This is a genomic window from Pseudoalteromonas sp. PPB1 (assembly GCF_015356275.1).
GTDB lineage: Bacteria > Pseudomonadota > Gammaproteobacteria > Enterobacterales > Alteromonadaceae > Pseudoalteromonas > Pseudoalteromonas rubra_D.
In genome coordinates this window covers 1-57,671 of the sequence record NZ_JACEQV010000011.1, presented here as the reverse complement: position 1 = coordinate 57,671, position 57,671 = coordinate 1, and the positions used below count along the sequence as shown (strand labels likewise).

The following is a 57,671-nucleotide window of genomic DNA, read 5'->3' as shown; positions in this document are numbered from 1 at the left end:
ATTTTGACCTGTGGCATGCGATGGAAGCGCAGCTTGGTGAAACATTGCCGCTGAAGTTAGCGCAGCATCTAAATGTGGAAGCCTTCGACCCAGCCATTTTTGCCTGTCTGTGCAGCGCCAATCTGAGTGCTGCCATGCACCGTCTTAGCAGTTACAAGCCCCTGATCGGGCCGCTGACCCTGGACGTACACGAAGATAAGCAGGGCCTGTTACTCAGCCTGGATTGCTATGGCTACGATAAACCTCTGCCGAAATCCCTGGGCCTGTGTGAGCTGGCTTTTTTTACCCAACTTGCTCGCCTGGCAACTCGTACACAGGTGATACCCAAAACCCTATATGTGACACAGCTTCCCGACAATATAGCTGATTTTGAAGACTATTTTGGCACTAGTCTGACACTCAGCAATCAGGTGGCGATACGCTTTCATCAGGCGGACACACAGCGACCCTTTATGACTGAAAACGCCGCGATGTGGTCTTTTTTTGAAAATGATCTGGCCCAGCGTCTGGCTGAACTCGATGCCAGCGCCAGCATGACGCAAAAAGTCAAAGCGCTGCTGATGGAATTACTGCCCTCAGGGCAAGTGAGCGCAGAGCAGGTAGCGGCCAAGCTGGCGATCAGTAAACGTACATTACAGCGTAAACTTGATGGGGAATCAGCAAACTTTCAGTCGCTACTAAGCGCGCTGCGATCCGACCTTGCCCGACAGTATCTGCGTCGCTCCAGCATGTCTTTGCAGGAAATCGCCTTTCTGCTGGGCTTTAGCGATGCCAATACCTTTATTCGAGCGTTTAACAAGTGGAATGGGGTGCCTCCAGGCCACTTCCGAAACCAGAATGAGCACTGTGCAAGCAAGAATTATTCAATTTAATAGAAAAGTTGGATAGGCGTTTATTCTCATAGCACATAAAATTCAGTGTCATACTTTTGGACGCTGATTTTGAAAAATTTACTCGCCTTAACCTTTGCAGCCCAACTCTGTGTACTGTGGCCTTCGGTCTCACACGGCGTAGATTTTGCCACCTATGAGCAACAATTTCCCCTAAAAGGGAAGAAAAATTTTCGCGCTGCACTGGAAGAAGGCGAGGCGTTACTCACGCAATCAACACTCACGGCACAACAGCGAACCTTTGTGCTGCATCGTACGGCTTTGCATTTGGTACGACTGGGAGAGTATGAGCGCGCACAACACAGGCTTGATGCACTCGCGACGCATTTGAACGCGCACCCTGACGATTCTATGCAAGGCAAATACCACTGGGTAAACGGCGACCTGGCCTTTCGGCTGGGCCACAACCAAAGTGCCCAAACCCACTTTCTCAAAGCCAGCGAGTTTTTCTCCCGTACTCAGGACTGGCGCATGCTCAGCCACGCCTATCGTATGGCCGCCAATGCCGTCGCAAAAGGCAGCCCGGATCTGAACGCCATTGAACACATTGCTTTGGCAAAGCACTATGCTGAACTAGACAATAATATCCCGTTGCACAACGCGGCCTTTGATACCGAAGCCAGGATATACAAACTCTTTGGCCAGTTAGACAGGGCACTGGAAAGTCGTCAGGCCCAGCTTAACTGGCTTCAGCAACAAAGCGTGCCGGACGAAGCCATGTTATCCGCAACTTATTATGGTCTGGCAGACATCTTTGTCGATTTTGGTGATCACCAGGCCGCACTCGACGCCTTCACCCAATCATATCGTTATGACGAGCAGGTCAATGACCGCCTCTATATGGCACAAAACCAGATCCGGATCGCTGAGCAATATCTCCAATTGAACAATCTAACTGCGGCCGATAAAGCATATGAACAGGCAAAAGTCCTCAGTGAATCAATCGACCATAAGCGCAACCTGGGCTGGGCCATTGCCGGATTGGGTCGTGTTGAATTGGCCAAAGGTAACTACCCTCAGGCCGCGAATCTCATCGGCCAGGGTCTGACTTTGATCAACCCGGTTCATAATCAGCTACTCCACAGCCAACATCTTGTCTGGTATGCCAGAGCATTGAGTCACAAGAACCCGGAACTGGCGATTGAACAGTTAATGCCTTTTTTCAAAGGCGAGCCAACTAATACTATGGTGGAAGCCGCTAAAGTGCTCGCGTTTGCCTATCAGCAACAACAAGACTTTGCATCAGCACTGCACTATCAGACACAGGCCACAGAGTTACTTGAACAACAGACAGAGCAGTCGAGGCTGACTCGCCTTGAAGCCAAAAAACGTGATGCTGAACTCCATTTAGAGACCCTCAAAGTGAACCAGTTACAAAGCGGACTGGATGAACAAAAGCGCCAAAACAAACTACAAAGTGTTACTCTGGCAGCTGCTATTATCGTACTGTTAAACTTTTTCCTGATGTTTTATCTGTATCACCTGAAAAAACGTAAAGTGATGGAAAAAGAAACCGCAGTACTTAACCAGGCGCTGACACTCAAGCAGCAGTTATTGGCGGATGTATCCCACGAACTAAGAACCCCTCTGACCGTGCTCAAACTCAATATAGAAGCACTACAACACAATTTAATTACTGACCCGGATGCCACTTACACACTGATGCAAAGCCGCTTGTCTATGTTAAATACGCTCATTGCTGATATTTACGAGCTGGCGCAGGCAGACACACACAGCCTGCAACTGGATTTGCAAACCCGACCCGCAAAAGCGCTGTTTGATGAGTTACTCAGTGCAATCCAGCCACTAATAGAACAGAACGACCTGACACTCAATGCACAAAACACACTGCCAGACTCACTGGACATTACCTGCGATATAAACCGGATGCATCAGATCTTCAACAACCTGGCACGCAACAGCTGCCATTACAGTAACAAACCCGGTCAGGTCAGTGTCACCATTGCCCAACAAGATGAACAGCTAGAGTGCCATTTTGAAGATTCCAGCCCGGGTGTCAGTGACGAAGACTTGCCCCGCCTCACCGAACGACTTTATCGCTGCGATAAATCCCGCAGTCGTGATCTGGGTGGCTCTGGTCTGGGGTTGTCAATCTGTCAGAAACTCACAGAATTACACCAGGGACACCTGTCCTTGTCTCACAGTTCATTAGGCGGCCTGCGGGTCACACTGACACTTCCTCTCACTGCGCGAGCGCCCTCAGGCGACTAAACCCAGCTACCTTTTCCTTTTTACTGTTTTAATTTAGAGTAATTCGAACTAGGCTAAAAGCACCATCGTATGAGTGCACCCCACTGAGCGAGATTTTCATTCTATTTTTCCAATTGAACTGATTAATTTAACCCATTATACAAATGAATCGATTCGCCTGATAATGGCTACATCGAAATCAAAGGAGACAAACAGTATGTTAAACAATATCGAAGGTCAGACAATTCCTCAGGTAACTTTCCCGGTACGTGAAAACGACGAATGGAAAAATATCAGCACAGATGACCTGTTCAAAGGTAAAACAGTGGTGGTTTTCTCACTACCCGGCGCCTTTACTCCAACTTGTTCATCTACACACCTGCCACGTTACAACGAGCTGGCTGGCGTATTCAAACAAAATGGTGTCGACGACATCGTCTGTATTTCAGTAAATGATACCTTTGTCATGAATGCCTGGGCCAAAGATCAGGAAGCTGAGAATGTGACACTTATCCCGGACGGAAACGGCGAGTTTTCTGAAGGCATGGGTATGTTGGTTGACAAAAAAGACTTAGGCTTTGGTAAGCGCAGCTGGCGTTACTCTATGCTGGTTAAAGATGGCGTTATTGAAAAAATGTTCATTGAACCAGACGTACCGGGCGACCCGTTTGAAGTATCAGATGCCGATACTATGCTTGAATACATCAACCCAGAGCAGGTTAAACCTCAGCCTGTTTCAATTATTACCAAACCTGGTTGTCCTTTCTGCGCCAAAGCGAAAGCACTTCTTGATGAGAAAGGTCTGGTATATGAAGAACTGGTGTTAGGTCAACAAGCCACATTGACCAGCCTTAAAGCACTGTCTGGCCGTGAAACTGTGCCGCAGGTGTTCATTGGCGGTAAACACATTGGCGGCTCAGACGACCTGGATGCGCACTTCGCATAATGCCCGTAGCGGCCTATTTATTAGGCCAATATCAGTGTAAAGGGGCTTAACAGCCCCACAACTCCCCTTGCTCAGAGGTAAAACATGAAACAACTTGAAACTGACGTCGTCGTCATTGGTGCAGGCACTGCCGGGCTTAGCGCCTATCGAAATGCCAAACAATCTACTGACAAAGTGTTAATGATCGAAGCCGGTGCTTATGGCACGACTTGCGCACGGGTCGGCTGCATGCCCAGTAAGTTGTTGATTGCCGCAGCGGAAGCTGCACACAGTGTCACCGAAGCACCCAAGTTTGGGGTCAATACCACAGCGCCAGAAATCGATGGTAAAGCCGTGATGGCACGGGTGCGCAGCGAACGCGACCGGTTTGTTGGTTTTGTACTTGAAGCCGTGGATGAGCTGCCTGAGCAAGACCGGATCAAAGGGTATGCACGCTTTTTAGATGCCAACCGGATTCAAATCGACGACCATACCGTGATCACTGCGAAACGGTTTGTCATCGCTACCGGCTCAAGACCCAATGTCCCGGGCTTTTTTCAGGCATTTGGCGACAAGCTTATCATCAATGATGATGTATTCGACTGGCAGGATTTACCTGAGTCTGTGGCCGTGTTTGGTCCGGGCGTTATCGGTCTCGAATTGGGGCAAGCACTGCACCGTCTGGGCGTCAATGTTAAGCTGTTTGGCGTTGGGGGCAATATTGGACCACTGACTGATCCGCAGATCCAGGACTATGCCAATACCGTTTTCGCAGAAGAGTTTTATGTCGACAGCGATGCCAAAGTATCTGATATGAAGCAAGTTGGTGATAAGGCACAGCTGACTTATGTTGACCGCGAGGGTAAACCACAAACAGAGCAGTTTGACTTCGTACTGGCGGCAACGGGCAGGGTACCCAATGTTGATAAACTGGGTCTTGAAAACACCGGCATTGAACTGGACGAGCGCGGCGTACCGCTTGCCGACCCCTATACGATGCAATGTGGCGACAGCCATATTTTTATCGCTGGTGATGCCAGCAATCAGATCCCATTGTTACATGAAGCGGCCGATCAGGGCACTATAGCTGGTCAAAATGCCGGACGATTCCCGGATGTGCGTAACGGCCTGAGACGCGCGCCCATTGCGGCAGTATTCAGTGATCCGCAAATCGCCATGGTCGGTGAGAGTTTTAAGCAACTCAATGAGCGATATGGTAAATGTGGTTGCTTTGCAATTGGTGAGGTAAGCTTTGAGAATCAGGGCCGTAGCCGAGTGATGCTTAAAAACAAAGGGTATATGCATCTGTATGCAGAGCAGGGCAGTGGCCTGTTCCTGGGTGCAGAGTTCATCGGTCCCTCAGCTGAACACATGGCGCATCTGCTGGCCTGGGCTGTACAAAATAAAATGACGGTACCTCAGATGCTGGATATGCCCTTCTACCACCCGGTAATCGAAGAAGGTCTGCGTACTGCATTGAGAAACCTCAACGCCAAACTCAAATTTGGTCCGGATATCATCCAGCATTGTATGGAATGTGGTCCGGGCGCTTAACAGCTAGACCATAGCCCGGGCGTGTTGATACACTGCCGGGCTAGTCACAGTCGCGCCGCTCAGGCATCGTATCGACCTGCCTGGTGCGTCGCTTGATTACGCATCTGCTCAAACTTATCAAACGCATCAGACACCACCTCTTTATCCGTCGCAGTCAGTGAAATGGTCACCCCACAACTTGGGTTAGAACAGGAAAACGCTTGACCGGCCAACAGCAGGCTGGATTCAAAATGGATAGGCACGCCACATTCAGGGCAGTCAATTTTAGATTTTATACTCATCGTTTAATCCTCATTTTTAGGGGGTAAAGGGGTCAGGTTTTCGCGAAAATATCGAGTATTGTGGTAATACCACGCGGCAGAGGTAGTTGTCCCGCTTCGAGCATCACCTCATAATTCGCATGTGCCGAACCCGATTGCTGCTGGCTCTGATTGCCAGATTTCGCCAAGGCGCCATGTAGCTCTGTTTCAAATTCATGCGCGTGCTCGGGCTGTCGAGTCTGCGCGCGGCTCTGCTTGCTTTCCTGTGATGTCTGCTTTTTAATTTCTCTGGAGCTTTTCACCTCCATACTAAAAGACACTTTCAGTTTCTCTATTGCCAGCGAGTTGATCGGGATCAGCGTCATCAGCGGAATTGAAATCTCCATTTCATAAGGGGTTTTACTGATACTGCCGTCTTTCTCCAGTACTGAACGGGACAGCGTAAATGTCACCATCACCGGCGTCAGGTGACCGTGGTTATGGCTGTCTTTTTCAAAGCAGGTCGATAAAATAAACTGAGTTTGCGCATTTGCTATCATCGCATTGGCATCTGTGGCTGCTTTGAGCGGTGCACCAATCAGTGCTTTCATGGGCAAACCGGCAAATTGCGACGCAATATTGTTGTTCATACTTTAGTCCTCACACTGTGTGGCTTAGCCTGGAATTTGCGCCCTGAGTGCACGCTCATATCCTTCAATCAGTTTTTGCAGACCTTCTGGCGGTTCGTTGCCAGTCAAGGTGATCTCCAGGCTCGCATTCGCCGTGCTCTCAGTAGTATCCTGCTGGCCCATTAGCTTATTGCGCAGCCCACCAGCTTTGGCTGTGCTGCGGGCAAACGCGACCATCAGCTGATCTTGGTCATTGTTGCTGATCTCCAGCTCAGCAATAAATTTCACTTCAGAGATACGAGGTGAAGAAATAGGCACCAACGCCAATAAAGGCACCTCAGCACTTACTGTGTCTATGCCATGCTCTGTGCGACTGGGAAACTCCATCGCGCAGGTTTTGGGTGAGTAGCTGGGCGCTTTCCCTTTGCCATTATCTTGCTCATCAAAAAAGCGCTTCACAAAATCCAGCGTTTCGCCTTCAACCGATTTAGCAGCATCTTTGACCCCTTTATGGATCGCTTTCATGAGTGATTGGAATTCGATCATGTTATTCTCTTTGTGTTTATCCGGTTAATAAAGGGAAGCACGCGGCTTCCCCTGGTTGGGTGCTATTACAGGTGATTACTCTTTTTCGATAATCGGGTCGATGTTCTTCGTAAAGGCATTGATGATGGTGGTTACACCGGTTGGCAAAGGTAGCTGACCAGCATGGACATCCACTTCATACTTGGCTTTATTCGATGCCTCATAGTGCTCACGTTGTTTCGAACTGGATTTACTGCTGTGCGACACAGAACCATGGACTTCTACCGAGAACAGGCCGGCATTGTATTTTGCCGTGATGTCCGCTTTGGCCGCCGTTTCCTGCTCAGACTGCTTTTCATTGTCCTTAGACATTGAGCTGGACACTTCCATTTCGAAATGCACTTTCACATCATCCACCGCCAGAGAGTTCAGCGGGATCAACGTTAACAAAGGTAACTTCAGCGTGATATTCGCTTCAGACGTCGCTGTGCCTTTGATCACTGGACGGCTCAGCGTGAACTCGACCATAATTGGCTTGAGCTGACTTGAACTCCCCTGGGCCCCCCCGGTTGATTTATCAAAGCAGGTACTAAGCATAAACTGCGTTTGCGTACGTGCCATCATGCCATTTGCATCTGTTGCAGCTTTCAGTGGGCCACCGATCAGCGACTTCATAGGTAAGCCACTGAATTGCTGCGCCATAGATACCAGTCCAGACATAAAATTCTCCTCAAAAATTACACTTAAATTCGCGACATCATGTCGCCTCAGATAACGTTCACTACCAGGTCAACGTTGGATGCCATGTTAGGCGTCAGGCAGAAATAACAATCGGTGCTTTAAGGCAATAATTCGGGGACATCTGGCAAAGACAGGCTGGAGGATAAAGGGACAAAAGCACTTACACAGAGCAACAGGCAGTGATACCATCAAAGCCTGTTATTTGTTCCACTATTTATTGAATAAAGGACCACCCGTGATACAGAGAATTGATACCAAACAACGCATGAGCCGCATCGTCAAACACAATGGCACCATCTATCTATGTGGTCAGGTGTGTAAAGACGCAGAGCAGGGCATTAAGGAACAAACCGCCACTATGCTTGAGAAAGTCGATGAGCTGTTGCTTCAGGCTGGCAGTGATCGTGAGCATATCCTATCTGCCACAATCTATATCAAAGACATGCAGTATTTCAGTGAAATGAACGAAGTGTGGGATGCCTGGGTACCTGAAGGCTACGCACCTGCCCGCGCTTGTGTAGAAGCGGCTATGGCTAGAGACGCCTTGCTGGTAGAGATTTCAGTGATTGCAGCTGAGATCAACCCAGCCTAAAATAATCAGCCCGGTTTTTTGTGCCGGGCTAATTTTCTCGAACACGCCTGACCTATTCACGTATCATGTGAAATGCCTGGTTTGTCCTCACGTAAAGCAGGGTAGGTGCTTGGCACTCAACGCCATTTGTACAGCCCCCTGAGCGGCAAGATAACTACCAGCTCGTAACTCCGGGCTTTTCTGAGTGTTTGCCCGCAAGACAGTAATGGCCCCCTGGATCACCACCGCTTTAAATTCTGTACCCGTGCTGGACAAGGTCACCTTTGATTTTGCAGGTAATTTCACCAACACGCCTGTCAACTGATCTTGCTGCCATAAGTTTGCCAGTTGAATATCTGCGCCCTTAAGCTGTGTTGACGTATGCTGATCCAGCCAGGTCAGGTTCGCATAGTGAAGGTTAACAGGTCGCTCACCATTATCAAATTGTTCGGCAGAAGGCTTAACCAAATAAGGACCCTCGTCTATTTCAAGGTAAATCATATTGCCCGGTGCATTGGCGGACGTAATGTGATCTTCCCCAGCCGGTTGAGTCCAGTAAGATCCCGGTGGCATCCACATCGCTTTGGCCTGAGGGTCGTCGTTATGCAGCAGGCCTTCTATCACAATACCGCGATAAGACACATTATGAATATGAGGCGGTGACGAGAAGCCAGGTTCAAATCTCACCAACATGCCAGTCGCGCCAGGTTTTGTTCTGTCTCCCCACAAGTTCGCAGCCCTCGGGCTCTTATCACCCCGAGCCGGATTCAGATGACCCCATTCAATTTGCTCGGTGCTAATAATCGTTACCTCATTACTGCCCGAACTCGTATCCTGAGCCTTTAAAGCGTGAGAGAAAAAACATGCCGAAATAATTAACGTGCTGAGTAAACTGGATTTAACCACGAAGATAATCTTCCTGTGAAAACGACAAACTGAATGTACATCAGTTTAAGCCCTCAGATACAAACGATAAATTGGCTACGGGTTGAAAGATTATCAAGGTTTGATTGATAATCACCCTAAAACTGCACTTTTTCACCCCAATTCCTGCTGGCAGGCGTTATAGGTTTGATCAAGTTTCCAGCTACTCAGAATAAGGAATACACATGTTGCAAAGAAGCACGCTGTTGTTGCTCACCTTCGCCATCTGCCTTTTTCAGGCGCAGGCACTAGAGGTAGAGAATGTCCGCTTTAATACTCACAAAAACAAGCTGACTCAAATTCTGATCCAGTTTAACGAAGAGGTTGCCCAGCCGGGGCAGGTACCCAGCCATGCTCAGCTATCTCGCATCTGGCTTTCGGATAAGTATAAACAGCTGTGCCGCTGGCGCTTTGTATCGCTGAACAAACTCAGCTGTGATTTATATGCCGGCATAAGTGCCTATGTGCCGTTAGAAGTCCGTATTGAAGCAAATTTCCCCGGTCTGCACGCTCAATTACAAGAGGACTATACAACACAGTGGCATAGTGCAAACTGGCCCCTATATATTGATGAGTCCCACGAACAGCAGCTTCAGCTGAGGTACCGTGCAACCACCGACACAGACAAGCGCGCAGTGTGGGACATCACACACTCCCTGACCTTTACACTCGATGGTCAACCAGTAACACCAAGCAAACGGCACTATGACGAGTACAGTGATAATCGGGGTTATTTGCTCACCTTTGATTTTGCAGCATCACTGCAACCTGGCAGCCTGGAAATCACCTTGCCAGCTGGTTTTCGTCCAACAGAAGCGCATATAGCTTTACCTGCGCCACAACCGATCCCGTTTCAGGATCAGACCTCGCAACCACCCGCAGAGGCCAAATTTATGGGTGTTTTCTGTGAGCAATCTTATCCGTTTGACTCTTTCTGGTACAAGACCTACCACGCACTCTCCCTGGACGACATCGCTACTTGTGCTCCTGAGTCTCTGGCATTCGGATTCAATCATAAAGTAGAAAAGTTCTGGCTCATGGAGTCTGTGATTTCACCATCTATTTCGACCCAGCCAGTTATCATCACAGGCAGTGCCCGTGAAAACCCAGGTGACGATCTCCACTACTACCCGGTCGCACTCAAAGGAGATACCGACTACCAACTCAACTTCAGTGCATTGCGCTCTGACTCAACAAAGCAAGCCTTCTCAGGGGCTGCCAAGCTGCATTTTAGCACAGCCCCCAGTAGTCCATACTGGCAGATAAGTGATCAATCTGGCGATGCATACCAAGCAGATACGCACGCCGAGTTACCACTGATGACACGCAATACGCAGGATCTCTCAATTCAGTTTTACCCGGCAAAAACTCTGACGCAATTACATCACTGGCTGACTACAAAAGACAAAACCACGCTGCTCACCAAAGTGCCCGATGTATCACGCCATATGGACAATCAGTTGCACCAATCGCGTTTGCCCGTCAGTGCCCGGTTAAATGACCAAAGTGGGGTCCTGTTTTACGATATACGAGGTGCGAGTACAGCCTCCATTTATGCAAGCGACGTTGAAATGCGCCAGCATCAGCACACGCTGATCGCCTCCGATTTTAACCTGACAGTACATCAGGGACCCGGCATCACACTTCGCAGCAGCGAATTTAATACGGATGTCCCAATGACAGACGTTGAGATTTATCTCGCCTGTCCGTCATTCGTCACCCCTAAACAGCTGGGAAAGAGTGAATCTAATGGCTTGTTGACGCTAAGTTATGGTACATGGCAATCATTACTACCACACAGTGACCTTAACTGCTGGCTATGGGCCAGCAAAGGCGAAGCACATGCCATAACCAAGATCACCCCAAAACCTGCCAAGGCCATCACGGGCAGTCTGCTCAATAGTCAGCCAATTTACCGGCCAGGCTCTGCCATTGATTTGAGTGTTGTGCTGTATCAACACACCCAGAATGGCCTGCAACCTCTGCTAGATAACGTCGACCTGATCCTGCGCGACAGAGACACTGACCATACGGTTCAACTGGAGCAAAGGTCGATATCTGAATTTGGCATACGACAATTTCACCTCACGAAGGGATTAGACAAAGCGAGCATCTATCAGGTAAGCGCCGAGGTAGCTGGAGAGGCATATTCGTTAGGTGACCTCCTTGTCTTTGAGTTCATTCCGCCTGAAGTAGAATTGAGCTGGCAACACCCGGACATGGCATATAAAGACCAACCAATAACCATCTCAGTCAGCGGTAAAACAATGAACGGCTATACAGCAGACAACCTCAGTGGCGAATTAAAATACCAGTTTATCCGCTTTGGCTATTCAGACTTGCCTAGCGACTGGCCACAAGATTACGAATTTAGCAGCAGCAGAGAAACTCCGGAAAACCGGCATCAACGCACAGTTGCATTAAGTGCCGGCGGCCGAGGAGCATCTGCCCATTTTACTCCCACTGAGACCATGCCGCTGGTTCGACTCGCATTGTCTGGCAGAGTGGTCACTGAACAGGGCGAAATGCACTTTTTCGATCAGGCACTGACCTACCTGTCGCGGGCACATTACATTGGCTTAAAAGAATCAGACGATAAAGTCCATATCATCGCTGTTGATCAGGACGGTGCGCAGCTATCGGTACCGGCGGCCGTCTATGTGGAAGTATCGACCAGTGAAAGCGGAAAAGAACGCACGGAGCAGGTTTTGCTATGTAAAGTGCAAACGCCTGCATACTGCGACCTGCCAGACGATGAGTCGGGCTATTATTCGCTGGATATCCGCAGCGGAAAACAAAACTACTTATGGCAACGTTACCTGTTCAGGCACGGCCCCTCAAATGATGAGCATACGTCAACACATCAACTAACCTTATCTGGTGACAAACAAGTCCTTGCCGGACAGGAGTATGCTTTCTCGCTTGATGCTCCACAAGACGGTGAAGCCCTGGTTTTCGTCACTGCGGGTGAGAACCAGGCATTACACACCTTCGCTGTCAAACGGGGCAGCAACGACTTAACATTGGCGATACCAAACAGCTGGCGTCCCGGTTTTGAGATAACAGCAGTAATGCCATATACAGACAAACAAAGAACCGTGTTACGCCAACAATGGCAAAACAAAGCCAATCAAGTACTAAGCGAATGGCAAACTCAGCCTCGCTTTACGCTGGCAAGCTCTGCACCTGCAATGCCAGATAAACCTGGCATCCATGGCCAATTCGCCAGACTCACAGTGGCCGTTTTGCCAGCCCAAAGCTTATCACTTGAGGTGACGCACCCGGATGCAGTGCCGGCCAGCGGTCAACTGGATATCACCCTGTCGAGCAACCAGGATGCAGACATTCAGCTCTGGCTGGTCAATGATGCGTTGTTCAACATCGCGTATGACGAGGTCACAGATATACATCTGGCGGAGTTGTTTAACCAGAGCCGCTATCACCACCGCATTGTCAGCAACTACAATCTGAATAACTGGCTGGTTGACCCCCAGCTAACCCAGCAACTGGAACAGACTAGTCTCAGAGCTAAATACGAGGCACTGAGAATGACCGGCTCGAGTGTGGCCGACAATAATTCACAAGCATATGCACTGGCACAGTCTGTATGGCAACCTGTTATATCACTTAATGCTAATCAGGAAAAAGCCGTCACACTGGCGTTGCCTCAGTTGCTCGGGCGTTGGCGTGTCTTTGCTGTTGCACTGAATGCGCAGGATACTCAGACGTATACAGGCACCCTGACCAGCCATGCTCAGCTGGAGTATCATGTGACACATGCGACACATTTCATTCAGGGTGATGAGGCCATCATCACTGTCAGAGCAGCAAACCGAACGAATACAGCACAAAAGGATACAATGCAACTCACACTGAACGGTCAAACGCTCATTGGCCAAAGTATTGTGCTAAACAGTCAGGGAGAGCAAGTCATGCATGTGCCGCTTCCCGAATTAGACCCCGGCGAGTACACGCTGAAACTTTACAGCAGGCGCCTAAACAAGCCTCGGTTCTCGACCTTTAAAGTGAGTGACAATAGTCGTATTGTTCAGGCAAGGTGGCTACTCGACCCGGCTCGTCAAAACACCATTGCGCTGGCAGATGATGCAACGCTTGTCTCTGGCGAAGCACACCCCATTAAGCAGCTCGCGCCTAATTGGTCAGCCTTGACACAACACCATCAGCATTACCCGCATCAATGCTGGGAGCAAACCTTATCCAGAGCTTTAAGCTACAGTGTAAACCCCCTTGCCAGTCAGCTTTGGCCTGATGGCAAAGCGTCCCTGCAACACGCTTTAACGAAAGGGGAAACCGAGAATTTAAGTTGGCATCATAACATTGGCTATGCCTATTATCCGAACCGTAACGCTGACCCGATGCTGAGCGCGTACACCCTGCTCGTCAGTCACTGGCTGAGTGGCAGCGACTTCGACCTCAACACCGACCAAGAAACTCTTGAATCGATGGCAGCTAACCTGCTTAAAGCATTGCAAAGGGCCCCACACAATCGACGCCATTTCATTGATGACAGTGCTGACTGGCAGTGGTGGGCTCTGGCACAGAAAGGTCAGGTGACACTCGAGCAAATTTTGAGCTGGCGACAGATGTTCGGCGTATCTGGTACCCGCAGTAATTTGCTACAACTCTTAGCAATGAAAGCCGCAGGTTATAACCAGCCTGAACTGGAAAAAGCCCTTGCCCGGCTGCTGGATGAAGGCTTTCAGGATCAAACCCTCAGCGCACTCTCCGGACCACAGGAGCAGTGTCTTGCATTAATGCTCACAGAGCGCAAGACGTTAACCGCGCAGCTCAGCAAGCTGGCCATCAGTCGTCAACATCGACAAGGGCATTTTGGCAATACACTGACAGATGGGATCTGCTCACTCGCCCTGAAAGGCCACCGCCAAAGCGGTTCAGTTCCCGTGACAATTACACAGCACAACTCCTCTCAAGACAATGAGCAAAGCTATCATATTGACTCACCTCTGAAAGAAGCATATTGGCTAACAGTACAGAGCCGCCAACCACTGGCGTCTCCCACTGTGGTAAATAGCGGACTTGATGTGACACGTCGATACCAGGTGTACGACAACAATCGCTGGCAGCCATTTGCAGGGCAAGCACTCAAACCCGGCAACCTGATCAAAGTATCACTGGAAGTGTTTTCAGCCGAAGACCGGGCACATGTACTGTTAACCGATACCCTGGCTGGCGGATTGCATGCACTTAACCCTGAACACCGTTATACCCATTACAAAAACTGGTTACAGACAGATTACGCTGATATCACGCTGCATCTGCAACAGACCAAACAGGGTGCACAACAGGCCACCTTTTATCAGGCCCACCTCAGCGCCGGCACCACCACATTTGAATATCTGGCACAAGTACGGGCCAGTGGCCTTTATCTCGCACCGCCAGCCAGAGCTGAAATGATGTACCAGCCAGACATTGCCGGCAACAGTAATGCGGAGACGATCTCTATAGCCACCTTACCCTAAGCTTTGTGCATTCCAGCATCACACACTCGCGGGCTGAAAACTCACCCCGCGAGTTGATATATGGGACCTCTCAGCTCAAAGAGACTCCAGACAAATTGGTGCTCGGGTAACGTTTTAAAGATCCGTACAACTGAGTGATAACAGGCAAAGGACGAGCTCTGAAAAAGCCGTTTTGCCTCATTCGTATATTTCCAGTATTATGGAATTATATGAATGAGGAGCAAGATATGGAACTGGCATCTGCGGCAGATAAGCTCGCCGAACTGGGACACACCACCCGCTTAAGTATTTTCCGATATTTAGTGAAAGGGGGCACGCATGGCGTACCCGTTGGCGAAATACAGGCTGCGCTAGATGTGCCGGGTTCTACTTTGTCTCATCATATTAATCGGCTGGTAAAAGTGGGGCTGGTCAAGCAAAGGCGAGAAAGCCGCACACTTTACTGCGTGCCTCAATACGATGCACTGATTGAGCTGATCGGATTCTTGCAAGAAGAGTGTTGTGTCAATCAGTCAGACGATCCCAGCTGCAGCAATACATGTGATACCGCTCAGGGCGAGCCAAGCTAGCCACAACATGCGCCCTGTTGCGCCTTTGGTGCACCAGGAAATCTCAACTGAGACGAGCGAGCGGCCTCTGCATTACCCGCCAGAGATTCGACAATCGAGCGCACCTGCTCATACCCGGTGAGCATTAAGAAGGTCGGGGCACGTCCATAGGATTTCATACCCGCAATGTAAAAGTGCGCATCATCATGAGACAACTCATCAACTCCGTGTGCACGCACTGAACCACAACTATGCAAATTTGGGTCAATCAATGGTGCAAGCCGCATTGGTGCTTCGACAACATGGTCCAAATCCAGCCTTAATTCTCGCAACATCTCCAGGTCAGGCCTGAAGCCGGTCGCAACAATGATGTTGTCGACCTGTATCCCGATATCAGCTCCTCCCGCCAAAGCGCGGATATTCAGCCCATGCCCGGCCCGGACAATTTCTTTGATCTCTAATTGAGAAACCAGCTTTAGTGTATCATTTTCTATGGCCTTTTTGGCCGCCAGCCCGAGCTGCCGGCGCGCAGGCACTTTGTCGTTGATGCCTTTGCCCAGCAGCTTATCGATGTTGTTTTTACGCATGCCCCAGGTCACTTCGGTACCTGGCTCTGCCGCTTGCAGCTCAAGTAAATCCAGTGCGATATTCATTGCCGAGTGGCCGGCACCCACCACCAAGTTGCGTTTTCTTGCAAAATCGCTTCGCTGAGTGCCCAGAATATCAGGGATACCATAATAAACACTCTGCTGATTGGCCAACTCACCTGGCACAGATAAACCATCAAGCCCCAGCGGGTTTGGACTCGACCAGGTACCGGAAGCATCAATCACAGCATCACTGTGCAATACCTGGATCCCTAACTCATTTCGACAATGCACAACAAAACGTGCACTGTCACGACCTTGCGTAGTATGCTTACTGACCCCGGCTTTAGACACACCAAAGACCTCAGTTCCATAGCGGATATGCTCCGCCAGTTCAGGTAATTTCGCCGCAGGTTGCAAGTAGTGCTCAACGACTTCCCGGCCAGTAGGAGTTACATTGGCGTCTACGCCATGCCAGCCATGCTCAGCCAGCAGGTTTACCACGGCCTCATCCAGCATATAGGACCAGGGCGTAAACAGGCTAACGTGTCCCCATTGCAACATTGCAGCCCCAGCAGTGTCACCTTTTTCAATTATGGTGGGGCGGATCCCTTTTTCCACCAGTCTTGCAGCCGCAGCCAGGCCGATGGGTCCGGCACCAATAATAATGACTTCTTTGATCGGTTTCATATCAGGTTACCTCTTGATTAATCGTATCTAACTCAGGCGGTCGGCTTAGCCTGCCAACCTCTAAAAAACAAATAAACGGCTAAAAAATGAGGGTATATAAGTACCCGGCAGTCATCGCCATCCCGAGTACCACACCCAGAAATGCCAGGATCATCTGCGTTTTGAAAATGGATTTAAGCAGGATAACTTCGGTCAGGCTGGCACCAGCACTGCCAATGATCAGCGCCATGACCGACCCCAGTGCCATACCTTTTTGCACTAAACCGGCACTCAGAGGGATCACTGCAGAAGCTCGGATATACAAGGGAATACCAATGACTGCGGCAAGTGGAATGGCATACCATTTGTTTTCACCGGCATAGTCAACAATGAGCTCTGTGGGCACAAAGCCATATATGAAGGATCCTATGGTGATACCAAGTAGTAAATAGGGCAGGGTAGCAAGGAAGTCTTTCCAGGTTGTTCGCCAAATTCGCAACCAGCGGTTTTCTACCTGTTTTATGTCTCTGTCGGGATTTTTCTTACCACCACATTGACTACTTTCCGGGTTAAGCGGCGTCTCTTTGCTCGTCTGGCCAGCCTTGCAAGCAGACTGACTGACCGCAGCCTGATAGGCTTCATCCCTAACATAACGCTCAAACCCCAGTCGCTCCAGCAAGCAGCCCGACACGACCGACGTGATCAGAGCAACCGAAAAATAGAACACCGCCACATCCAGGCCGAATGTCACAATCAATAAGCCAATAACAATGGGGTTCAACAGTGGACTGGAAAATAAGAAAACGGTAACGGGCCCAAACCCGGCCCGTGCCTGCAGTAACCCTTTTAAAAACGGGATCGTTGAGCAGGAACAAAACGGGGTGATTGCTCCCAGCAACGCCGCAATCATGTAGCCCTTACCTTTGCGGGCACTCAGATTTTCCCTCACCTTTTCAGGCGTGATGTACTCCTGCAGCACACCCACCAAATAGCTTACGACAAGAAATAACACGGTTAACTCCAGCGCAAGGAACACAAACATATCGGCCGCTTCTTTAAGCATGACCTGCATTTCTGGTGACATACGTCTCTCCTGATCTAATTTTATATTTCCAGTATTATAGAAATATAAAATTAGATCAATCTATATTTCTGTAAATATGGAAATATAGATCGGGAAAGCAGTTCACACATCATCCAAAAAGTGCATGAAATCTAACTAATCTATTGAATTAAGAGATAAAGTTTAAAAAGGAAAAATCATTAAACATCCGCATAAAGTCGGGCGCGTCCACCTTACTTGTTAGAGTACGTTGTGCGATAGAGATACAGCTCTACAGCATGGCAACCCATAAAATGGCACAGGGGTTAAACATTGTATCGGTACCAAAACACTCACTTTGCAGCATATTTAACCCCCATAAAAGAGCCCGTTCCCATGCCCTGTCAGACAAATGCAAAAGTAACAATGAGACCTACTCCCGTAATGACATCATATTATTTTCAGTTATATCAGAACTTATAGAGTTACTTTTAACCTGAAACCAATTAATATTTTGTAAACATATAAGTTACAAGACATCAAACCTACAACACGAAAAATCATCAAGGAACGCGCAATGAAAATAATAAATTCTTTAATAATGACTTTGGCGACTATTTTAAGTGCTTTTGCAGCCATTATGTCATGGCAGGCAACACAAGAAGCAAATGAGGTAACCAGTACTATGTACCGTCAACAAGCCGTTAAACAGTTTGAAGAGCCATTCTTTTCTTTATGGAAAACCGCTTCTCATCTGGCTCACCAAGGCAAGCAAGGTGACATTGCAGAAGCTAAGGCAAACCTGACACCAATCATCAGTGAACTTCGTCAAAGGGCATGGATGTTTGAAACCATACATTGTGCTCAAAGTGTGGAGCAGGCAGGGTCACTGCATAGCCTTGTTAGTCAACTCATGACGGAATTACATAACTATCAAGATAGTTCCAATGAAGGAACCGTTCAAAGAAAATTCAACTGGCAAACAGGCGCAAATAATACGATTGAGAATGAGCCCACAGGACCAGGGACTCTTTATAAGATCGGAGAAAAGATTACCTTTTACGCCAACTACAATGGCCGTTGCTAAGTTTATCCGCTCTGAGCCAATAATGTTGGGAGGTAAAGATGCGGACCTCCCAGGCTTTCCATCATGTTATATAAATAATGATTATCTTAGCTCCTGCGCTTTTAACCAGTTCATAAATGTTTGTAAGCGAGCGATCCGGGCAGAGTTGGGATCGTAAACCAGATAGCGTTTCACCGGGTTAGGGTGAGGAAGTTGGAACGGAACAACAAGTTCACCGTTATCGAGCTGACGGCGAAACAAATACGGTACAGCCAGGGTAACACCATGGCCGTTGGCCACAGCGCTGAGTGCCATATCCGTGCTATTAACATAGGTCCAGTGCGGGTGATCCACATAGTCTGCTACCTGTTGCGCCTCAAACCAGCTTGGCCAGTCATACGCACCGGGCTGCTCCAGCGATACCAACCAGGTAGCCAGCAGATCAGCCGGGGTATTGAGCGGTAAAGACGCTGCCAGCTGCGCAGAGCATACGGGTAACACAGGTGAAGTGCCAAAGTACTCACAGGCCAGCGTGGTTGGGGTGTGCTTTTCGACCTGTGTGCCGAAACGGATCGCCAGATCAATGCGAGCGTGTCGCAAGTCTTCAAAACTCGCGGAAGAGTGCAGGCGAATGCGGATCTGTGGATACAAACTGGCGAACTCCTGCAATCTGGGCATCAGCCACAAGGTATTAAATGCCTGCGTAGAACTAATGCTTAGCTCTCCCGCCAATTCTTCCTGACGCAGGCTATTAATGCCATGACCGATCATAGTTAAAGCTGGCCCGGTATGCTCTGCCAACGTACACCCGGCCTGAGTCAACTGCATTTGGCGGCCGACTCGTACAAATAGCCGTTGCCCCAACTGCTGCTCCAGCATCCGCATTTGCTGACTGACTGCGGCCTGTGAAATACATAACTCGGCGGCGGCCAGACTATAACTCTGATGTCTTGCCGCACACTCAAATGTCACCAGCAAATTGATATTTTTGAACACGATAGGGGCACTTCCGAATTCCAGGACAGACAATATTATAAGCTGAGCTTATAGTACAAGTCGATTTTTATCGTTGGTCTTTGAAACTGGGTAGCCGCACTATAGTGACCACAAAACAGTGATAATATCAGCGAGATAATATGCAAGCATTCAAACAATTACATCAACAAACAAGCCCGTTTTTACTGGCCAATGTCTGGGACGCCGCCAGTGCTAAAGCAGCACAAGAAGCAGGATATCAGGCGCTGGGGACTTCCAGCGCAGCCGTTGCCAGCGTACTGGGCTACGAAGATGGCGAACAAATGTCTTTCGACGAACTACTTTTCATGGTCACTCGGATCAGCCGTGCCACCGACTTACCTTTAAGTGTTGATATCGAGGCCGGTTACAGCCGTGATCCACAAATAATAGCAACTCACATTCAGCAACTTGCGCAACTGGGTGTAGTCGGAGTTAATCTCGAAGACAGCCAGGTAACTACAGCCCGCACCTTAATCGATGCCGATGAATTCGCGGCGCGGTTAAAGGCCGTACGTCATGAGTTGGCCGCCCAGCAGACCGACATATTTATTAATGTGCGCTGCGATGCCTTCTTACTGGGACTCGACAACGCGTGCGAGGAAGCCTCGCATCGGGCATCTAAATATCAGCAAGCGGGGGCCGATGGTTTGTTCTTACCCTGTATTACCCAACAAGCAGATATTCAGGCCATCACAGAGACTTGCCAATTGCCCCTGAATATCATGGCAATGCCAGATTTGGCCGATTTTGACACGCTTGGTGCACTCAAGGTGAAACGGATCAGTATGGGCAATTTTGCCTTTGAAGGAATGTACACCCACCTAAACCAGCAACTTCAAGAGATCCGCTCACAGGGCAACTGTGCGCCCTTATTCGGCTGATCGAACAAACTTCACGCATGGTGGCCAGTGCTGCGCCCAGGTATGGGTTGGTGTTTCTTGCTGTGCCTCCAAAGCGGTAACCAGGAAATCCAGAAATACCCGTACTCTGGCAGGCAAATAGGCACGTTTTGGATAAATCGCAAACACCCCGCTGTCTGGCATAGGTGCTCTGAACGCGGGGTAAAGCGATACCAAAGCCCCGCTTTTGAGTCCCGCTTTAGCGAGAAAGTGCGGCAACTGAGCGAACCCGAAGCCATCAGCACACAATTGGGCCATGGCTTCACCATCATCCGTAATATGCGTACGGTGTAGCTCACAGAGTTGATAAACACCGCCTGCATCTGGCAAAAAAATCGGTTGCAGCTGCTGTGTTTCTTTTATCTTAAAGCCTATCCAGGCATGTTCGTTGAATTCGTCAAGACTAACAGGCGTACCGTGCTGCTTAAGATAGTCCGGTGACGCACAGACCACAAAATCCATCGGGCTCAGACAACGCGCAACCAGACGGCTGTCTTTGACAAAGCCGGTGCGCAATGCCACATCAATGTCCTGCTCGATAATATCCACATGCATATCATCAAGGGATAGTTCCAGTGTGATCTCCGGGTAACGCTGGCAAAACGCTTTAAGCAAAGGGCGTAGATACAAATGACCATAACACACCGCAGAATTGACGCGTAACCGCCCTCTGGGGGCATCATTGAGCTGCCTGAGTTCGTCTTCACAGCTGGACAGTGCCTGAATGCTCGAACGCACGGTTTGTGCATAGTGACGCCCGGCCGCCGTTATCTTCAGTTGCCGGGTAGAGCGCTGGAATAAAGTCACCCCGAGCTCAGCCTCCAGCCGGCTCACGGCTTTACTGATGGTGGAGGGATCGGTATTGCAAACTCGTGCGGCAGCCGCAAAACTTTGCTCTTCACAGGTTGCCAGAAACAAGGTCAGCGATCTCAGTTTATCCATAAAAGTCAGTCCTGTGATTTGGGTAAACACCTTAGATATTGGCACTATATCAGCAATTATTCATGAATAGTATTCACGACTAAATGGCCAGGACTGTGGTTTTTCAAGCTCTCGCAGCCACTTAAAGTATCCGCAAAGATACTCAGGAGGCGACAGACTATGTTAAATCGTACTACAAGCAATGCAGCAAACTCATGGGTCAGTTATTTTTGCCTGGCATTCGTTGCCATGGCCGGGCTGGCCTACCTTAACTTTTTACCTGCAGTCGTGGATGCGCTGGCAGGCGACATTGGTTTTTCCCCACAACAGGCCGGCACACTGGTAGCCAGCAATGGCTACGGTGCATTACTGGGCAGTATCTGCGCCATCTTTGTGGTTCGCCATATTGCCTGGAAGCAAGCTTTACTCATTACCTTCCTCGCACTGTGTGCAATGGAATTCTGTACAGTGGCATGGAGCACTTACCCTGATTTGTTGGTCTGGCGCTTTATCGCTGGTGTACTGGGCGGGTTTAGTGTGGGTGTGTCATTTGCCATACTGGCGCGTTTAAATAATCCCGACAGAGCATTCGGCGCATTACTGTTGATTCAGTTTAGCATCGGCTCAATGATTATCTATGCTATACCACACCTTGAAACCTTGCTGGGTAACTACGCGGTGTTTTACACCATGGCGGGTTTGGTGTGCCTGGCCCTGTTACTGTTGCCCTTGTTACCCGCATTACCAGCCGCAAATCATCCCAAACAGCAGACACAACGCTTGCAGCTATCAGCCAAGCGCAGCCAGTTACTACTGGCGATGCTGCTCTATCTGGTTGCCGCTAGTGGGATCTGGGCCTATGCTGGCCAAATAGGGCTGGCGGCAGGGATGTCGCAGCAACAGACCAGCCAGACAATTGCAATGACGGGCTTGCTGGGGCTAGGTGGCGCGCTGTTACCCATACTCAATCCAAACAGGGCTCACCGCGCAGTGTGCTTAAGTGGCGGTATTTCACTTTCAGCCATGGCTGCCTTATTGCTTTGCTTTGCACACTTCGACTTGATCTACATGCTTGCACTGGCACTGCTGTTTTTTGCCTGGCCAGCGGTACACGCCTATTTGCTAGCAGTAACGGCTGAGCTGGACAGCTCAGGTCAACTCGCTTCCTTATCAGCGGTGGTATCCAGTGTCGGGATGGCATCCGGGCCGCTCCTCGGTTCCGCATTACTCAGCAACGATGTCTTCACCACAATGTTGAGCACCTTTGCTGCCTTACTTGCTCTCTGTCTGGTATTACTACTCGGGCCACTAAAAACCCCCAGGCAGGCGCAATCTCAACTAATCACAACGCCTGAACAAGATTACCAAACCACAAGGGGTATCCGATGATCAAATACATACTGAACAAAATGCTCATTTCGATGCAGAAAAAGTACGACTACGATGTCACCTATATGCAGGATGTGCTGTCTGCGGATCTGAGCGCTTTTTTTAAATATCTGAAATTTCAGTCTATGGCAGATTATCGTGGCGGTTTACCTGCCGCCCCCTTGTATGCAGCCAAATTACGCGCCATTTTGTGGGACGACTGCGGTCCCTGCACTCAGCTGCTGGTCAATATGGCACTGGAAGCCGGCGTGCCTGCCTCTCAGGTCAGTGCAATTATCAACAAGGACCTTGCAGCACTGCCAGATGAACTGGCGCAAATCGTGGAGTTTACCGACCTGGTCTTGGCCCACAATCCCTGTGCCGATGATATTCGTCCACATATCCGTTCAAAGTGGGGAGATAAGGGACTTATCGCCATTGCCTTTAGCATCAGCTCATGTCGTGTCTACCCGGCACTTAAATATACTCTGGGGCATGGCAAAGCGTGCAGCCGTGTCGTCGTGAACGAGCAAACACTGACTCCAACAGATAAAAAAAATGCAGTCACAAGGTAATGTTATGAGCGGGAAAATCACCACATCCATTGCTGTCTTGCTGGGGCTGGCGGCGCTGGCAAATGGCGTGTTTATGCTCTTCTATCCGCAGCAGTGGTATTGGAGTGTGCCCGGTGTGCCTGATCGGGGTTTTTATAATCAGCATTTTATTCGCGATATCGGTATGTTGTATATGCTGATTGGCGGGGCATTTAGCTACGGCGCTTTTTATACTCGCTACCGTTTTCAGATATGGCTGTTTCCTACCTTGTGGTTAAGCTGTCATGCGTTATTTCACTTTTGGGAAGTGCTGGTCGGGATCTGCGGGCCCATTTTTCTGCTCATTGATTTTGCGGGCGTCACCTTGCCCGCTTTGCTGGGACTGTGGCTGTGCTGGCAGGTAAAAAAGGAGCAAATTGATGCATAGCAAGTACGCAGTCCTATCGACGCTGTTTATCGGCTTAGGCTTGGGTATGCTGCTCCCGGTCGCCCAACCAGCTCAATCTGTCGTCACGCAGCCAGTCATGCAAAAAACAGAGCGACACTTGAGCGCCTTTGAGTTACACAGTGTACAAGGCACGTTTGATCAGCACGCACTACTAGGGCAATGGACAATCGTCATGTTCGGGTTCACACACTGTCCGGATATTTGCCCAACGGCACTTTCCCGGCTAGCAGCTCTGGAAACACACTTAACAACACGCTCCACCGAAGGAACATTTGCGTATGTGTTTGTATCCGTCAACCCGAAGCGAGACTCAACACCTACGCTCAATAAATATGTACGCTATTTTAGTCACTCCTTTATGGGGGTTACGGGTCACCCAGAACAACTGAAATTACTGGCTCGCAGTGTCGGGGCGCAATTTCAGGTTACCGCAAAGCCGGACAATTACCAGGTTGCCCATTCCACCATGCTTTATTTAATTGGTCCAGAGGGCAAACTGCGCGGACGTTTTAATATAGATACTGATCTGACTGAACTCGCTCAGCAACTTAACAGCTTCATAAACCAGTAGGAAATTAACTTTATTGATTATCAACGAGGGCTTGAGAGGACTATTTACATCAAGTGATTACCAATGAGGATGTCTGCGTGTAAAGGGGCTTTACAAAAAAGTACGGCAAAGAAAAAGGCAACCTGTGGTTGCCTTTTCACGCGATTAATTCGCTTTTTTGATCGCTTTTTTCAGCTTTTTGATTTTCGCTTCATGTTTTGCGATTTTACCAGTACGTTTCTGTACTTCTTTCTTTAGCTTTTTAACATCAACTTTCTTAGCCATCCTGATCTCCTTTGACCGGTTTCTCTTGCTCTGGCTTGTGTTTTTTCACAAACCGCTTAATAAACTTTCTAATTTCGCGGGAAGAAGACGTATCCAGCTCATTGCACAAGGCAACAAACTCATCTCTTTGCGCTTTATTAATACGCACAATCAATTGTGCATCTTTGTTGTTCGCCATGCTTTGCTTCCTGCAAGAGGGCATCTCAAAAGCCCTTGTGTATATACAACGTATATACATTTTAAACACCTGTCAACTCTGGACTGTTTTTTTGTTCAGCCCCCTGAGCAGACACCCCTCCAACTAAAGGCCAGATAGGTCCTATCTATGTCTGTAATTCGTCTCTTTTCCTGCCCCTAATGCCCCTACACTAATCTCAACAAACACACTCAATATACAAACAGGAAAACAACTTATGAATAAAGCACTACTCGTTATCGACACTCAGGATTCCTTCTATCACACCCCTTACTGGTCTGTGCGTGATCTCCCCGATTTTCAACATAATTTGACCCAGCTGATTGGGGCATTCCAGCGCAACCAGTGGAAAGTAGTCAAAATTCTTCATAGTCGGGAAGATGTTGCAGACAGCCCCTTCAACCCGGCGTCGGGATTTGTCAAACCTATGGCATTTTTGGATACTCAGTTTGATAAAACTTTTTATAAATCGGTACATAATGCCTTTACCGATACGGGATTGGCTACATGGCTGAAGCGCGCTAAGATAGACTGCGTCGTAATTTCAGGTATTCGAACAGAACAGTGCTGCGAAACAACGGCACGTATAGCCAGCGATCTGGGATTTGACGTTGAATTTGTGACTGACGCCACGTTAACCTTTGATATGCAACATCATCCCAGTGGAAAACATTTTAGTGCACAAGCCATAAAGACCCGGACAGAGCTGGTACTGGCAGAGCGGTTTGCAACCGTTCATCGAACACGCGACTACCTGGCATAAAACCACCGGGAAAAACACACATGACCATGCCAACACCCAGACAATTTTATTTTGTACTGCTCAATGACACCTTACCCCTTGATCTGGCAGGACCGTTACAAGTGTTGCTTGAGGCACAGCGCGCAGGACAGGCCATCGACATACATTATGTCAGTGCCGAAGACACGCAAATTATGGATGGTGGCCTGAGATTGCATCAACTCAAGCCCTTACCTGCTAAGCTGAATGCAACCGACGTGGTCATATTGCCCGGCTGCAATGACGCCTTTGCAACCTATAACAATCCGGCTGGTTTACGCACCCAGCAATGGCTAAAGGCACAGGCCAGATATGACCCATATATCTTATCCATCTGCTCAGGGGCAGTACTGGCAGCCAAAGCCGGATTAATGGAAAATAAAGCCTGCACCACACACTTTGCGCTCATTGAGCGCTTTCGCAGCACATTTAGAGCCAGTAAAGTTGCTGACAATCGTATTTTTGTCCAGGATGGTAAGCTATTCAGTAGTGCAGGCATCAGTTCCGGTATCGATATGACACTACACTTTGTCTCAGTGTTATTCGGTGAACACATTGCAGCCCGGGTTGCCAAAGAGATGCTGGTGTACTTTCGTCGCAATGGACAAGATCCTCAGCTTAGCCCCTGGCTTTGTCATCGCAACCATATGCACCGAGCCTTGCATCAGGTGCAAGATTTAGTGTGCAATCAGGTAGATAATCCGCACAGACTGCAAACTCTGGCAAATGCGGCCAACCTGTCAGTTCGCCAGCTGAGCAGGTTGTTCAAGCAAAATCTCGGGATCACGCCTGGCGAATATGTGAGTGCTATTAAAGTTGCTCATGCCAAAACGCTCCTGTCGAGGAGTAATATCCAAATAGAGGCCATCGCTGATGCCTGTGGCTACAGCAGTGCTCGTCATTTTCGTCGTATCTGGAACCAGTTTGAAACGCTATCTCCCTCGCAATACCGCCAGGCCCATCAACAGTGAGCGATACGCTTGCGTTTCTCTAGCTTTACCTTGTATTAAGTATTAAACTGCTATTTTTCATAGAGATATAACAATAATAAGATGGCAATTTTAGAAATTCTAACCACACCTGATCCCAGATTACGCGTAGCAGCTAAACCGGTAACCGACATCGCGTCAGTTCAAACCCTGATTGACGACATGCTCGACACCCTGTATGCAACCAGCAACGGTATTGGACTGGCAGCAACTCAGGTTGGCCGCGAAGAAGCGATTGTGATCATTGACATATCAGACGAACGCAACGATCCACTGATCCTCGTCAATCCTGAAGTAGTAAGTGGCAGTAACAAAGCAATGGGGCAGGAGGGGTGTTTATCTGTTCCTGATTATTTTGCCAATGTTGAACGCTACACTGAGGTTACAGTTTCAGCACTTGACCGCAATGGAGAGTCCGTTACAGTGCAAAGCGATGAGTTTCTGGCCATTGTTATGCAGCACGAAATCGACCACTTGTCGGGCAACTTGTTTATCGATTATCTGTCGCCACTCAAGCGCCAAATGGCCATGAAAAAAGTAAAAAAATACGTCAAAGCGCAAAGCAAACAAAGCGCTTAAACTAAGCTGTGCTCAGATATTAGCCAGCAAGGTTTAATTTAACATAATTATTGCTGGCTTATGTGGACTCAGGCGACAGCATTCACCCAGTGATCCACCTGAGCTTTCGCTTGCCTGGTCGCCACTTCACTGCCAATATGTGGCATACTGATCCCATATGCGGTGATCACATCAATGTCTGCAATACCAATAAAGCCAAGCACCTGTTTGAGATAGGGTACCTGAAAATCCATGGCATGCATTTCTGGCATCGACATATCAGCTCCCGCACTGGCAATAATGACGGCCTGTTTACCCTCCAATAACCCCTTCGGACCCTGCTCTGAATAAGAAAAGGTCAAACCAAAACGACAGATCTGATCGATGTAATTTTTCATCAAACTCGTCACACTGAAGTTATGCATAGGAGACGCAAAGACAATAATATCAGCCTGTTTTAGTTCATCGATATAAAGCAATGATGGTTGTGCAACCGCAGTTTGCTCTGCCGTGAGTGCATCCTGATCACCATAAAAGCTATTGAGGATTTGATTATCATAAACTGGTGCAGGCGTCTGGCTCAAATCGCGTACTGTGAAAGCCAGGCTTTCATTCTTATTTTGCAATTGTGATTGCAAATAATCAGCGATCTCACTGGATACAGAAAATTCGTTTGCCGGGCTCGATTTGATAATAAGCACTTGTTTTGTCATAGTAATAACTAAGTATCTCTGAAAATTTCAGATATTATTGCGCGAAGATGGCTTACGAAAAAGTGTATCAGCCACAAATCAGTTTTGTCTTTTAGACAAAAATAAACTAGATTGTCTGAGAAAAAACATCTTGGATCACAATGGATAAGCTCAGAGCACTGCGCTATTTTAAGCGTGTTGTTGAATTGAATAGTTTCAGCGCTGTTGCCGAGGAATTTTCGGTGCCCGCTTCTTCTGTATCAAGACGAATTAAAGATCTGGAAGCGTCACTGGGGATCGAACTGATCAAACGAACGACTCGCCACGTCAGTATTACAGAGTTAGGGCAGATCTACTATCAACATATTGGTGAGATCCTCAGTAAGCTGACTTACGCCGATGAACTGATCTCACAAAGCTTTGATAACCCGAGTGGTACGCTAAAAGTCAGCGCGCCTCCCGGCCTGTCGAAAGCGCTGCTGGTACCCTTGTTTCGGCGTTTTCGCCAGCAATTTCCAAATATTTTGCTCGACCTCGACTACACCAATGAATATGCACTCTTCGGGCAAGACTCTGTCGATCTGGCGATCAGGGGTGGACCGGTTGACGATACCCGTCTTATCGCCAAACCGCTTATTCGCAGCGGTTTTACACTGTGGGCGCACACCCAACTGGCTGATCGACTAAATACTCAATTTGGCACCACCAACTGGTCTATCGAGCAACTCTGTCGCTGTCCGGCCATCATGTTTCGCAGTAAAACTGCCCTCGTCCCATGGTGGGTGCACGAGCAAGGCGACTGGCAGCCTGTGTCTAGTCAACCAGTTCTGATCAGCAATGACAGTGCAACTTTACTGGATGCGCTTGCTCAAGGCGAAGGCATGTTGCTGGCCCCCGACTGGCTGCTCCCCGCACATCTAAAAAACCAGGTAACGCCCGTTGCACAGCACCATAAGTTGTCGCCTGGTAAGATACACACAGTTGAAATAAACCTGGTATATCAACACGCCAAGTACCAGCTACCGAATATAAAACTCAGCGTCGACTTTATATGTGACTATATGCGTACTCATGCTGCCGATATGGTAAAATTCTGATCTGAATTAACACATTGAATTATATAAACTAAATTATATACCTCAGTGAGCACACCGGTATTCGCGGCGTCAGCTAACAGATCACTATTTTACTAACTTGGTTTCATCATGGTCTAGCTCATGAAAGTCACAGAACTGAGTAATAAACCAGCCAATTTTAGGATCGCGCTTGCGCGTCCGGTGCCAGTACAACTTTAACTGATAGTCAGGCACCGGGAGCGGTGGCGGCTGTAACTGAAGGTTTAATCTGTCACACACCTGCAAGGCATAACGCCTGGGCATAGTCAGCAACATATCACTCTCTGGTAGCAACGTTGGCGCCACCAACACATGTGGGGTTGTCACTGCGATGGTTCTGGATTTCTTAATTTTTGCCAATGCTTTATCGACTATCCCCCGACGCTCATTCCATGGCGCAATCAATATGTGCGGATATGCTATAAAGGTACTCAAATCTAATTGTTGTTTGTATGGGTGAGACTGACAACATACTGTCACGTAAGCATCTTCAAACCAGCTAAGCTGGGTCAGGCCCTCCGAGAATTCCTGCTGATGCGCAAATCCACATACCAAATCCAGGCTACCTTCTTTCAGAGCCTGCTCTGCTATACGTTCCTCCAGCTGCACAAAGCGGATATCCAGATTGTCAAACAAGCCAACCAAATGAGTCACAAAAGGTCGCAGACACCAGGCTGTGTAATCGGTCACCGCTATCGTGAGTGTATGAGGTTCATTTGCATCAAACGGACTAGCCTCTTGCAACCCTCCTTCCAGCATCTGCAAAGCCGGTAACACGGTCTTTGCCAGCCGATGTGCATGCGCGGTTGCCAGCATGCGATTATTCACCCGCACAAACAGTTCATCACCCAGGCGCTCGCGGAGCCGGGTCAGTGCGTGGCTACATGCAGACTGACTGAGATTCAGCTGCTCAGCAGAGAGCGTAACCGAGCCATTCTGATACAAAGCAGCAAACAGTTTAAGCAGATTAAGATCCAGATTAGGCAAGTGTTTCATTAATAATATACATTTAGCGGTTGCAATCTATGCACTTTATTCATTTATGAATTGAGCTTACACTGAGTAACCATCATGTCAACTTTGGAAAGAAACAGCCGATGAGTATCACGATCCGCCACGCACAAAAAGACGATGCAGCAACAATATTGCATTTTATCAATGAATTAGCCATCTATGAGAAAGAGCCAGACGCAGTACTCAATACAGTCGCGGATATTGAGCAAAAACTATTTGGCAATGATGTACGCGCTCACGCCCTGATCTGCGAACAAGAGGGCGAGGCCATCGGTTTTGCCGTGTATTTCTTTAATTATTCGACCTGGCTTGGTAAATACGGTCTGTATCTGGAAGATCTGTATGTTGCTCAGGATCAGCGCGGGCAGGGCGCAGGTAAAGCATTAATGAAGTTTCTGGCTCAACTGGCCATCGAAAAAGACTGTGGTCGTTTTGAATGGGTAGTGCTCGACTGGAACAAGCCTGCGATCGATTTCTACAACAGTATTGGCGCCAAACCGCAGGACGAGTGGATCATTTATCGCCTGACAGGTGATGAACTCAGAGCATTTGCCGAACAACCTTAACTCAAGACACAAAAATGCGCCCCGCTCTCGGTTTAACTGCATCAAATAAGTTAACAGCGCTTATTACCATCGCCATCATTCATGTAAAGGGCGCCTGCGGGCCGCAGTGTCATAGAGAAGAGTCGATTTTTGAGTGACCTAGCCAAATACGCAGCCAAAAAGCCATGGCGCAAAGTTAAACGTATTTGCCCTGCATTTCCTGAAGCTCACGGGGCAGCTCAACGCCTTCACGTTCAGCGATCGCAAACATGGCGCGCTGCGTGAACCCGCCGTAAATGTTGCCATCTTTGTCTGTGATCTGCCAATCCTCAATGTCATCGAAGTGGCAGGTGTAATTATGCGCAAGTTTACCCTGATGCGTGACAGGTGGCGTGACCAGAAAGACACTGATCTCATCACCTTTTATCCCCTCAACGTGCGCACCAAGGTGCTCAGAGACACCACAGTCACTTTCAAAGTCGAGTTTCACGAAGGCATCTTTGGGAAATTGGCGATACAGGGATTTGAATTCATCTAATGACGCTTTGGCATCTGCCACAGCCTGGAGCAGCAAAGGATCATTTGGGTCAGTCTCCAGCGCGGGGTAATCCTCAGAGCTGGAGCTATAACGGTTGTGAAGCCAAAAGGCCAACACAATAAAGACAACAACTAAACCCCAATACATAGGCTCAAACTCCTTGTGATTGCGACATCTGTTGAATTGAGCTTAGCAAACTAATTAGCCGGACAAAAGCCGGTATCAAGATTATACCGGCCTGGTTTGATATGGCTTAATTTGATTTAGGCGCGGCGCTGCTGCCAGCCAGGATCCCACCATCAATATTCAGCTCGATCCCTGTCACATAGGCAGACTCATCAGACGCCAGATAAAGCACCGCAAAGGCCACATCCATAGCATTGCCCATGTGTCCAAGCGGAATATCGGCAGCAATACCGGCAATTGCCGCATCCCGAGCTTCTCCTTCACCTAACATGGCATCCCACATAGGCGTTAAAATGGCACCCGGGTGCACAGAGTTACAACGAATAGGATAGCCTTGTTGAGCACAGTACAGGGCCACTGATTTACTGTGATTACGTACAGCGGCCTTACTCGCTGCATAAGCTGCTGCGGCCGGGATCCCGACCAAACCGGAACGCGAGGAGATATTGACGATACTGGCAGCCTGAGAAGCCTTCATAAGCCGGATCCCATATTTACAGCCAAGTGCAACGCCATCGCTGTTGGTGCGTTGCACAGTATGCCAACTCGCTAAATCTAAGTGCTCAGGGTCATGAGGGCCCGCAGTTTCCAGAAACCCTGTTATACCGGCATTGTTAACCAAAATATCCAGTCGACCGAACCGGGCTCGCACAAAACCTTCAGCTGCTTGCCAATGTGACTCCTCAGACACATCGAGCAGATGGAAATGCGCACGCTCACCGAGTGTGTCACATAGTTTTTGTGCCTCTTCAGCATTTTTATCTGTGATGATCACCGTGGCTCCTTGCTCAATAAAGCATGTGGCAACCGCAGCACCAATGCCACGTGCAGCACCTGTGATCAGGGCAATTTTATTATTTAGTCTGGGCATAATATTCTCCATTTATAGCAATCTGTTAAATTGCAGCAAAGTGGTAGCTATAAACAGAATAACCAAAACGCAGTCAGAGCCAGGCTGGCAAAAAAAGCCGCAACGATACCATGCAGAGTAGGAAAATACGTAAGCTTGAATTGATATCAAAGCATCAAAACTGGCGTGTGGCCACTCTGCTATACCACCACAAATGTACGTCCTGATAGAACGTTCAGTCATAGGGTGTATTCAGCACTACATAAATGCTGATTCAAAGGGTTAGCACTTGTGATAAACCACTGGCAGTCTTGCTTACTTCAATTTCTGTGATCTCGTAATTCGCCAGTCCGGCGAGATAAAAAGGGTCGTTGTGTAGAATTGCTTCTAACTCGGTTTGGTTTTTTGCGGTAGCGAAAATCATTCCCCCTGCTCTGGGAACCTTTCTGCCAGACGCTAAAAAAACACCTTGCTGATAATATTGCTGCAAAAACTGAACGTGGGCAGGTAAATGCGCATCAACTTCTTCTAGTTCAACGGTGTACGTGATATTTACGACAAACACTCTCCACCGCTCCTTGCGCATTCATATTATCAATGCAGTTGTTTTAAAAACCACCACAAGTGTATAAGTCCTCAATCGTTTTGTAAACCAGCGCTGTATTAAGTAATCATTACATGCGTTAGTGTACACGTTACCGCACACGTTTGACTTTAGGCGCCATATTGACCAAAAAGCTGTCTTTATTGACCAAAAAGCCACATATACTGCTTATAACAATAAAGATGCCATACATAGATCCTATATATACCCAGTCATTATTCTCAGCTAATAACATCACACATGTGCCATCATTTACAAAGAAAACATTTAACACAGAAAGTACAAATACGCTGCGATAATAAAAGAGGTTTCCGGTATGACTTGCAAAAGAAGAGAGGATCAGTGCGAATAAACCGAGGTAGAATCCGATAACAGACAGAGCACCCGTTTGATAGCTTGGATATAACGCCAGCAGGGAAAGAACGATAGCTGACCAACCGGAAATTCGATATAACATGTTCAAATCCTTTGAATGTAATTTGTTAAAATTTGTAATTCTAACTCACCCCAAATTATGAGCGATACAGTACCAAATAGCAACCCATATGAGTTAATTCATTTTCCAATTATTTACATAATGCTGTCTCAGGGCATATAAACGCTGGGTTTCGACTGTTTAAAAACACAACAACACCTCCCGAACTCGGGTTCTTAATGCGGGTAACACCTCAGCTTCAAACCAGGGGCGTTTTCGGACCCATAATTGGTTACGTGGACTGGGATGCGGCAGTGCAATTTGCCCGGGCAAAGCTGTGCGCCATTCAGTCACAGCCTGAGACACACTAACAAACTCAGCGATATGATAGCTTTGTGCATATTGACCAATTAAAATAGTTAACTCAATGTTATTAAACACCTCAAGCAAAGGGGCCCGCCATGTCTGGGCACAGATTTTGGGGGGAGGTAAATCGCCTGATTTGCCCTTACCGGGATAACAAAACGCCATAGGTACAATCGCGAATATGGCCGGATCATAAAACTGAGCCTCAGTGACCCCTAACCATTCTCTGAGCCGTTTACCACTGGCATCGTTAAATGGTTTTCCCGTTCTTTGTACACTCAAACTAGGAGCCTGACCAGCGATCAGAATTTTCGCCGCAGGCAATCCCTGGATCACCGGCTTCGGTTCAAAAGGCAACTGTCCCCGACACAAAGTGCATTGCCGGACACGCTCAATAATATCCACGTTTAAATTCTCCTCACAACGCGATAACCCCTAATAAGTATATCAGCCTTAGCCCAATAAAAGGGTGCAGGCGCGTGCTCACTAATTACCCAGGGTTTAACTCAACAGGAATTTGATATTCCTTTTGGCATTAATATTTGTACATTTAACGCATTTGCTAATGATAATTACTGTTATTTATAGCGCGATTCAGTGATAATTCGCCTCCCTATTTTTGATCAAAGAACAAGTATGTCGCTATCGCCTTACTTTGCTTACTTTACAGCCTATCGCATAAATGTTGTTACCCGGTTTGCACTCGCTATTTTCGGGGGGTATGCATGCACCGCGCTTTCTATCAGCCTAATGAGTTTGTTGCTGCCTGTCTCCAAAGTTGATGCCGTGTTATTCAGCGTGTGCCTGAGTGTAGCCATTCACTGCCTTATTTTTATCGCTGTATTCGCAACAAAATCGCTTCGCTTCCTCTGTGGTGGTTTACTGCTGCTCGCAACAGTGCAATGGCTGCTGATCCTGATATTAAGAGGATAATAATGAAAGACAGTTTTTTTCGTTCTATGACCTGGCTCCATACCTGGGTCGGATTACTTTTTTGCTGGCTGTTGTGGCTGGTGTTTTTTGCGGGTACGCTAAGCTTTTTCCGTCAGGAAATTACCCTGTGGAGCAAACCTGAGCTACACCCCCACAGCATTGAAGTTCAGAGTTCACAACAAGCGCTACTGGACTACGGCTTTGAACGCCTGAACTCAGAAGCGCCTGACGCAGCACGATGGTGGATCAGCTTGCCGTCTGAGCGCAACTCGCTACTGCGCGTCTCGCACCTGCCCTATGCTGAGCCGGGCGAAAAAGCCAGTTGGGTCAGCCATAACCTGGCGGCCGATAGCAAAACTCCCGTGACTCCGAGGGAGTCAAAAGGCGGGAGCTTCTTTTATCGTCTACATTTTGACTTACATTATATGGACCGTACCACCGCGCGCTGGATAGTGTGTCTGGCCAGCCTGTTTATGTTGGTTGCTCTGGTCTCAGGCATTGTGATCCACAAACGTATTTTCAAGGATATGTTCCAATTCAGAGCGGGCAAGGGCAGTCGCAGTTGGCTCGATGGACATAACCTGAGCTCAGTGCTGGCTTTGCCATTTCATCTTATGATCACCTACACAGGACTGATCACACTTATTTTTACGCTTTTCCCGTATCCGGCGCAAACTGTGTATGACGATGGGGTTAAAGAGTTCAGAAAAGAATTTTACCCGGAACGACAGCGCCCTCAGCTAAGCAGCCTGACACTGACCGATCCGGCTTTCTCACAGTCGTTAGATCACTTTTTTACTAACTGGCCAGAGCAACCTATTTCTCGCATCATCATAGATCACCCTCAGGATGCAGCGGCAGTAATGAAAATTTACGGTGCTAACCGCAGTGAAATAAAAGACGAGCAAGCAGTCTGGTTATATTCAGGCAAAACGGGTGAACTCCTGAACACTGTGCACCTTGAAGACAGTACTGCGGCTCAATTATATGGTGGTATGATTGCCATGCATACCGGACGCCTGGCATCTCCCGGCTTGCGTTGGTTGTACTTTCTTTGTGGCCTGGCAGGCTGCGCTATGATTGCCAGTGGCTGTGTTATGTGGGCCAAACGGATCCGAGAGCGCCAAAAACCCACTCAGCCAGCCAGTTTTGGTCTCAAGTTAGTCGAGTCGCTCAACCTGGCAGCCATCATGGGCCTGCCACTGGCTACAGCCGCATTCTTCTACGCCAATCGGCTCCTGCCTGTCGGTAACAATGGACGTGCTGATCAGGAAGTGCTGGCATTTTTCCTGATCTGGGCTGCTGCAACGCTGTTTGCCGCTAAGTGGCGAAATACTCAAGGCTGGCATACTCTGGCACTTGCCAATACCTTTGCCTGGCTCATGCTGCCCTTATGCAATGCACTTACAACACACGGCAATTTAATCAGTTACATAAGCAATGGTCAGTGGTCATTGGCTATGTTCGATATACTGGCTCTGTTAGCCGCGGGCGCATTTTTCTGGCAGAGTAAAAAGCTTCAATCAGCTCAGCCACTGCGCGCCCGCAAGGAGCGTGCCGCATGATGTATCTGATAGCGACCTTGTTATGTCTCTCAAGCTTCACGGCCTTTGCGCTGGCTAAGACACCGCACTACAAAGCGGTGTTTGGGGCAAGACCCGACCAGATCCAGAGTAAAAGATATCTACTTTCAGCCTGGATCATGTTTTTACTAACTCTGGTTATCGATATCAGCCAGGCCGTTGGATACGGCAGCCTGATGTTCTGCGGCCAGATGGCCCTCGCCGTTTTACTGATGGCGGTCATGCTGTCCTTCCGACCAGGCTGGGTAAGATCACTATTTTACCTACTCCCTGCAGCCACACTCATTATGGCTGTGCTTGCCACGTTATAAAAACCAGGGGCTGAACCTGGTTCAGCCCCTACTCATGCTATAAATCAAACAGATAGATACAACAACTCAGTCAATTTCCCAGTCCGTTAGAGCAAAAAATTACCAACTTGCTCAAAAATCCCTCCTGCGCTGCTCTTATCCACTTTGATACACCCGGATCTTAGTAAAAAACCCGCTCTGAGTGACGTTGTGCATGTCGAGCGTTAGTAAAATGATGATCTCTGACTCAAAATAAGGCTTCTTAGTTGGTAAAAATACGATCCAGGAACAAAAGCAGTTAGTAAATTACTGATCTCAGTGCTGATCGCTTTACCAGGTAGTTAGTAAAAATATGATCTATAGTCACCAAAAACCCGATTTATTCGCCATCTGCCCACCTAAAAATAGTCACTACAGGAAACAATACCGACCCGTTGACCAAAAACCTGCCAAAATGCCTTTAGAGTTAGTAAATTCGTGATCTGAACCGGATTAGGTTAGTAATACTTTGATCTGGATGACGATAATGTTAGTTAATACGTGATCCAGCAGAATGCATCAGTTAGTAAAATAACGATCTGTCGACTCATTGGGTTTACCGATGCCTGTCATACTGGCTGAGTTGGTAAAAACCCGATCTCACTGTACAGATCCAATCCACGGGAGTGTCCGTTTAATAAAGACAACAAATTAAAATAGTCAGCGCAGGGGAAAGCACATGATCATATTGATTGTAGGCGGTTCAGGCGGTATCGGACAGGCACTGGTTACACGCTATGCTAGTGAGCAACCAGAAGCCCAGATTTACGCAACCTACCGAACCACCAAACCCACTACAGCACCGCAAAACGTCCAATGGCTCCACCTCGATGCGAGCCAGGAAGAAAGCGTCAGGGCTTTGGCTGCGCAACTGCCAAAGGTTGATATACTCATTAATGCCATCGGACTGCTGCACACTCCCGATAAGCTCCCAGAGAAGTCTATTCAGGAATTTGATCCTGACTTTTTTAACGACAACCTCAAAGCCAATACGCTCCCAACACTGTTATTGGCCAAGCACTTTGCAAAAGCACTGAAAGCAAAACACCCGACTTACTTCGTTGCTCTGTCAGCCCGGATCGGTAGCATTTCAGATAATCAGCTGGGTGGATGGATCAGTTACCGCAGTGCCAAAGCGGCGCTGAACATGGCGCTCAAAACCATCAGTATTGAATGGCGTTATAAACTACCTAACTGCTGTGTCCTGGCTTTTCATCCAGGTACAACCGACACCGCCTTATCCATGCCTTTTCAGAAAAATGTGCCACCCGGCAAGCTTTTTTCTGCCGATTTTGTAGCACAGAGCCTGACTGATCTGATACAGAGCAAACAGGCATCAGACACCGGGGGATTTTATAGCTATGATGGATCTGCAATTACCTGGTAATAGATCACTCAGGTCTAAACGGGCCGTGCATCTGCACGTGTCCGTTAAGCCCGTTATGCACAGCGATATAACGAACAGAGGGCCCAATCTTATACAAAAAATAATGCATGCCGTCAGTCGCCAATGCATTACCTACAACACACACTTGTTCATGCTTAACTTTATACATTCTGTTTGTTTTTGTTTCTTCAAATGTAGGGCTACTGACCTGCTCATGGACAAACCGTTTATCAGCATCGGAGCAGTCTGCCATACCTGCCAAACCCGCAAAGGAGGCCAGTAAGCCCATAAATAGCAAAAATCTCATGTTTAATCGCAAATCACATGCTTGTTGGTTAAAAGACCCATAGAATTAAATGAAAACTATTATCATTAGAGGCTTATATGCATATTTCCGCACGCGTTATCGCAAGCGTTATACTGCTCACCACCGTGTTGTTATACAGCCACACGGGCGCAGCGCAAACCACACAAGTTGAGGTTTACACACCCAGTGCAACAAAGCAACCTAGGGTGATGACCCTCAGCGGCTCTGTAGAAGCCAGACACCATGCACAACTGGCCAGCCAGGAATCTGGGTTGGTGCAAACTTTGCTCGTTGACGTGGGTGACAATGTCACTCAGGGCGAGCCACTGTTAAAACTGGATGCCACACTGGCCGAACTGAACCTGGCGCAGGCCAGAGCAGGAGCACAAGCGGCAAAAATTTCGGTTCAGGAAGCACAGCGACTACTCGATGAAGTGGAAGCCCTTTCTAAAAAACAAAGTGTTGCACAAACGCTGATTGGTGAGCGTACCGCTGCTCTGGCCAATGCCAAAGCGGAAAAAATAAAACAGCAAGCCCTGGTGGCTCTGGCCCAGGAAAGACTCAATCGTCACACCCTGCATGCCCCCTTTACAGGTGTCATTGGACAACGCTCCGTGGACATGGGAGAGTGGGTCACACCGGGCAATCAACTCTTTACTCTGGTCGCAGAATCGGACTTACGTATAGTAGTTAATGTGCCACAGGAGTACTTCCCACTGTTGCGCTCAACACCTAATCTTCCGGTTATGGTCACGCCCGATATCAACGCAGCTAAACCCATCAAGGCACAGATCAGCCGCATCGTTGCTGTTACAAATCCGTCCAGCAGAACCTTTACAGCACATATAGATTTGACCGATACCATGGCTGTCCATGCTCAATTTACCCCGGGTATGTCCGCCCAGGCGGATCTGTTGCTGAACGCACAAGACGGTGCGGTTTGGATCCCTAAAAAGGCGGTAAAGCAGCATCCGGATGGCGGCAGCAGCGTGTTTATTGCCGATAACAATACGGCGAAACGTAAAATGGTTACCATCACAGCAACACGGCCAGACTATGTTGCCGTGACTGGCCTGACAGGCAGTGAGTCAGTGATCACCACAGGCATTGAGCTGTTAAAAGAAGGAACACAACTTCAGATAAGCGCCAGGGCAGGTAACCTACAATGATAGAATCAGCGGTAAAACGCGGCACTTTGGTGGCCGTGGTGGTGCTGATCACCACCATTTTGGGCCTGGTTTCAGCGCTCAACATCCCCGTGCAGATGATCCCGGACCTGGAAGTCAGAACGATTACCGTACAAACGGGCTGGCCTGGTGCAACACCACAAGATGTGGAAAAAGAGATCCTGATAGAGCAGGAGCGTTATCTGCGCAGTTTACCAAACCTGCAACGTATGATCTCGTTTGCCGAAATGGGCGAGGCAACCATAGAGCTGGAATTCCCTTTTGGTGTTGAGGTCAATGACGCCCTTATTCGGGTAAACAATGCGCTCAGCCAGGTGCCCGCCTATCCGGAAAACGTCGATCAACCAAGACTATTTTCCAGCTCCTTTTCCAGCAATGCCTTTATGTTTTTCCTGCTCAAACCACAGCCAGGGAACCCACTACAGCTAGACATGGATCTACTGCGGGACTACGCAGAAGACTATATCCGGCCTCGTATGGAAAGTGTCACAGGCGTCTCCGAGGTTCGCATTGGTGGCGGTGCACAACGACAGATACAAATTAAGGTTGACGCTGCACGCCTGGCTCAGCGTGGTATAAGCCTGAGCGATGTCAGAACCGTGATCCGCGACCGTAACCGGGATACTTCAGGCGGTGACATAGAAAGTGGCGAAAGCCGTTATCTGCTGCGCGTCATTGGCCGCTTTGAGCAGCTCAGTGAACTGGAAAACCTCATCATAAAACGCGACGGCAACGCCAATGTATTGCTTAAAGATGTTGCCAATGTAACGCTCGATCACTTCGAAACCCGCGGTGTGTCTTATTCCAATGGCGAGCGTACTTTGCGCCTGTCGGTGCGTCGTGAGAGTGGCTCAAATGTACTCGACATCAAAGAACAAATGCTCCCGGTCGTTGCAGAGATTAACCAACAATTACTGGCACAAAATGGCCTCGAACTAACCTTGCTTAGTGACGATGTGCGCTATGTGAAAAGCTCGCTTGAAAACGTTTGGAGCAACCTGGCGCTGGGTGCATTACTGGCTACTTTGGTCATGTACTTCTTCTTGCGATCAGGACGGGCAACCCTGGTTGGTGTTATGGGGATCCCATTATGTACCATCGCTGCATTTTTTGCCCTGATGAGCTTTGGCCGTACCATCAATGTGATCTCTCTGGCCGGTGTTGCCTTTGCCATCGGGATGACAGTAGACAACACCATCGTGGTGTTAGAATCTATCGTTCAGGCCAAACGCGAGGGGATCAGCCGACGCTTAGCCGCGATTAATGGCGTAAAAGAAGTCTGGCCTGCGGTATTGGCATCAACTGCCACCACAGTGCTGGTATTCGCGCCTATTTTATTTGTGCAGCAAGAAGCCGGACAACTCTACTCAGACATTGCGATTGCCATTTCAGGTGCCATCATTGCCTCTATGCTTGTCGCCATTTTTGTGGTGCCCGTCGCACTAGCAAATTTTGGCAAAAAGCAGGACCTGGAAGAAAAGCGTCAGGTTGAACTGGGCAGCTACTGGCTCAAGCTGTCGCAACTGTTTACCCGCACCACCACCCAGGCACGCATTGCCAGTGCCGCTTTCATTATCGTGATCATGGGCCTGGCGACCACGCTGATGCCGGCAGCAGAATATCTGCCAGAAGGGGAGGAGCCCAAAGCCTTTTCTATGATGATTGCGCCGCCCAACTATAACCTGACTGAGATGGAAAAAATTGGTACTGAACTGCGCGCCTATTTTGATGATTATGTGCAGGCAGATAGCAGTGATTTTCTGGCTGGTAATACAGAAATGCCACCGCTTGAATACTACGCCATGTCAGTATCGGTTGGACGGATCTGGTTCTTAAGTGCACCGGTAGAGCCGGAACACATTAATCAGATGATGAGTGCCATCACAGACAAGTTCAGAAGCTACGAGGGCATGCGCGCTTTCTCGGCCCGAGGATCTATCATTTCCAGCAATGACGGTGGTACACGAGCCGTGGCAGTGGATATTGCCGGTGCAAATATCACAGATCTATACAGCGCCGCAGAAGCGGTATATGCAGAAGCAGACAAGCTGTTCGATAAGCCACAAATTAACTCAGACCCAAGATCGCTGACGCTCGACCAGCCACTGATAGAGATCCAGCCCCGCTGGGCACGTCTGGCAGAACTGGAGCTCGATAACCGCGACTTTGGTTATGCGGTGGCCGCGATGAGTGATGGTGCGTATGTTGATGAGTTCATCCTCAACGATGATAAGGTCGACATGTTCCTGTTCAGTGGCGCGGGCAATCGCCAGACCATAGAGCAACTGTCGACAACCCCGATCATCACACCTAACGGACAAGTACTGCCGCTTAACGCGCTGGCTGATCTGGTAGAAAGTAAAAACAGTAATTCGGTGCGCCGCGTTGATGGCAACCGAACCGTCACTGTTTACATCATTCCACCGAGAGACGTCGCGCTGGAAACCGCTGAGCAGATTGTACGTCAACAACTGTTGCCTAACCTCTGGCAGCAGGGCAAGATTGCTCAGGGTATTAAGGTTAATATCAGTGGCGCAGCGGACCAGCTGGAAGCAACCAAGTCATCACTCTCTGGTAACTTTGTCATTGCGCTGGTGCTGAGCTACCTGCTGCTCGTGGCTATTTTCACACATTGGCGCTATCCGCTGTTTATTCTGGCCACTGTGCCTCTGGGTATGGCCGGGGGATTGTTAGGGTTAGTGACAGTCAATGGCATTAACAGCACCTTGTCAGCAATGGGGCTAAGTGCCTTCCACCAGCCATTTGACATGATCACTATGTTGGGCTTTTTGATCTTGCTGGGCACTGTGGTGAACAACCCAATCCTGATTGTTGATCAGACTCGACGCTACGTCTTGGAGCAGGGGCTGAAGGTCAAAGAAGCGGTTCAGCAGGCTGTTGCAAAACGTCTGAGGCCGATACTGATGTCAACCACCACCACCATCTTTGGTCTTGCGCCTCTGGTGCTTATACCGGGTGAGGGTACCGAGCTGTATCGTGGCGTAGGGATTATCGTACTCAGTGGTATTTTAGTTTCAACGCTGCTCAGCCTGACCTTTTTGCCGGCACTCCTGGTGGCGGTGATTAAGGATGAAAAGCCAGCCTAAAAACACCTTAGCCCGAAGTGCCATACTTCGGGCTTTGTTTAATCAGCAACGAAAATAGTCCCCTGCAAATACAATACCCCAAACCCGGATACCAAAACCCGCTCGCCTGCTACCTGACAATGTAATACTCCACCACGCTGCGAAGCCTGATAAGCCACCAATTCATCGCGACCCAATAACTCTGCCCAGTAAGGGGCCAGCCCTGCATGAATGGAACCAGTTACGGGATCTTCATCGCCGCCATTGGCAGGCCAAAAGTAGCGAGAAATGAAGTCATAGTTGTCAGACCGTGCTGTTGCAACCACGTCCAGCGGAGCCAAATGTTTGAGCAACTCACTATGGTATGTCAATTGCTCTACCGAGGCGGCTTGATCGAACACAGCAAAGTAGGCCTGGCGATTTTTGAGCACCTCTACAGGCTGCTCAGACAAGCCTTCCAATAACACAGCGGGAGCTTGTGCAACAGGTTCAGGCTGCTGGTTCGGAAAGCTCATTTCTATTCGCTGATCCGGCAACTGATTAACGGTTAAAGGGCCCACCTCGCGAGTAAGAAAGGTGATCTCGCCCTGGGCAGCTAAATGATTAAAAATCACAAACGAAGCAGCGAGTGTCGCATGACCACAAAAGGCGATTTCTGTCAGCGGAGAGAACCAGCGGATCTCAAATTGATGACCTGATGCGGTATCAACAGCGCGAATAAAAGCGGTTTCAGAGAGGTTGTTTTCAGCTGCAATCTGCTGCATTGTGATGTCTTCCGGCCATAGATTAACAGGGACTACGGCGGCCGAATTACCTTTGAATTGAGCCTGGGTAAAGGCATCTACTATGTATATGTCATACTTCATCATGCTTCCTTAACAAGGAGCATACTGACACTCCGACGGCCGTGCCAGCACGCTCAATCAAATCACTTCATTGTGACCCATAGTAAACACAATGAAGCGGGAAACAATCACTTTTCTTGTCGGGTTATCAACCAAGCCAGGCCGATGATAGCCGTCATTGCGAGACCCGACAGCAAGAAGGGATCAATGATAAGGGTATCATTGAATTCAAACTTACCAGCCGAGATTTTTTTCCAACCCATAAAATGCTGATTTGCCGCAACAACTGCACCAAAGAAACCAAATACCAGTGCAGCATATTTACCCAGCCAGTGACGCGCAGCACCGGTGAACAAAATGAGTCCTAGCAGACCAATTACGGTGCGTTGCACACGGCAGTAAGGGCAGACATAAACCACACCCATTAGCTCAACCGTCCAGGCAAGGATGGACACACCAATCGCAAACAGACCCAGCCACTTGGCATGGCGAGTATAGGTTTCTAATTCAAATAACATACATTTACCTTTCTTAATCAACGAGCTATCCGGATTACAGTCAACAGCTCATACAGCACAATCGAGATATAATATCACATATTCGCTAAAGGTATAAATAAGATGATTAAGGAATAAGGGAGATAACATGCAACAGATAAGCGGCCCGAACAGCCACTTCAGGGCTGGCTTATTGCTGACGCTCTCTTCGCGTAAGCAAGGCAATCATCAATACCAACGCAAGCACATCTATCTGAACCGCATTTAAAGAAAACGCGCCAGCGTTACCAGTCAAGCGAACGGTAGAAGAAAATAAAATACCAAAAGACAGTTCAAAGTCTTTTAACCAGGTGAAGCCGATTTGAATTCCGCCAAGCCCCGTATACTTGTAATTAAGTACGCCAAAAGAAAAACTAACAACCTGTAACCCCTGATTCAGTATTGATAACCAATACCACTTTGCCTGCTCTTTAATCGCCGTATAACCCGCAGCAGCACTGAGCAGGATAAAAGGCACGCTAATAAAAGATAACCATGACGTAAGCGGCCCAAATATCAGCCCGACCGTCATCACAAATGCAGCCAGAAGCTGTATATACCCAATGACTTTCACACGCCTTTCAGCATTTTTGGGCCCATTTTCCACTCGCTGTTGTGCGTGCAATTCGGCTTCTTCCTGACGAGCATCTATTTCAGCGAGCAGGGCTGAATAGTGCTCTGAATCAGGCGTGATTTGTTGCAGCGCTTCATGAAGTTCAGCTTGAGTATACTGAGAGTAATCAACTTTTATCATTGTTATGTAACCCAAAAAATACGACATTGGATGGTTTCGCGAGTGTACGCTATTTACCCATGCTCAGCAGCAAATATTACTCGCCAGTCCCGCTACAACTAGCGGCATCTGGTCGACATAGGGTGACCATCAACATATTGGATCAGATCCCATAAATTACCATAGAGATCTTCAAACACAGCGACAGTGCCATAGTCCTGCGTAGCGGGCTCACGCACAAAATGTATTCCCTTGGCTTTCATCCGTTCATAATCCCGCCAAAAGTCATCGGTACTTAAAAACAAAAACACTCGACCGCCAGCCTGATCACCGATAAAGGGGTTTTGTCGGGGTTTAGAAGCTTTTGCCAACAATAAAGCCACCCCATGAGAATTCGGGGGAGCCACTACGACCCAGCGTTTATCCTGCTCGGCCTGATAGGTATCTTCTATCAACTCAAACCCAAGTTTACCCACATAAAAGTCGAGCGCTTCGTCGTAGTCGTTAACCACCAGCGCAACGTGCGCAATGTTCTGTTTCATAGTGACCCTTAAGCTTATTTGCGGGGCTGAAACTTCTTGGTCATACCCTGGCTCTTTGGTGCAACCAGTCTGTACCCCAGTTTCTCGTAAAATATCGGCTCATCAGCAATCATGGACACATAAGATCCGGGCAATGCCACAGACGACAAATACGCATCAATCGATTCCATCACACGGCGACCCAGCCCTTGCCCCTGATAAGCTGGGTCGACTGCCACATCGACCACCTCAAAATTACAGGCACCGTCACCGACCACCCGGCCCATCGCAATCAACTTTTCGCCCTCGCGGATCGAAACCCCATAAAGTGTATTAGGTAAGCCAATTTCAGCCGCTTCCAGCGACTTTGGCGAGAGCCCAGCCTTAACACGCATATCGCAATATTCCTGGGCAGAAGGTACTTGTTGTATTAATTCTAGCATCGTTTTCGTCTCCTATTCAGATACATAGCAAACCATAAAATACTGTATATAAAAACAGTTAAACGGAAATAAATGTTATACAGTAACAAAATCAATCTCGGTCATATTGAACGTGCGCCGGCACCTTTTTAGATTGCGTCAACCCCCTTTACATTAGGTAATTCAAAATATTTAACGTTGCACACTATCTGTTACATCGGCACACTATGGTGTTGGATATAACACTAATAAAAAAACAATTTTCTGCTCAAGGACCCTGATAATGAAAACAATAATTCCAAAACTCACAGGCTTACTCGGTGGCGCCATCAGCATGTGTTTAAGTGCACAATTTAGCTACGCAGCTGAAACACAGGTCATGTCATCCGATGCATTACTACTTACTCAGGTTCAGATTGTCGATGTCGAACAACAAGAGATCCGCCGCAGTGCTTTGCTGATTGAACAAGGTAAAATAGCCGCTGAATACCCAGCGCCTCCGGTCAACTTTAAAGGGCGGACACTCAACCTGAATAACCGCTGGCTTATCCCGGGGCTGATCGACATGCATGTTCATGCGTTTGGCAATCGGGCTCCTTATGCCAAATCAGATTTTGCCGGAACTGAAAAAATCTCCCAGCGCGTGCTGTATGCGGGTGTCACCGGATTTGTCGACTTATTTGGCGATGAGCAAGGCCTGATAGACGCACGCACAAAGCAAAGAGCAGGCACCTATTTTGGTGCCGATATCTACAGCAGTTTATCTTGTCTGACCGCACCAAAAGGCCATTGCACAGAATACGGCCTGGAAACACGCACTATGTCAACCCCGGAAGAGGCTGTCGCTCAGGTGCAAAGTCTGGCGAAAGCCAAGCCCGACGTGATTAAAGTGGTTTACCAACCCAGTGACGATCAGCCCTCGATTGATAAAGCCACTTTTGCTGCCATCGTCCAGCAAAGCAACAAACTCGGGATCAAAACCATCGTCCACCTTAAAACCTGGCAGGAAGTCATCGATGCCATCGACGTAGGAGCCTCAGCGTTCACTCACATGCCCGGCACACCGATCCCGGCAGGACTGGCAGATAAAATTGCAGCGGCGAAAATGGTGGTGATCCCGACCATGACAGTTCATACCGATCTAACAGACTTTCTGTTCGACAAGACAGTGATCGCCTCTGAGCTGCTTCAGGCTATGACCACCCCAGCCATCATTGCAGGTTACCAGAGCGAAGAAACAATGAAGAAGTGGGGAGACAGAGAAGCAAAGTGGCGTAACCAGGATACACAAAGAATTGCCAACCTGGCCGAGTTAGTTAAAGCTGGCGTCACTATTTTAAACGGAACAGACGCTGGTAATTATGGCACCATCCAGGGTTATTCAGTGCACAGAGAAATGCTAAAGCTGAGCGAAGCAGGCATGTCTAACTGGCAGACGCTGGCAGCGACAACCACACAGGCAGGTACCTTTTTGGGAATAGACAACAGTCTAAAACCAGGGGCTCAGGCAAGCTTTGTGATACTGGATGCCTCACCGATTGAAAGTATTCAGAACACCCAAAAAATACATGCGGTGATCCATCAGGGCAAAGTCGTAGACCGAGTTCAGGCACTTAAAAACGGATTTTAATCCCAGGTGCCGCTTCAATGATGCGGCGCCTTTCATCAACAGGTAATCTTTTAATGCGTCGTACACATATTGGCCTGCTTGCAGGCCTTTGCCTTGCTATTTGTACTGTGGTGTTTTACCCAAAAGTACACAATAGCGCCGAAAATATCAAAGTTTCAGAGCCCATTGTCGAACAGGATCAACACCCGGACCGAGCAAATAAAACCATCAACACGACAAGTCAGCCACCCGAACAGAAACAAGTGCAGGCCGTGTCACCTGAAGCACTGTTTATGGAGGCCGTACAAGTACGCCAATGTCGCAACGTACCGCGCACAGACAAAGCGTTCAATCAATGGCTCGATGAGGCATTATCACGCGATGAAGTACACGAGATAGTCGAAACCATGAAAGCTCGATATCAGCGCTGTCTGGGCGACACCAACCGTGATGAAAACTATGTAGAGAAACTGATGCAAGCAGCCCAAATGGGCTCTGATGAAGCGGCCGATACACTTTGGCGACTTGCCCCGACAGAAGTGCATCAGGCACTGAAATTCAGCACACTTACCAGAGATGAACAGGTTGCCCGCATGAAAGCATTCACCGCGCAAAAGTATCAAGTGACTGAGCAAGTCGCATTGCTAGGTGGAGAAAAAGCGATCCTACAGCTGATCCGTGGCTATCAATATCTGGACCCTGATACAGGCGGACAAGACTATATTCAGGCGCTGGCCTACAGCCATTACTTTTTGCAAACCCGCCAGGACAGTGAGGTGTATAGTCGCGTTGAGTGGACAAGGCAATATCTGGAGCAGCGCATGACACTCGATGAAATTACTCGGGCACAACAATTGGCCAATGAGTTACAGCATCACGAATGAGATCATTGAACCATTAGGTTTGTCTATCACACACATTGATGACTTCTATTTTATTAATTTAGCTGGCTTTTTTAAAGTTGGGAAAACTAACAAAACAGGAGTTCACACAATGAAGCAGACAATCAAATACACCTTGCGCACGCTGACATTAACCGCCTTGACCTTAGTATCTAATGCACAAGCAGATGCGGGCGACTGGATAAAACGCAGTGGTGATTTTGCAACTCTACAAAAAGACACCAAGACAGCCGAACTATTTGTTGTTTACCCACAACTACATGATCGCAACTGCGGGATTGGTATCGCACTAAACAGTCGTAACAGCTACACCAGCAATTATCAGGTTTTGGCCGATAATCTAATAGTAGACAATTACTTTCCTGACAGTAATGGCTCCACAGAACTTGCTTTGGGCACGCAAACACGCGCCGGGATGACTTACACATTTGATCTGACAACATACTATTACGGCACCGTTGTCACAATACGTACGAAAGGAGGCGAGACCTTTGGTGAACTGTTTGAAAAACTCTCAAATAACCCAGACGTACACGCCATCGTGAGCGCCATTGATTGTGACCAACTATAAAAAGAACAAGCACAGCATAGATCAGCTATCTAACAGCCGTTTTATTTCACGATGTAACTGCACACTAACAACATGGTTTTGCTTATCTGCTCGATAGATAAAACACAGTTCATCCTGAACAGGCTTGATCTCTGGATTATACGTTGCCAGAAGCGCAGGTGCGCGTCTGGCAACTCGCTCAGGTAAGATACCCAAACCCAGCCCGTTGGCCACTAAAGTAGAGATCACCTCAAGGTTATTAGATGCAATTATTTGGTGGGAAAAGTCAGCAGTAGACAACAACAATTGCTGTGTTTGCTTCAGATTAGGATCGCAATACAAAGGTAACGTTCCCTGCTCAGTGCACTCAACAGATTCAGCGCGCCAAATAGTGACATTATCAAACAACAAGCTTTGGATCACCAGCTCTGGGTGTCTGACAGGGTTAATCACCAGTGCAAAGTCAATCTCATTACTGATCACTTGCTCTGTGACTTTTCTCGACAAGTCATGAACCAGATTGAATACCATATAGGGGAACTTAGTTTTCAAAGGTCCCAGTATATGGGGCAAAGTATATAATGCGACCGAAGGGTGGCACCCCAATGTGAATGTGCCTGCCATTTCACTGTTTGCCTGATAGACATTCGATTTCAATTTTGCCCAATCCGCCATAAAGCGCAGCCCCTGTGCTTGTAGCACTTCACCCGCTTTGGTCAGAACCACACCATTTTTATGCCGAACCAGCAAATCGGTGCCAAAATTCTGCTCAAGGCGTTTCATCGCCGCACTCACGCTGGGCTGGGTGATCCCCAGGCGCTCAGACGCACGAGACAAGTTTCTCGTACTGGCAACTTCAATAAAATAGCGTATATCCTCAAAATTCGGCGTATGGGGCATAGCTCATAGTCAACAAGTCATCATCCAAAAATAAAAGTTAACACATTTTTTACCAATGTACCCAACTTGGTTTACTCCGTCTGACAAAGATCGACAACAAAGACACCACCGTATACTGACCGCATAATTTGTACATTTTTGCATGGCAGGATTATTATCCAGCTCCTTCAACGAATAAAGAGGTGTTCATGAAACCCGGTTTGACTGTTTCTGCATTAACGTTAGCCTTGCTACAGGTCTATTCAGCACAGGTTGCTGCTGACACAGCAGGTGCCGACCAGATTGAAAAAATCACGGTCACATCCACCCGTACAGCCAGAGCAAATACCGATCTGGCGCTGAGTGTGGGTCAGGTATCCGAACAAACCATTGCTGACGACAATGCACAACATATCTCAGAGTCATTGCAAACCATACCGGGCGTTTTGATAAATCAGTTATCTGGCGGACAAGGACACAACGCAGCCGTGCGTATGCCGATAAACTTTGACGGCTATACCTTATATTTGCAGGATAATATCCCGCTGCAATCTGCTGCTTTTTATACCCATAACGCACTCTGGTGGACCACCAGCAACATTGGTCTGTCACGCCTCGAAGTACTACGAGGTGCAGGTACCAGTTTACATGGCGCAGGAGCCGTTGCTGCAACCGTCAACGTTTTATCTAAGCCTGTGACAGCCAACAAAAATTCACTCGGTCTCACACTGGGTGAGCATGGCTATTCACGCATTAACGGCAGCACCACCTGGCTGGACGACAATCAAGGTGGATTGCGCGTATCGGCGGCCTATCTGGATAATGATGGCTGGCGAGACCATAACGCTGTTGAAAAAGCCGAGCTGGACGTGCGCCATGAATATCAGCTGGACGACAAACAAAGCCTGACCACCTCACTGATTGCCTCATCACTTGATCAGCAGATCCTGACCACACTGAGCATTGAACAATTTGAACTGGATCCATCTCAGTCTGGTCTGCCTGACGAGGTGATCGCTCTGGATCCGCGCAGAACCACAGATTATGTGCGCCTCAGCACTGAATATCTGTATGAGGACAAAAACCTGAGCGTGTCCCTTATCCCTTACGCGCGTCACCGCACATTGGAACACCTTGCCACCTGGCAACCCAATATGCCGGTAGAAGAAACGGAAGTTACCACATTCGGCTTGCTGGCTCTGGCCAGCTGGTCTCACCAAAACAGTGCTCAGACAACCCTGGGCGTTGATTTGGAGCATACTTCCGGAGATACCTATTCATTCCAGCCCACCACCCGGATCACCACCGGACGCGGCGCAGCAACTTACCCTCAAGGGCATGTATTCTATGATGACACCACCACCTTCAAAAGCGTGTCACCTTACATCCAGCATCTGGGCTATATTACTGATGCACTGAGCTATACTCTGGGCGCGCGTTTTGACCACAGTGAATATGAGTTTGACAATGCACTGCCCAAGTACAAAGACGATGGCTTTGGCAATCGCTCCATTGCCTCACGTAAAGATACCTTTAGCCACCTCAGCCCTAAGCTGAGCCTGAACTATTTGCTTAACGAGCAGTCCAGTGTCTATGCCCGGTTCGCCAATGCAATGCGATTGCCTACCGCACCTGAAATGTACCACCTCAAAAGTCGCCAAAGCAGTGCGCAACTAGGGAGTCTGAAAGAAGAAACGTCCGATACCTATGAGCTGGGGTACAAAGCTAATCTGAATGCACTGTCGATTGAACTGGCGTATTACCTGATGGATGTAGACGATGCCATTGTCACGGCATTCAGTGATCTGGGCGCCTCATACCGGGTCAACGCTTCCAGTGTCAGACATCAGGGCTTTGAGCTTGGGCTGAACTACCAGTTTAACCGCGCATTTTCTGCTGCGCTGGCCTACAGCCAGTCCGACCATGAGTTCCGTCACTACATTCGCGATGAGGGACGAGTTCACCGTGAGACAGGCGAATCGATGGAGCAAGATTTGTCGGGCAACAGCCTGCACATGGCACCGGAATATGTTGCCAATTTCAGGCTCAACTACACCAGCCAGACCATCAAAGGACTCAGGCTCACCGCTGAAGCCAAGAGTATCGGCGACTATTACCTGAGCGTAGAAAACACCGATACTTACTCGGGCTATACCGTGTTTAACCTCAAAGCCAACTACCGGCTCAACAAACGCGTGAAACTCCACGCCCGAATTGCCAACCTTACCGACAAAACCTATGCGCTGCAAAACGAGGAGCGCTTTGGCAGAACCCGTATCCAACCCGGCATGCCACGTACGGCGTATGTCGGGATCAGCTATGATTTCTAGCCACAGATACACGGCCCCCGCCTGCACCCTGATGTTACTCACATCAGGGCCGCTCGCGGCAGAGCACGTTCAGTTTGAGACAGGTTCATACAGAAACAAATCTGTATTGTATTACGATCATCAAATGTTGAGCCTGAGTAAAGTCGACTCAGGCACAACCACCTCTGTGTGTGAACAACGCATTTCCGCGGAAACACTCAGCCACACATTGACCTTTTTCAAAACCCTGGATATTCAGAGCTGGCAGCCCCGTTACTTTAGCGAGGGGCTCATGGATGGCAGTACCTTCACCCTTGATATTCAGATCGCCAACATCAGTGTCCAAAGTGCGGGTCATAGTCACCTTGCACCAGCCGGGTATGACAAAATCACCCGGTATTTTAATCAAGTGCTCATCGTCAATAGTTGCCCGGCAATCCAGTAAACCCGAAGCCTTGCTACCACAGCTCCCTGATCAGGCTGATTTTGCCTTCTTTAAAACCAAATACGGCCAGCCTAGGCTCTTGCTGTTGCCAGCTGCCATCAGCTTGGTTAAAACCATAAGCATACTCTACAGCAATGTGGTTTTTACCCGGGATCGTGCGTAGTACCCTGATCTCACGGTTGGTGTCACTATCGTACCGGCCACTTTCATAGTTACGTAAGAATGCGCGTCGCCAGCTTGCTTTATCAAAATTAGCCAAATATTCCACGTGCTCGTATTTAACCTCGTCGTGCATCAGACCAATCAGGGCATCAATATTCGCAACCGTAGAACCTTTATACGAAACAGTATCCAGCGCATCAAAATACTGGTTCACTTTGCTCAACTGACACTGTGAGCCACATTGGATATCTGCGAATACTGATGAAGAAAATGAGAATAAACTTCCCCACATCAACACGTTTATTATATTTTTCATTTTATTTTCCTGTCATTAAAGTCATTAAATGAGTTCATTATTTCCCTTAAACCGAGCTCAGCGGGAAAAAGACTACCCACACCATAACAGCTGAACTATACCTTTGACGACAAATACTTTAGCGCTCAATGCTAGACAACCTCAGGAAGCGCCACCCATCAAGAAAAACCCTATCCCGTAGTCAATATTTCATATTACCCAAGTAAGGTAATAGCGCTCAAAAACAGTATAAAAAAGGAGCATCGTTAATAAAAAACTAAGCAAAACTTGTTCGTTGATAGTTACTTAACAATTTAAAAAAACAAGGAGAATAAAGTATTAAAACAGACTTAAAAAAGGAATGAAAAGGGAAATTGACTTGAAATGCAGCCATTAATTCAGTCTATAAAGTTGCGTTATCCCGTTGTATTTCCAACCAAACACTTAGCTTTCATTAACAAACAAGGTTCACTACAAAAATGATTACAAATAAAAAACTTTTTTTACTCGGTGCCATATTCATACCCACACTCTCAATGGCCTCTACAGCCCCTCTCAACAACAGTCAGCCTGAAAATACCGGTACACCAGAGTACCTAATAGATGGCGATATGGTATTGGACAGTGTAAGTGAATTTCACACGTTTTCTGCCAATCGCGCGGCTAATACGTCCGGTTTAGACAGCGCTGTAGGCTGGCCAAACGGCATCGTCCCATTCCAGCTAGTTGGTATCGCCAGCGGCAGTCAGAATGAAAAAAACATTCTTGAGGCAATGGAGGAGATAGAACGCGCTTCTCGGGTGAATTTCGTCCATAAAACGTCAAGTCATTCTAACTATCTCACTATTTATGGTCATGCCCTTGATGATGAGAGGGAAAAAAACAAAATCTGCTCTGCGAATATAGGTTATGCAAATGGCGGTCGCCGTCAGGCATGGATCCCCAGCTACTGTAGTGTAGGCACAGCCATTCACGAGTTATTGCATATTCTGGGTTATCGCCATGAGCACCAGCGTACCGACCGCGACTATCACACACGAGATGGTCAACGCTACTCCCTTACAGTGAATGACCGCTATGTACCTTGTACTTTGCAAAGTGCATTCAGAACATCATCCCTGATATCACGCTCGCGGCCATATGATTTTCAATCCATCATGCATTACAGTAATAGCGACAGAACAGGGTGCACCTCAGGTGCCACAGGCAAGGCCTTCAGCTATCAAAACCTCGACACTGGGGCAGCAATAAACACTCTGGGCAATTTTCGCATGTCAAATGGTGATCTGCAGTCGTTACGTGATGGATATGGTCGTAATCGGTCGCAAACGCCTGTATTTCTGGGGTCTAGCCACAAAGATGAAACAAGCTTACGTATTTCAGTGGTCTGGTATCAAGTCCACGATTACCCTGACTACTTCAGAGTAAATGAAACATCTGAAGAGTTCATTGATATCAACCGAAACGGTAGATTAGATGTGGGCACGCCTATGACGTACCGTATTAGCGCTTCGAACTATTGGAGAGATGCGTTTGAAATTTACTTTGGAGACTCTCTTCCCGAGAAAAAAAATGGATACCGCTACCGTTTCACGGTGGAGGCATGCTGGGATGGCGGTGCATGTTCAAGCGAATCTGCTGCTCAAACAATCTCCGTACTGCAACGTGCTCGTGAACCAGAACCATACATTGAGGGTAATGTTTCGACAGACAAAGAGTTCTATGTTCGTTGGAACAGCCAGCCACAAGTGCAATACTTCAAAGCTTACCGCAATGGTTCATACTTAGGACAGATCACTGGCAATTCACTCAAACAATCTCTGCCTTCCGGCACCTACAAATATGAAATTCAAGCGTGTAATGCTCGAGGATGCAGTGACAAAGCAACGCTAACACATAAGCATTCAGTAAAGATCGAAGGCGTGCCAACTTCGGCCCCACGCATTGATGACCTTATTGATTCTGATTGGGACAATATTGCTGAGTTTGGGTTTTACAAGGTTGCTCGCGCAACTGAGTATCGCTTCCGTATAGCAGGGCAAGGTTTAGTATACACTGGAAGTATCCAAACCCCTTATCAAGATACAGACGGTGGCTATAAGTCTATTTACAGGAAAGCACCTGATGGCAGATATCAAGTATCCATTACCGCATGTAATATCAATGGATGTGGTCCTACCGCTACAGAAACAGTGAGCGTCTGGAGTGACTTTTAAGTTTTAAAATAGCGTGATTGAGAGCGCTAAATTTAATCTCAGTGGCGCTTAGTGCCATGTACATCCAGTGATGAATAGCCTGGGAGGCACTTTGAATAGCGGCTTCCCAGGCTATTTTCCAACTATAGAAGGCAGCTAAAGCAACTCATTTCACTATGTATAAAGCGACATACGGCTACAAAGCAACTAAATGAGAGGTGACGCTCACTCTGCTTTTATCAAACGTAGCAAGAAATATCAAAAACTCACACATGTAACCTTTTACACTAGCTTCACTATCAATTCCTGGAGCTAATCATGAAGATCACCAAATCAATCATCATTAATAAATCGGCAGAACAAGTTTGGGATTTAGTCGCCCATCAATTTGATAAAGCACATCTATGGATGGGACCTATACCCTACTCTGAAGCACTCGGTAAAGGCAGCAGCCGCCTAGGCGCCCCAATGGAAGGGCGAGTTTGCAATTTAAGTGACAATCCAAATGGTGCGAAAGTCAAAGAGGTCATTACCGAATTCAGTGAAACGGACAAGAGCATCGCTTTTAATGTGCTGCCAGTTAACAACCCTGCCATTGTGCCTATTCGGCAGAACCACGTTATGATGTCAGTGCAGCCGGTTGGTAAAAACCAAAGCAAGGTGATCTGGACAGCCTCGCCACAGCTTAAATGGTTTGCCTACCTGTTTTACCCACTGCTTCGGCTGGTGTTTCCCATCGCCTTTGGCAAACTATTAGCAGGGTTAAAACGGTACGCGGAAGATAACCTTGTTCAACCGGCACCGGTCAGCGTGTGACTATACCCATCAAGATAAAAGAGGACTGTGGGATGGATCGTTTTTTTAAAAGTATCGACTACATTGAAGCGCATTTGCATGAAAAAATCAGCGTGCATGAAATCGCAGCGGCATCCCACTATTCAACATATCACTACAGTAGGATTTTCAAAGCTTTGGTAGGCGACACCCCAAAAGAGTACCTTCGCAAACGCAGATTGACCCTAGCTGCAAAGCGACTGTTAACAGACGATGTGAGCATATTAACCCTGGCCCTGGACTGTCAGTTTGATTCTCAAGAAGCATTCACTCGGGCATTTAAGGCACTATTCGATATGACACCAGCACAATATCGCAAAATAAACGAACCATTTCGCTTGTTATACAAAAAGCCATTTAGTCCTGACGATCTGGCATTTTTGCAAAACAACATCAGTATGGAACCCGAGATCATTGAACAACCTGCGATGAAAATCGTGGGGATTGCCAATGTATACGAAGATGGAGATCTCAGCTTGCCCAAGCTTTGGTCAGGCTTTCGCCCCTATCGTGACAAAATCCCCAATCGGGTAGGCGATCACTTTTTTGGTATCTATGAAAACTATCAGGAAGACGGAGACGTCACTCGATTTGTTTATATTTGCTCAGCCCAGGTTGAAAATTTTGATGACGTGCCGGATGGTCTGATCACACGAGAACTGGCTGCACAAACCTATGCCAGATTTACACATACAGGGCCCATCGCAAACCTGGAAGAAACCCTGAGGTATATTTGGGGGAGCTGGCTGCCAAAGAGCCGTTATGAGTACGCTGACAAGCCCGATTTCGAGTTATTGCCGGGCGGCTTTAATGACGCGGACCCCGACAATAAAGTGTACCTAAATATCCCGGTAACACTAAAAGCCTGAACTATCAGGCTTTTTTTATAACCCGGCAATACATATTCAATACCGCAAGAAATATCAAAAGCAACAACGCGCTTTTCGCTAATCTGGTCTCATAAACTCAACACCCGAATTTAGAAAGAGGCACATTATGATCACTCGCGTATTAATCACTGGCGCAAATGCAGGTTTAGGTAAAGAGGCAGCAAAGCAGATTGCAGCGTATCCGGACATTAAAAAGATCTACCTGGGATGTCGCAACCGTGACAAAGCAGAAGCAGCTAAAATGGCACTGGAACAACAAACAGGCAAGCGTATTTTTGAGATTGTCCAGCTCAATGTCAGCAATTTAAGCTCGGTGCGATCCGCCGTACAACAGCTACCAGAGAGTATTGATGCACTGATCATGAATGCCGGAGGCACGGGCGGTAAACAATTTAACAAACTGAATGAACAGGGCGTCACCGAGATATTTGCAGTTAATCTGCTGGGGCACAGCGTACTGACAGAAGAGCTTATTAAGGCGCAGAAACTTACTCAGGTTGCCCTCTATGCAGGCTCAGAAGCCGCCCGGGGCGTGAAGGAAATGGGCATGAAGCGTCCGGAGCTAAACACCTCGTCGGTCGAGGAGTTTGCTTCTGTCTGTGACGGGTCGTTCTTTGGCTCCACCACAGATGCGACCATACCTTACGGGCCAATCAAATATATGGGGGCATTATGGATGTCGGCAATGGCCAGACGCCATCCACAGCTGAAATTCATCACCATGAGCCCAGGTGCGACTACAGGCACTGATGGCTTTAACTCTCTCTCCTTTGTAAAGCAATATGTTATGAAGAGCATGATGCAAGTTATGCTATGGCTCGGCAAAGTCCATAAAGTTGAAGAGGGCGCGAAACGCTATCTGATGGGGTTGTTTGATGAAGAATTAAAAAGTGGCACATTTTACGCCAGTCAGAAAGGGTTAACGGGCCCTATCGGGGATCAAGCGGAGCTATTTGAAGACCTGAACAATCAGCAGTATCAGGACAATGCCTACCAGGCAATTCAACGCTTTGTATAGCGCCAGATACACTGAACAGCGCTCTGGGCGAAAGAGCTTCACCCAGAGCAAAGACCTCAACAAGACGAGTGTGATGTCACCGATCATGCAAAACTGATCCACTAACGATCATCGAAAACTGATCCACTTGGTATTATCCGTACATTTGTGCGGGAACTTTATGTTAACCAAGGAGACATTTGTGGATATTCATGTTCGCTT

General features: G+C 48.1%; 58 protein-coding genes (1 of these 58 running past the window's edge). 33 read left to right on the top strand and 25 right to left on the bottom strand.

Translation table 11 applies throughout. From position 1 onward, the window contains the following. From IY568_RS12700 to IY568_RS12685, 4 genes are all read left to right on the top strand, one after another. Window positions 1–872: the 3' portion of an AraC family transcriptional regulator gene (locus tag IY568_RS12700; RefSeq protein ID WP_194867744.1), read on the top strand. Its footprint begins 148 nt before the window's first position; 872 of the gene's 1,020 nt are visible here — the last part of the coding sequence; the start codon falls outside the window, past its left edge; the stop codon is at window positions 870–872. A 69-nt stretch (window positions 873–941) separates the two neighbouring features. Further along, on the top strand, window positions 942–3,122 hold the full coding sequence (locus IY568_RS12695) for an ATP-binding protein (protein ID WP_194867743.1): 2,181 nt from the start codon (window positions 942–944) through the stop codon (window positions 3,120–3,122). 196 nt (window positions 3,123–3,318) lie between these two features. Next, complete coding sequence (locus IY568_RS12690) at window positions 3,319–4,047, top strand: glutathione peroxidase (RefSeq protein ID WP_125560373.1); 729 nt, start codon at window positions 3,319–3,321, stop codon at window positions 4,045–4,047. An 84-nt stretch (window positions 4,048–4,131) separates the two neighbouring features. Continuing rightward, complete coding sequence (locus IY568_RS12685; RefSeq protein WP_138537012.1) at window positions 4,132–5,580, top strand: dihydrolipoyl dehydrogenase; 1,449 nt, start codon at window positions 4,132–4,134, stop codon at window positions 5,578–5,580. A gap of 59 nt (window positions 5,581–5,639) precedes the next feature. On the opposite strand, the gene IY568_RS12680 is transcribed toward IY568_RS12685, so the two are convergent. From IY568_RS12680 to IY568_RS12665, 4 genes are all read right to left on the bottom strand, one after another. Then, window positions 5,640–5,861, bottom strand: coding sequence for a hypothetical protein (locus IY568_RS12680; RefSeq protein WP_125560369.1), 222 nt, complete (start codon window positions 5,859–5,861; stop codon window positions 5,640–5,642). A gap of 32 nt (window positions 5,862–5,893) precedes the next feature. Continuing rightward, entirely contained in the window at window positions 5,894–6,469 is a 576-nt protein-coding gene (locus tag IY568_RS12675; protein ID WP_194867742.1) for a DUF2589 domain-containing protein, read from the bottom strand. A gap of 24 nt (window positions 6,470–6,493) precedes the next feature. Continuing rightward, window positions 6,494–6,994, bottom strand: coding sequence for a DUF2589 domain-containing protein (locus tag IY568_RS12670; RefSeq protein ID WP_125560365.1), 501 nt, complete (start codon window positions 6,992–6,994; stop codon window positions 6,494–6,496). Between the two features lie 75 nt (window positions 6,995–7,069). Beyond that, window positions 7,070–7,693, bottom strand: coding sequence for a DUF2589 domain-containing protein (locus IY568_RS12665; RefSeq protein ID WP_049866568.1), 624 nt, complete (start codon window positions 7,691–7,693; stop codon window positions 7,070–7,072). Between the two features lie 256 nt (window positions 7,694–7,949). Here IY568_RS12665 and IY568_RS12660 point away from each other — a divergent pair, with 256 nt between their 5' ends. Next, window positions 7,950–8,306 carry a RidA family protein gene (locus IY568_RS12660; RefSeq protein WP_194867741.1) on the top strand — a complete coding sequence of 119 codons (357 nt, stop codon included), beginning with the start codon at window positions 7,950–7,952 and terminating at the stop codon, window positions 8,304–8,306. A gap of 87 nt (window positions 8,307–8,393) precedes the next feature. On the opposite strand, the gene IY568_RS12655 is transcribed toward IY568_RS12660, so the two are convergent. Next, window positions 8,394–9,191: a DUF4437 domain-containing protein gene (locus tag IY568_RS12655; RefSeq protein ID WP_323744745.1), complete on the bottom strand. Its 798-nt coding sequence runs from the start codon at window positions 9,189–9,191 to the stop codon at window positions 8,394–8,396. A gap of 203 nt (window positions 9,192–9,394) precedes the next feature. Here IY568_RS12655 and IY568_RS12650 point away from each other — a divergent pair, with 203 nt between their 5' ends. Together IY568_RS12650 and IY568_RS12645 are read left to right on the top strand one after the other, a co-directional pair. Beyond that, a complete protein-coding gene (locus IY568_RS12650) occupies window positions 9,395–14,710 on the top strand; it encodes an alpha-2-macroglobulin family protein (RefSeq protein ID WP_194867740.1) in 5,316 nt (1,771 codons plus the stop codon). Between the two features lie 209 nt (window positions 14,711–14,919). Further along, entirely contained in the window at window positions 14,920–15,279 is a 360-nt protein-coding gene (locus IY568_RS12645; protein WP_343224677.1) for a metalloregulator ArsR/SmtB family transcription factor, read from the top strand. On the opposite strand, the gene IY568_RS12640 is transcribed toward IY568_RS12645, so the two are convergent. After that, window positions 15,276–16,535, bottom strand: a complete 1,260-nt coding sequence (locus IY568_RS12640; protein WP_194867739.1) for an FAD-dependent oxidoreductase — start codon at window positions 16,533–16,535, stop codon at window positions 15,276–15,278. The two genes, IY568_RS12645 and IY568_RS12640, sit on opposite strands and share 4 nt — an antisense overlap. A 79-nt stretch (window positions 16,536–16,614) precedes the next feature. Then, window positions 16,615–17,598, bottom strand: coding sequence for a permease (locus IY568_RS12635; RefSeq protein WP_194867738.1), 984 nt, complete (start codon window positions 17,596–17,598; stop codon window positions 16,615–16,617). Between the two features lie 535 nt (window positions 17,599–18,133). On the opposite strand from IY568_RS12635, the gene IY568_RS12630 reads away from it, so the two are divergent. Beyond that, window positions 18,134–18,643, top strand: coding sequence for a hypothetical protein (locus IY568_RS12630; protein WP_194867737.1), 510 nt, complete (start codon window positions 18,134–18,136; stop codon window positions 18,641–18,643). Window positions 18,644–18,724: 81 nt separating this feature from the next. Here the strand turns inward: IY568_RS12630 and IY568_RS12625 are convergent, their stop codons facing one another. Further along, window positions 18,725–19,618, bottom strand: coding sequence for a LysR substrate-binding domain-containing protein (locus IY568_RS12625; RefSeq protein ID WP_194867736.1), 894 nt, complete (start codon window positions 19,616–19,618; stop codon window positions 18,725–18,727). Window positions 19,619–19,758: 140 nt separating this feature from the next. Between IY568_RS12625 and IY568_RS12620 the strand changes: the two genes are divergently transcribed. Beyond that, window positions 19,759–20,520: an isocitrate lyase/PEP mutase family protein gene (locus tag IY568_RS12620; RefSeq protein ID WP_194867735.1), complete on the top strand. Its 762-nt coding sequence runs from the start codon at window positions 19,759–19,761 to the stop codon at window positions 20,518–20,520. On the opposite strand, the gene IY568_RS12615 is transcribed toward IY568_RS12620, so the two are convergent. Continuing rightward, window positions 20,509–21,480 carry a LysR family transcriptional regulator gene (locus tag IY568_RS12615; RefSeq protein ID WP_125560347.1) on the bottom strand — a complete coding sequence of 324 codons (972 nt, stop codon included), beginning with the start codon at window positions 21,478–21,480 and terminating at the stop codon, window positions 20,509–20,511. The genes IY568_RS12620 and IY568_RS12615 overlap by 12 nt on opposite strands. A 159-nt stretch (window positions 21,481–21,639) precedes the next feature. Between IY568_RS12615 and IY568_RS12610 the strand changes: the two genes are divergently transcribed. From IY568_RS12610 to IY568_RS12595, 4 genes are read left to right on the top strand one after another with little or no spacing between them, the layout of a single operon-like run. Beyond that, window positions 21,640–22,848 carry an MFS transporter gene (locus tag IY568_RS12610; RefSeq protein WP_194867734.1) on the top strand — a complete coding sequence of 403 codons (1,209 nt, stop codon included), beginning with the start codon at window positions 21,640–21,642 and terminating at the stop codon, window positions 22,846–22,848. Continuing rightward, a complete protein-coding gene (locus IY568_RS12605) occupies window positions 22,845–23,402 on the top strand; it encodes a hypothetical protein (protein ID WP_194867733.1) in 558 nt (185 codons plus the stop codon). Before IY568_RS12610 ends, IY568_RS12605 begins: the two co-directional genes overlap by 4 nt. Window positions 23,403–23,406: 4 nt before the next feature. Then, window positions 23,407–23,808, top strand: a complete 402-nt coding sequence (locus IY568_RS12600; protein WP_125560341.1) for a hypothetical protein — start codon at window positions 23,407–23,409, stop codon at window positions 23,806–23,808. Beyond that, window positions 23,801–24,400: an SCO family protein gene (locus IY568_RS12595; RefSeq protein ID WP_194867732.1), complete on the top strand. Its 600-nt coding sequence runs from the start codon at window positions 23,801–23,803 to the stop codon at window positions 24,398–24,400. The genes IY568_RS12600 and IY568_RS12595 overlap by 8 nt, the downstream gene beginning before the upstream one ends. 256 nt (window positions 24,401–24,656) lie before the next feature. On the opposite strand, the gene IY568_RS12590 is transcribed toward IY568_RS12595, so the two are convergent. After that, a complete protein-coding gene (locus IY568_RS12590) occupies window positions 24,657–24,842 on the bottom strand; it encodes a hypothetical protein (RefSeq protein ID WP_010384442.1) in 186 nt (61 codons plus the stop codon). Window positions 24,843–25,077: 235 nt separating this feature from the next. On the opposite strand from IY568_RS12590, the gene IY568_RS12585 reads away from it, so the two are divergent. From IY568_RS12585 to def, 3 genes are all read left to right on the top strand, one after another. Then, window positions 25,078–25,623, top strand: a complete 546-nt coding sequence (locus IY568_RS12585; RefSeq protein WP_194867731.1) for an isochorismatase family protein — start codon at window positions 25,078–25,080, stop codon at window positions 25,621–25,623. A 20-nt stretch (window positions 25,624–25,643) separates the two neighbouring features. Continuing rightward, window positions 25,644–26,612: a GlxA family transcriptional regulator gene (locus IY568_RS12580; RefSeq protein WP_194867730.1), complete on the top strand. Its 969-nt coding sequence runs from the start codon at window positions 25,644–25,646 to the stop codon at window positions 26,610–26,612. A gap of 81 nt (window positions 26,613–26,693) precedes the next feature. Then, window positions 26,694–27,209, top strand: coding sequence for a peptide deformylase (gene def, locus IY568_RS12575; protein WP_138536983.1), 516 nt, complete (start codon window positions 26,694–26,696; stop codon window positions 27,207–27,209). A gap of 68 nt (window positions 27,210–27,277) precedes the next feature. Here def and IY568_RS12570 read toward each other — a convergent pair whose 3' ends face one another. Then, the gene (locus IY568_RS12570) at window positions 27,278–27,901 is read right to left on the bottom strand and encodes an FMN-dependent NADH-azoreductase (RefSeq protein ID WP_194867729.1); all 624 of its coding nucleotides are present in this window, start codon (window positions 27,899–27,901) and stop codon (window positions 27,278–27,280) included. Between the two features lie 140 nt (window positions 27,902–28,041). Between IY568_RS12570 and IY568_RS12565 the strand changes: the two genes are divergently transcribed. Continuing rightward, window positions 28,042–28,977, top strand: a complete 936-nt coding sequence (locus IY568_RS12565) for a LysR family transcriptional regulator (RefSeq protein WP_194867728.1) — start codon at window positions 28,042–28,044, stop codon at window positions 28,975–28,977. An 84-nt stretch (window positions 28,978–29,061) separates the two neighbouring features. Here the strand turns inward: IY568_RS12565 and IY568_RS12560 are convergent, their stop codons facing one another. Then, a complete protein-coding gene (locus IY568_RS12560) occupies window positions 29,062–29,991 on the bottom strand; it encodes a LysR family transcriptional regulator (protein WP_138536977.1) in 930 nt (309 codons plus the stop codon). A gap of 101 nt (window positions 29,992–30,092) precedes the next feature. Here IY568_RS12560 and IY568_RS12555 point away from each other — a divergent pair, with 101 nt between their 5' ends. Next, complete coding sequence (locus IY568_RS12555) at window positions 30,093–30,575, top strand: GNAT family N-acetyltransferase (RefSeq protein ID WP_194867727.1); 483 nt, start codon at window positions 30,093–30,095, stop codon at window positions 30,573–30,575. Window positions 30,576–30,750: 175 nt separating this feature from the next. On the opposite strand, the gene IY568_RS12550 is transcribed toward IY568_RS12555, so the two are convergent. The 5 genes from IY568_RS12550 to IY568_RS12530 form a co-directional block, all read right to left on the bottom strand. After that, window positions 30,751–31,239: a DUF2314 domain-containing protein gene (locus tag IY568_RS12550; protein WP_125560325.1), complete on the bottom strand. Its 489-nt coding sequence runs from the start codon at window positions 31,237–31,239 to the stop codon at window positions 30,751–30,753. A 106-nt stretch (window positions 31,240–31,345) separates the two neighbouring features. After that, window positions 31,346–32,149: an SDR family oxidoreductase gene (locus IY568_RS12545; protein ID WP_194867726.1), complete on the bottom strand. Its 804-nt coding sequence runs from the start codon at window positions 32,147–32,149 to the stop codon at window positions 31,346–31,348. Window positions 32,150–32,402: 253 nt separating this feature from the next. Continuing rightward, a complete protein-coding gene (locus IY568_RS12540; RefSeq protein WP_194867725.1) occupies window positions 32,403–32,693 on the bottom strand; it encodes a YciI family protein in 291 nt (96 codons plus the stop codon). A gap of 130 nt (window positions 32,694–32,823) precedes the next feature. Next, a complete protein-coding gene (locus IY568_RS12535) occupies window positions 32,824–33,189 on the bottom strand; it encodes a hypothetical protein (RefSeq protein WP_125560318.1) in 366 nt (121 codons plus the stop codon). 159 nt (window positions 33,190–33,348) lie between these two features. Beyond that, a complete protein-coding gene (locus IY568_RS12530; RefSeq protein WP_194867724.1) occupies window positions 33,349–33,918 on the bottom strand; it encodes a uracil-DNA glycosylase family protein in 570 nt (189 codons plus the stop codon). Between the two features lie 231 nt (window positions 33,919–34,149). On the opposite strand from IY568_RS12530, the gene IY568_RS12525 reads away from it, so the two are divergent. From IY568_RS12525 to IY568_RS12510, 4 genes are all read left to right on the top strand, one after another. Further along, window positions 34,150–34,446, top strand: a complete 297-nt coding sequence (locus IY568_RS12525) for a hypothetical protein (protein ID WP_194867723.1) — start codon at window positions 34,150–34,152, stop codon at window positions 34,444–34,446. A gap of 2 nt (window positions 34,447–34,448) precedes the next feature. Next, window positions 34,449–36,011, top strand: a complete 1,563-nt coding sequence (locus IY568_RS12520; RefSeq protein ID WP_194867722.1) for a PepSY-associated TM helix domain-containing protein — start codon at window positions 34,449–34,451, stop codon at window positions 36,009–36,011. Beyond that, window positions 36,008–36,340 (top strand): DUF3325 domain-containing protein, encoded by a 333-nt coding sequence (locus IY568_RS12515; RefSeq protein WP_194867721.1) that lies wholly within the window; start codon window positions 36,008–36,010, stop codon window positions 36,338–36,340. Before IY568_RS12520 ends, IY568_RS12515 begins: the two co-directional genes overlap by 4 nt. A gap of 697 nt (window positions 36,341–37,037) precedes the next feature. Beyond that, on the top strand, window positions 37,038–37,745 hold the full coding sequence (locus tag IY568_RS12510) for an SDR family NAD(P)-dependent oxidoreductase (protein ID WP_194867720.1): 708 nt from the start codon (window positions 37,038–37,040) through the stop codon (window positions 37,743–37,745). A 4-nt stretch (window positions 37,746–37,749) separates the two neighbouring features. On the opposite strand, the gene IY568_RS12505 is transcribed toward IY568_RS12510, so the two are convergent. After that, entirely contained in the window at window positions 37,750–38,052 is a 303-nt protein-coding gene (locus IY568_RS12505) for a hypothetical protein (RefSeq protein ID WP_194867719.1), read from the bottom strand. A 77-nt stretch (window positions 38,053–38,129) separates the two neighbouring features. On the opposite strand from IY568_RS12505, the gene IY568_RS12500 reads away from it, so the two are divergent. Together IY568_RS12500 and IY568_RS12495 are read left to right on the top strand one after the other, a co-directional pair. After that, entirely contained in the window at window positions 38,130–39,221 is a 1,092-nt protein-coding gene (locus tag IY568_RS12500) for an efflux RND transporter periplasmic adaptor subunit (protein ID WP_194867718.1), read from the top strand. Further along, window positions 39,218–42,346, top strand: coding sequence for an efflux RND transporter permease subunit (locus IY568_RS12495; RefSeq protein WP_194867717.1), 3,129 nt, complete (start codon window positions 39,218–39,220; stop codon window positions 42,344–42,346). The genes IY568_RS12500 and IY568_RS12495 overlap by 4 nt, the downstream gene beginning before the upstream one ends. 38 nt (window positions 42,347–42,384) lie before the next feature. Here IY568_RS12495 and IY568_RS12490 read toward each other — a convergent pair whose 3' ends face one another. The 5 genes from IY568_RS12490 to IY568_RS12470 all read right to left on the bottom strand — a co-directional run bounded on the left by IY568_RS12490 (window position 42,385) and on the right by IY568_RS12470 (window position 45,403). Beyond that, window positions 42,385–43,191 (bottom strand): PhzF family phenazine biosynthesis protein, encoded by an 807-nt coding sequence (locus IY568_RS12490; protein ID WP_194867716.1) that lies wholly within the window; start codon window positions 43,189–43,191, stop codon window positions 42,385–42,387. Between the two features lie 107 nt (window positions 43,192–43,298). Beyond that, window positions 43,299–43,688, bottom strand: a complete 390-nt coding sequence (locus IY568_RS12485; protein ID WP_138536966.1) for a disulfide bond formation protein B — start codon at window positions 43,686–43,688, stop codon at window positions 43,299–43,301. Between the two features lie 169 nt (window positions 43,689–43,857). Beyond that, on the bottom strand, window positions 43,858–44,460 hold the full coding sequence (locus IY568_RS12480; RefSeq protein ID WP_194867715.1) for a hypothetical protein: 603 nt from the start codon (window positions 44,458–44,460) through the stop codon (window positions 43,858–43,860). Between the two features lie 98 nt (window positions 44,461–44,558). Beyond that, window positions 44,559–44,981, bottom strand: coding sequence for a VOC family protein (locus IY568_RS12475; RefSeq protein ID WP_138536962.1), 423 nt, complete (start codon window positions 44,979–44,981; stop codon window positions 44,559–44,561). A 14-nt stretch (window positions 44,982–44,995) separates the two neighbouring features. After that, entirely contained in the window at window positions 44,996–45,403 is a 408-nt protein-coding gene (locus tag IY568_RS12470) for a GNAT family N-acetyltransferase (protein WP_138536960.1), read from the bottom strand. 262 nt (window positions 45,404–45,665) lie between these two features. On the opposite strand from IY568_RS12470, the gene IY568_RS12465 reads away from it, so the two are divergent. The 3 genes from IY568_RS12465 to IY568_RS12455 all read left to right on the top strand — a co-directional run bounded on the left by IY568_RS12465 (window position 45,666) and on the right by IY568_RS12455 (window position 48,464). After that, window positions 45,666–47,012: an amidohydrolase family protein gene (locus IY568_RS12465; RefSeq protein ID WP_194867714.1), complete on the top strand. Its 1,347-nt coding sequence runs from the start codon at window positions 45,666–45,668 to the stop codon at window positions 47,010–47,012. A gap of 53 nt (window positions 47,013–47,065) precedes the next feature. Beyond that, a complete protein-coding gene (locus tag IY568_RS12460) occupies window positions 47,066–47,875 on the top strand; it encodes a hypothetical protein (RefSeq protein ID WP_125560290.1) in 810 nt (269 codons plus the stop codon). A 109-nt stretch (window positions 47,876–47,984) separates the two neighbouring features. Then, complete coding sequence (locus IY568_RS12455) at window positions 47,985–48,464, top strand: hypothetical protein (protein ID WP_194867713.1); 480 nt, start codon at window positions 47,985–47,987, stop codon at window positions 48,462–48,464. Between the two features lie 21 nt (window positions 48,465–48,485). Here IY568_RS12455 and IY568_RS12450 read toward each other — a convergent pair whose 3' ends face one another. Next, window positions 48,486–49,343 carry a LysR family transcriptional regulator gene (locus tag IY568_RS12450; protein WP_194867712.1) on the bottom strand — a complete coding sequence of 286 codons (858 nt, stop codon included), beginning with the start codon at window positions 49,341–49,343 and terminating at the stop codon, window positions 48,486–48,488. A 188-nt stretch (window positions 49,344–49,531) separates the two neighbouring features. Here IY568_RS12450 and IY568_RS12445 point away from each other — a divergent pair, with 188 nt between their 5' ends. Beyond that, window positions 49,532–51,652 (top strand): TonB-dependent receptor, encoded by a 2,121-nt coding sequence (locus IY568_RS12445; protein ID WP_194867711.1) that lies wholly within the window; start codon window positions 49,532–49,534, stop codon window positions 51,650–51,652. After that, window positions 51,642–52,076, top strand: coding sequence for a hypothetical protein (locus tag IY568_RS12440; protein ID WP_194867710.1), 435 nt, complete (start codon window positions 51,642–51,644; stop codon window positions 52,074–52,076). Before IY568_RS12445 ends, IY568_RS12440 begins: the two co-directional genes overlap by 11 nt. 13 nt (window positions 52,077–52,089) lie before the next feature. On the opposite strand, the gene IY568_RS12435 is transcribed toward IY568_RS12440, so the two are convergent. Further along, window positions 52,090–52,554 (bottom strand): hypothetical protein, encoded by a 465-nt coding sequence (locus IY568_RS12435; protein ID WP_228553322.1) that lies wholly within the window; start codon window positions 52,552–52,554, stop codon window positions 52,090–52,092. A 515-nt stretch (window positions 52,555–53,069) separates the two neighbouring features. Here IY568_RS12435 and IY568_RS12430 point away from each other — a divergent pair. The 4 genes from IY568_RS12430 to IY568_RS12415 all read left to right on the top strand — a co-directional run bounded on the left by IY568_RS12430 (window position 53,070) and on the right by IY568_RS12415 (window position 57,470). Further along, window positions 53,070–54,749: a M12 family metallopeptidase gene (locus IY568_RS12430; RefSeq protein ID WP_194867709.1), complete on the top strand. Its 1,680-nt coding sequence runs from the start codon at window positions 53,070–53,072 to the stop codon at window positions 54,747–54,749. Between the two features lie 297 nt (window positions 54,750–55,046). Beyond that, complete coding sequence (locus IY568_RS12425; protein ID WP_138536946.1) at window positions 55,047–55,544, top strand: SRPBCC family protein; 498 nt, start codon at window positions 55,047–55,049, stop codon at window positions 55,542–55,544. 32 nt (window positions 55,545–55,576) lie between these two features. Next, complete coding sequence (locus IY568_RS12420; RefSeq protein ID WP_194867708.1) at window positions 55,577–56,431, top strand: AraC family transcriptional regulator; 855 nt, start codon at window positions 55,577–55,579, stop codon at window positions 56,429–56,431. Between the two features lie 127 nt (window positions 56,432–56,558). Beyond that, the gene (locus tag IY568_RS12415; RefSeq protein WP_194867707.1) at window positions 56,559–57,470 is read left to right on the top strand and encodes an SDR family NAD(P)-dependent oxidoreductase; all 912 of its coding nucleotides are present in this window, start codon (window positions 56,559–56,561) and stop codon (window positions 57,468–57,470) included. Window positions 57,471–57,671 lie beyond the last annotated feature (201 nt).

Bases quoted from the DNA above. Each gene is read 5' to 3' on its own strand.
- IY568_RS12690 (WP_125560373.1), top strand. From the start codon at position 3,319: ATGTTAAACAATATCGAAGGTCAGACAATTCCTCAGGTAACTTTCCCG.
- IY568_RS12685 (WP_138537012.1), top strand. From the start codon at position 4,132: ATGAAACAACTTGAAACTGACGTCGTCGTCATTGGTGCAGGCACTGCC.
- IY568_RS12680 (WP_125560369.1), bottom strand. From the start codon at position 5,861: ATGAGTATAAAATCTAAAATTGACTGCCCTGAATGTGGCGTGCCTATC.
- IY568_RS12675 (WP_194867742.1), bottom strand. From the start codon at position 6,469: ATGAACAACAATATTGCGTCGCAATTTGCCGGTTTGCCCATGAAAGCA.
- IY568_RS12670 (WP_125560365.1), bottom strand. From the start codon at position 6,994: ATGATCGAATTCCAATCACTCATGAAAGCGATCCATAAAGGGGTCAAA.
- IY568_RS12665 (WP_049866568.1), bottom strand. From the start codon at position 7,693: ATGTCTGGACTGGTATCTATGGCGCAGCAATTCAGTGGCTTACCTATG.
- IY568_RS12650 (WP_194867740.1), top strand. From the start codon at position 9,395: ATGTTGCAAAGAAGCACGCTGTTGTTGCTCACCTTCGCCATCTGCCTT.
- IY568_RS12645 (WP_343224677.1), top strand. From the start codon at position 14,920: ATGAATGAGGAGCAAGATATGGAACTGGCATCTGCGGCAGATAAGCTC.
- IY568_RS12640 (WP_194867739.1), bottom strand. From the start codon at position 16,535: ATGAAACCGATCAAAGAAGTCATTATTATTGGTGCCGGACCCATCGGC.
- IY568_RS12635 (WP_194867738.1), bottom strand. From the start codon at position 17,598: ATGTCACCAGAAATGCAGGTCATGCTTAAAGAAGCGGCCGATATGTTT.
- IY568_RS12630 (WP_194867737.1), top strand. From the start codon at position 18,134: ATGAAAATAATAAATTCTTTAATAATGACTTTGGCGACTATTTTAAGT.
- IY568_RS12620 (WP_194867735.1), top strand. From the start codon at position 19,759: ATGCAAGCATTCAAACAATTACATCAACAAACAAGCCCGTTTTTACTG.
- IY568_RS12615 (WP_125560347.1), bottom strand. From the start codon at position 21,480: ATGGATAAACTGAGATCGCTGACCTTGTTTCTGGCAACCTGTGAAGAG.
- IY568_RS12610 (WP_194867734.1), top strand. From the start codon at position 21,640: ATGTTAAATCGTACTACAAGCAATGCAGCAAACTCATGGGTCAGTTAT.
- IY568_RS12605 (WP_194867733.1), top strand. From the start codon at position 22,845: ATGATCAAATACATACTGAACAAAATGCTCATTTCGATGCAGAAAAAG.
- IY568_RS12600 (WP_125560341.1), top strand. From the start codon at position 23,407: ATGAGCGGGAAAATCACCACATCCATTGCTGTCTTGCTGGGGCTGGCG.
- IY568_RS12595 (WP_194867732.1), top strand. From the start codon at position 23,801: ATGCATAGCAAGTACGCAGTCCTATCGACGCTGTTTATCGGCTTAGGC.
- IY568_RS12590 (WP_010384442.1), bottom strand. From the start codon at position 24,842: ATGGCGAACAACAAAGATGCACAATTGATTGTGCGTATTAATAAAGCG.
- IY568_RS12585 (WP_194867731.1), top strand. From the start codon at position 25,078: ATGAATAAAGCACTACTCGTTATCGACACTCAGGATTCCTTCTATCAC.
- IY568_RS12580 (WP_194867730.1), top strand. From the start codon at position 25,644: ATGACCATGCCAACACCCAGACAATTTTATTTTGTACTGCTCAATGAC.
- def (WP_138536983.1), top strand. From the start codon at position 26,694: ATGGCAATTTTAGAAATTCTAACCACACCTGATCCCAGATTACGCGTA.
- IY568_RS12570 (WP_194867729.1), bottom strand. From the start codon at position 27,901: ATGACAAAACAAGTGCTTATTATCAAATCGAGCCCGGCAAACGAATTT.
- IY568_RS12565 (WP_194867728.1), top strand. From the start codon at position 28,042: ATGGATAAGCTCAGAGCACTGCGCTATTTTAAGCGTGTTGTTGAATTG.
- IY568_RS12560 (WP_138536977.1), bottom strand. From the start codon at position 29,991: ATGAAACACTTGCCTAATCTGGATCTTAATCTGCTTAAACTGTTTGCT.
- IY568_RS12555 (WP_194867727.1), top strand. From the start codon at position 30,093: ATGAGTATCACGATCCGCCACGCACAAAAAGACGATGCAGCAACAATA.
- IY568_RS12550 (WP_125560325.1), bottom strand. From the start codon at position 31,239: ATGTATTGGGGTTTAGTTGTTGTCTTTATTGTGTTGGCCTTTTGGCTT.
- IY568_RS12545 (WP_194867726.1), bottom strand. From the start codon at position 32,149: ATGCCCAGACTAAATAATAAAATTGCCCTGATCACAGGTGCTGCACGT.
- IY568_RS12535 (WP_125560318.1), bottom strand. From the start codon at position 33,189: ATGTTATATCGAATTTCCGGTTGGTCAGCTATCGTTCTTTCCCTGCTG.
- IY568_RS12525 (WP_194867723.1), top strand. From the start codon at position 34,150: ATGTCGCTATCGCCTTACTTTGCTTACTTTACAGCCTATCGCATAAAT.
- IY568_RS12520 (WP_194867722.1), top strand. From the start codon at position 34,449: ATGAAAGACAGTTTTTTTCGTTCTATGACCTGGCTCCATACCTGGGTC.
- IY568_RS12515 (WP_194867721.1), top strand. From the start codon at position 36,008: ATGATGTATCTGATAGCGACCTTGTTATGTCTCTCAAGCTTCACGGCC.
- IY568_RS12510 (WP_194867720.1), top strand. From the start codon at position 37,038: ATGATCATATTGATTGTAGGCGGTTCAGGCGGTATCGGACAGGCACTG.
- IY568_RS12505 (WP_194867719.1), bottom strand. From the start codon at position 38,052: ATGAGATTTTTGCTATTTATGGGCTTACTGGCCTCCTTTGCGGGTTTG.
- IY568_RS12500 (WP_194867718.1), top strand. From the start codon at position 38,130: ATGCATATTTCCGCACGCGTTATCGCAAGCGTTATACTGCTCACCACC.
- IY568_RS12495 (WP_194867717.1), top strand. From the start codon at position 39,218: ATGATAGAATCAGCGGTAAAACGCGGCACTTTGGTGGCCGTGGTGGTG.
- IY568_RS12490 (WP_194867716.1), bottom strand. From the start codon at position 43,191: ATGAAGTATGACATATACATAGTAGATGCCTTTACCCAGGCTCAATTC.
- IY568_RS12485 (WP_138536966.1), bottom strand. From the start codon at position 43,688: ATGTTATTTGAATTAGAAACCTATACTCGCCATGCCAAGTGGCTGGGT.
- IY568_RS12480 (WP_194867715.1), bottom strand. From the start codon at position 44,460: ATGATAAAAGTTGATTACTCTCAGTATACTCAAGCTGAACTTCATGAA.
- IY568_RS12475 (WP_138536962.1), bottom strand. From the start codon at position 44,981: ATGAAACAGAACATTGCGCACGTTGCGCTGGTGGTTAACGACTACGAC.
- IY568_RS12470 (WP_138536960.1), bottom strand. From the start codon at position 45,403: ATGCTAGAATTAATACAACAAGTACCTTCTGCCCAGGAATATTGCGAT.
- IY568_RS12465 (WP_194867714.1), top strand. From the start codon at position 45,666: ATGAAAACAATAATTCCAAAACTCACAGGCTTACTCGGTGGCGCCATC.
- IY568_RS12460 (WP_125560290.1), top strand. From the start codon at position 47,066: ATGCGTCGTACACATATTGGCCTGCTTGCAGGCCTTTGCCTTGCTATT.
- IY568_RS12455 (WP_194867713.1), top strand. From the start codon at position 47,985: ATGAAGCAGACAATCAAATACACCTTGCGCACGCTGACATTAACCGCC.
- IY568_RS12450 (WP_194867712.1), bottom strand. From the start codon at position 49,343: ATGCCCCATACGCCGAATTTTGAGGATATACGCTATTTTATTGAAGTT.
- IY568_RS12445 (WP_194867711.1), top strand. From the start codon at position 49,532: ATGAAACCCGGTTTGACTGTTTCTGCATTAACGTTAGCCTTGCTACAG.
- IY568_RS12440 (WP_194867710.1), top strand. From the start codon at position 51,642: ATGATTTCTAGCCACAGATACACGGCCCCCGCCTGCACCCTGATGTTA.
- IY568_RS12435 (WP_228553322.1), bottom strand. From the start codon at position 52,554: ATGAAAAATATAATAAACGTGTTGATGTGGGGAAGTTTATTCTCATTT.
- IY568_RS12430 (WP_194867709.1), top strand. From the start codon at position 53,070: ATGGCCTCTACAGCCCCTCTCAACAACAGTCAGCCTGAAAATACCGGT.
- IY568_RS12425 (WP_138536946.1), top strand. From the start codon at position 55,047: ATGAAGATCACCAAATCAATCATCATTAATAAATCGGCAGAACAAGTT.
- IY568_RS12420 (WP_194867708.1), top strand. From the start codon at position 55,577: ATGGATCGTTTTTTTAAAAGTATCGACTACATTGAAGCGCATTTGCAT.
- IY568_RS12415 (WP_194867707.1), top strand. From the start codon at position 56,559: ATGATCACTCGCGTATTAATCACTGGCGCAAATGCAGGTTTAGGTAAA.